The sequence below is a fragment of the Clostridium sp. genome (assembly GCF_047777555.1).
GTDB lineage: Bacteria > Bacillota > Clostridia > Clostridiales > Clostridiaceae > Clostridium_H.
In genome coordinates, this window is record NZ_JBKEEV010000001.1 from 1 (window position 1) to 57,671 (window position 57,671).

The window sequence follows — 57,671 nt, forward strand, 5'->3', positions numbered from 1 at the left end:
TTGCTATTCCAAGAATTAATATGGATAAAACTCCGTGGGAAAATCCCTAAATACTCTAAGTATAATTTTTATTAAAGTTTTTCCTATAAACACAAAATCATTCCAAGCAAACGCAAAGTGATATATCTATAACCTTTCCAAGCCCTGTATCCAAGTAAAATCCAATAACTGCTGAAAGTATCACCATAAATCCTATTACAGCGAACCTTCCACCTATCCACGCTTCGCCGAATACTCCTTTTATCATTTTTATAAATTTTGTGTACATATTTTTAAACCAAATTACTATGCTTTTTACTTTCATATCTCCCCAATCCTTTATTATATTTATACAATTCTATTATACACGACAACCCAATAAAAGTGGAGGCGCTACAAGCGCCTCCACTCTTCAACTGCGTTTTAAGCTTCTTTACAAAGTGAATCTTTCCTAAATACAAATCCAATGCGTGATGTTATATATAAGAAAATTGCATCGCAATTTTCTTATATTATTCTTTTATATATTTTTCATATCTAAGTCTCTTTCCTTCTTCCCATGGTTTGTATTTCTTAAAAAATTCTAATCTTTCATTTATTGGAGGATGATCATATTTCCACATCTTATATATAGGATCCGGATTTGGAATTGTAATTCCTTCATTAGAAAGTTTTTCAAAAGATGTTATGGCAGCAGCATTATCTCTTGTAAGTTCTATGGCAAAAGCATCTGCTTCACGTTTCTATGTAACAAGAATAAGCATTAGACGCTGGAATTATAAATATCATGCATAGACTTACTATAAATATAATTAGAGGAAAAGATGCTACATCACTAATATCAGTAAACTTAAACCTTCTTTAAATTTATTTATTATAAAAGGTGCTAAAGCATGAATTATATATAAAACTATAAAAGTAACTATTGTTTGTATTATAAAGAATTTTTGAATATGTGATAATACATAATGGCCTATTTCATGAGCAGTTACAAATTTTAATTCCCTTAAATTTAGCTTATTTAAAGCAGTGTCCCACAACACTATTCTTCTAGCCTTTCCTATTCCAGTCATATATGCATTTATCATAGATGTTTCTTTGCTTTTATCTACTTTTAAAATAGTACAGTTTCTATTTTTGCCTTTTGTGCAAGTTCAATTAAACTTTTTTCTGTGGTCTTATCTTCTATGGTCTTAAAATCGTTAAATAATGGATCTATTATAACTGGTTGTGCATAAAAAAGTGCAAGGCTTATAGGTATTGATATAATTCCAGTATATATCCACCATCTTTTACGGCTTCTTCTAATTATGGAGTAAAGCATTGAAATAGCAAAAAATATTCCTACAGATTCTATAGCTAAACTTAAAAAATAATTTTTTAACCACATATACAGAGGTTGATGTGACAATCCAAATTTATGACTTTGAATATAACTGCCATAAAAGGTTAATGGAAAGTTTAAAGCACTATCTAATATGCTATATATAAGTCCATAAATCCCTACAGCTAAAAAAGTTCTTTTTCCTATCCCTTTGATACATTTCTAAGCTTTGCAGAAGATCCTGTTGATAATATTATTATAGGTACACCTAGGCTGAATACAATCTTAAGTCCTTGTACTATTCTATCACTTTTATAAAATCTCTCTCCTTTTTCTTCTCTACTTTCTATACTTATATTTTTTTCTCTAAAAATATCCCCTTTTCCTAAAGCCAAATTATCATGATTTATAAATATTACACTTATAAAAACAAATATTATAATAACTAACTTAAGCACTTTAAATTTTTTCATACCTTATATTACAGCTCCTTATAATATCATTCTATAAAACCTTCTCTACTAATTATACTATTATAATTCTAAAAAATTCTAAAAATCCATTGACAAAAATCCAAAGCAATGTATATACTGTATATATACGATATGTACAGTATATACAAACATGCATATAAAATCTTTTTCTTTACAAACTTTATTTTTTCAGCTTCGTAGAATTTTATTATGTATTTGATTTTACATTGTATTCTATTAAATATTATATAAGGAGACATTCAAATGAAAATAATAGTATCTAACTCTTCTGGAGAACCCATTTATGAACAGATATCAAATCAAATAAAAGCCTTAATAATACAGGGTGAGCTGCAAGAGGGAGACGCCCTTCCTTCTATAAGAAGCCTTGCAAAGGAACTACAAATAAGTGTTATTACAACTAAACGAGCCTATGAAGAACTTGAAAGAGAAGGATTTATAGAAACTGTTGCAGGAAAAGGTTCCTTTGTAGCAGCTCAAAATAAGGAGCTGCTGCGTGAGAGGAAGCTAAAATTCATAGAAGAAAAACTTTCAGAAGTAGTTGAAGAAAGTAAAATGCTTAATTTAAGTTTTGAAGATATTTTAGAAATGTTAAAAATTCTTTTTGAAGAAAATTAGGGGGTTTTTATATGAATAATACTAATAATATTTTAGAAGTCAGTAATCTTAGAAAAGAATATAAAGATTTCACTCTCAATAATATAAGTTTTACTTTAGAAAAAGGCTATATTATGGGATTTATAGGACCTAATGGAGCTGGAAAAAGCACAACTATAAAATTAATTATGAATCTACTCCGCAGGGATAGTGGTTATATTAAAATTTTCGGTCTTGATAACTTAAAGCATGAGAAAGAAGTTAAAAATAGAATAGGCTTTGTTTATGATGAAAATTATTACTACGAAGATTTAACTATGGAAAGCATGAAAAAAATAATAGCTCCCTTCTATAGCAAATGGGATGATTCTTCCTTTGATAGATATATGAAAGATTTTAATCTAGACCCTAAGAAAAAGATAAAAACTTTGTCTAAAGGTATGAAAATGAAATTTTCCTTAGCCATTGCCCTATCTCATAATGCTGAACTCATAATAATGGATGAACCAACCTCTGGACTTGACCCTATTTTTAGAAGAGAAATATTAGATATTCTCTATTCTATTATTCAAGATGAAAACAAAAGTGTATTTTTTTCTACTCACATAACTACCGATTTAGAAAAAATAGCAGATTATATAACTTTCATAAACAATGGAAATATAGTGTTCTCAAAATCTAAAGATGATATATTAGAAAGCTATGGCATAGTTAAAGGCGACCTTGAACTTTTAAATAGCCATACTAAAAAAGAATTTTTAGGTATTAGTGAAAACCGATTTGGGTTTGAAGCCCTTACTGATAATGTGGAAAAGATAAAAAAAATCTTTAAGAATCAAGTTATAATAGAAAAACCAACTCTTGAAGATATAATGGTCTACACCGTAAGGAGGTAAGAATATGATTAATCTCATTAAAAAAGACCTTGCTATAGCTTTTAGTAAGAAAAATGCTGCTATATTTTTAGCTTATTGTCTATTTATAATTACAGTAATGGACACTTTTTCTTCTGATAATATATACATTCTCATAATCAACACTATAGCTTATTTCTTAGTCAGTGAAAGCTTCATATATGATGAAAGAACTAAAGGGGAATATATAATAAATTCTCTTCCTGTAAAAAGGGAAGAAATTGTCTTATCAAGATATTTAAGCTTAATATTTTATATTTCTGCCGCTACAGTATTTGCTGCTACCATAGGAGCACTAACCGCATTGATGAATATAGGGAACATTGGATTTATAAATATGAATGTAATTAAAAAGGTATTTGTTTCTAGTATTTTAATGATTTCCTTAGTTATACCTTTGTTCTACAAATTCGGTTATAGAACTATAAAAATAATTTATTTATTGATTTACATGTTATTCTTTTCATTTATAACTTCTTTTCCAAATATTATAACTTTAAATTTTGTAAAAGACCTTATGACCTTTATACAAACTAACAAATGTCTTATAAATATATTATCTATAATTATACTTATATTCCTAGTAATTATATCAATTACAATCTCCTTGCAAGTTTATAGAAAAAAAGATATTTAAGAGGTGAATATTAGTGTTAAATCTAGTTTTAAAGGATTTTAAGCTTGGCAAAAGGTATAATATATTCCTTTTAGTATATAGTCTCATGATATCCGCATTTGGTCTTAAGATGGATCACCTTCCTGGAATACTTTATGTATTGTCTATAGTAATGATATCTTATATATCTATCCTATACTCTAATGGTTATGATGAAAAATATAAAATTCATATAGCGTTAAACAGCATGCCAATCAATAAAAAAGATATAGTGCGTGCAAAGTATTTAGCCCTCATTCTACGCATTCTAATAGTATCAGGTGCTATAATTCTATTTACTTCTATTTTAAATAATCTTGGAGTAAAAGCAGCTGTTCGAACTGCAACCTTTTGGGATTTCATTTTATCCTTTAACTTGCTTGGTATATTTTACTCAGTATACTATCCTCTTTACTATAAATTTGAGTATAATAAATTTAGAATAATCAATATGGTATTATATATACTTCTATTAGTTATTCCAGGCTATATTACAAAATTTCTTAAATCTAATATGGGATTAAAATTCTCCAATTGGCTTATGGATTTTAGACATTTAAATCAGTTCCACCTTTTTACATCAACTTTAGTTTTAATAGTTTTGGTTATATCAATGATAATATCCTCAAAAATCTACTGCAATAAAGAATTTTAGCCCGCCTAATATTGACATAAAATATGCCTTGGTATATGATTAAAAGAGGACTTTTCATGCCTTTCATCAGAGAGCAAATGGTGAAAGGCATTTAAATATATATATAGGAGTGAAGAAAATGTCAGCAAAGGAAGTTAGAACGAGATTTGCACCTAGTCCAACTGGCTATATGCATGTGGGCAATCTTAGAACAGCCCTTTACACTTATTTAATAGCAAAACATGAAGGCGGAAAGTTTATATTAAGAATTGAAGATACAGACCAAGAAAGGTACGTTGAAGGAGCTGTTGATGTAATATTTAAGACTCTAAAAATGACTGGTCTAATTCATGATGAAGGTCCAGATATAGGTGGTCCTGTAGGCCCTTACGTTCAAAGCGAAAGACGTGGTATTTACCTTAAATATGCTAAACAATTAATTGAAAAAGGAGAAGCTTACTACTGTTTCTGCGATAAAGAAAGACTTGATTCTATAAAAGCAGCTTCTGACGATCCTAATCAAAAGGTATTAAATACGATGGTCACTGTAGAAATCTTTCAAAAGAAGAAGTAGAAGAAAAATTAGCTTCTGGAATTCCTTATGTTATAAGGCAAAAAAAATCCTACTGAAGGTGTTACAACTTTTGTAGATGAAATTTATGGAGAAATCTCTGTAGATAACTCTGAACTTGAAGATATGATTCTCATAAAATCTGACGGACTTCCAACATACAATTTTGCTAATGTTATTGATGACCACTTAATGGGAATTACTCATGTAGTCCGCGGAAATGAATACCTATCTTCTGCACCAAAATACAACAGATTATATAATGCTTTTGGATGGGACATTCCAACTTACATACACTGCCCTCCAATAATGAAAGATGCTCATAACAAGCTAAGTAAGAGAAATGGAGATGCTTCTTTTGAAGATTTACTTGCAAAAGGATATCTTAAAGATGCAGTATTAAACTTTATCGCTCTTCTTGGATGGAATCCAGGAACAGATCAAGAAATCTTTACTTTAGAAGAACTTGTAGAGCAGTTTGATTATAGAAATATTAATAAGTCACCTGCTATATTTGATACAGTTAAATTAAGATGGATGAATGGAGAATACATTAAAAAGCTTCCTCTTGAAGAGTTCCATAAACTTGCAATGCCATATTATAAAGAAGTTTTTAAAGAAGAAGACATGGCAAAACTAGATATGATGAAGATAAGCGAACTTCTTCAAACAAGAACTGAAGTTTTAACTGACATTCCAGAAAAGCTTCCATTCTTTAAGGAATTACCTGATTATGATATAGACTTATATACCCATAAAAAGATGAAAACTAATGCTGAAAATTCTCTTGTTACTCTAGAAAAAGTACTTCCAGTACTTGAAGGCTTAGAGGATTGGACTTTTGAATCCATTCATGATGCAATATTCAACTTAATTGCTGAAATGGAAGTTAAAAATGGAGTGGTTCTATGGCCTATAAGAACTGCCCTATCAGGTTTACCAGCATCTCCAGGTGGAGCTTTTGAACTTGCAGAAATCCTTGGAAAAGAGGAATCTCTAAGAAGAATTAAAATTGGAATAGAAAAACTAAAAAATAGGGCTTAAGCAAAGCCCTATTTTTTATACTGTAATCTTCATTAACACACCGAAATACTATCATTTTAAATTTTATTCTGTTATGCTCCATACACCATTTACTTTTTTACAATTTAAGCTTATATCTTGAGTTTCTTTTACCTTATTTCCATCCTTTTCAACTACTGTTTCTGCACTAAATGATATAAAACCAGTATCAGAGGATAAATTCACTTTTCCTACTGTAACTTTTCCAACTTCTCCTTTAAAATCATCTTTCCATTTGTTTATAATATCATTCATGAAACTCCTCTGCCTAGCATCTAGATTGCTTGGAGATACAATTTCAAATTTAACATTCAAATCTCCTTCTTTACTTTCATTTACAGTAAACTGTGCTACTACAGCTTTAGGTAATTTTTTCCCTGAAGAAGCTTTTACACTATCCTTTATTATAATATAGTAAGACTCTCCATATTCATAAGGCTGATTAGGAGTTAATTTTACTGAAGATTTGTCTTCTCCTAAAGAAACCTTTACAGATTGAGTTCTGCCCATACTATCAACCACAACAATATTGTCCTCTGTAATAGTACTTTCATCTAATTCCTTATTAAATTTTATATTCCATTCCTTATCTTTTGGAACTACTTCTTTACCTTCTAAAGACTTAGTTGTGTAATCTGAAGGGAGTATATCATTTATACCTATTCCATAGGAAATCACTCCACTTTTATAAGTTCCTATATAAACCTTTCCATCATTACCACTAACCATACTAGTTATAGTATCATTTGCTTCCATATCATAAAGTCCAATAAATTTATCTGAATTCTTTTCCTTTGCATAGAGCATATTATATCCTATCCATAATATTAACTTCCCATCTCCTGTCTCTTCTAATTTTCTTATTTCAGGATAGGTTTCCGTAAGATTTGAACCTTGACCACTGAATCTTAAGTCCTCTTGAGGTGTAAGATTTTCATCTAGTTTATAAACCTTATATCCATATGAACTATTTCCACAAACAAATTCAAGCTCATCATTTTCATTTAAGAATATATTAACAGGTTCATCTCCATTTGGAGATCTATAATTTATTGCTCTATACTGATTTCCATTTAATTTATTCAATTTTACTCCATTAAGAGCTTTAGTAATCAAATAAACATCATCATTTTTGTCCTTTATTAACTTATTATAAATTACATCATCATAAGAATGAAGCTTTGATAATTCTATTTCTTCTACCTTCTTATCCTTGTCCACTACATAAAGCTTTTCTTCGCCTACAGCGTATAAGTATCCATTATCATCAAAAGCTATAGAAGAAGTATAGTTCATAGAACCTTCTTCATTATTTAATTTCACATACTCCTCTATAGAATTATCTTTTAACTTATAGACTATGTCATCACATACAAAATATACTTCATCATTACAAATTACTGCACTAACATAGCTTTTAAATTTAGCTCCAGCATTATTTTCTATATTAAACTTATTATTCTTTAAAGTTACTTCTAAAAGCACATCATCACTGTTTTTATAATCTTCATCATAATTATAATTATCACTTATTATTCTAACATCTGAAATGTTATCTTTTAAAACCACTGCTGAATTTGATACATAACTACCTACAATAGTATCTTCCGCTTCTCCTTGGCTTATAAGAGTAAAGCCTCTAGTATTTCTTACAGCAATATTGTTTTCATCTTTTATACTGAATTCTTTACTTTCTTTTGATACTGTATATTTTTCTTGGATTTCATCATTAACTATTTCTTTAATTTTATCTTCATCTAAGACCCATATATTCCCTTTAGCATCTTTTTCTATATCCTTTAAATTAGTTCCATTAAATTTCTTTATAACCTTTCCAGATTCAGACACGTGTACAATCTTATCTTTGTGAATAACCCATAGACTACCATCGTTATCTATACTATAGTCAACAATATCATCTTCAAAAGTATAGGTTTTATCTGTATCATCTTTATATATTCTAGTAAGCATATACTTTTTAGTTTTGGAATCACTTTCTGTAACCTTAAAGCAAATTCCTTCATTTGAATCTGATTTTAAATTCGTAAAGGCATCATCATATTTAAAACTTTCGCTTGCTTTAAGAGTACGGACGCTTTTCTCAACAGCACCTTCAGTATTTTCCACTTTTAAAAGATTATATATTCCCTCAGAAGAGTTATACACTGAAAACCACTTGTTTTTACTGCTATCTATTATTACTTCTTGAAGTTTAATATTATTATCTGTATCATTAAATGAAATATATTCATTTACAGCATTGGATTCTCCTGTAAACTTTTCACTGTCTATTGTTAACAATTTATACGTAGAGTTTGTTCTACATGGAGTTAAATATATGTACTTTCCACTTATTCCAATACTTGTACTAGGAAAAATATCTACCTTGCCTAAGTTATACTTCTTAGCTTTTCCATCCTGTATAAAGTAAAGAGAATCCTCAGTAAGAACTAATATGTAGTCATCATATTGTTTTATTTTAAATATTTTACCTTCAATATTATATTTGTTAGCTATTTTAGTAGAGCTGCTATCATATTTTTTATAATCCTCTATAGCTTGTACTTCTTTACTTAAAAATCCCATTGGTAAAAGGGTAAGTATAAAAAAATATACCAATGCAAGACTAATAATCCTTTTATTCTTCACTTTATTTCCTCCAATCTTATAATATGTATTGTATTCATTATACTACAACTTATGTAAAACTTTAAGCTTAAAAACTAATATCAATAATTAAACCAACTTTATAAATTTAAAGTTGGTTTATCATACTAGCTAGGTATCCAGCTCCAAATCCGTTATCTATATTTACAACACTTGTACCACTCGCACAGCTGTTTAACATCGATAAAAGCGCTGATAATCCGCCAAAATTAGCTCCATATCCCACACTGGTTGGTACTGCAATAACAGGTTTATCAACTAAACCTCCTACAACGCTAGCAAGAGCACCTTCCATACCAGCTACAGCAATTACAACCTTTGCTCCTCTAATTATATCTAATTTACTGAATAGCCTGTGTATTCCAGCAACTCCCACATCGTTGATTCTCTCAACCCTATTTCCAAAAATTTCAGCTGTAATTGCTGCTTCTTCTGCTACAGGTAAATCCGAAGTACCTGCTGTAACTACAGCAATATAAGTATCTGTTTTAGAAACATCCTTTTTCTTTACAGTAATAGTTCTTGCAAGCTCATTGTACTCTGCTTCTTTACATATTTCCTTTACCGCTTCATACATTTCTTTTGTAGCTCTAGTTCCAAGTATATTATTATCTTTTGTATTCATAAATTCCACAATGCCTTTTACCTGCTCAACTGTCTTTCCTGCACAATATATAACCTCAGGATATCCTACTCTTATTTCCCTATGATTATCAATCTTAGCATAACCTAACTCCTTATAAGGTAAATCTTCAAGCTTACTTGCGGCATCATTTATTGAAATACTGCCGCTTTTCACTCCTTCTAAAAGTGCTCTTATATCCTTAGAATTCATTCTAATTCCCCTTTTCTTCTATATTAAGGTTAAGACTTCCTGTCCTATATCCTTGCATATCCAATGATACATATTTAAATCCGAATTCTTTTAGCTTTGAAGAAATTTCATCCATTAATTTTATATCAAATAGTCTAGGCATATCTTCTATTGGAACTTCAATTCTAGCTAAATCTCCGTGACATCTTACACGGACTGCTCTGAACCCTTTGTCCATTAGATACCTTTCTGACTTTTCTATTTTCTCCAAATCTTCTACCTTAAGCTCAGTTCCATAAGGAATTCTTGATAAAAGGCAAGCATATGGGGGTTTATTCCATGTTGGCAAATTAAGCTCTTTTGACAATTCTCTTATTTCATTTTTGCTTAATTTATTTTCAAGAAGAGGGCTTTTAATTTCAAGCTCCTTTAATGCTCTTAATCCTGGTCTATAGTCATTTATATCATCAGCATTTGTTCCATCCACCACATAATTGTATCCATTTTTATTTGCAAAATCCTTTACCATTGTAAACACAGCTGTTTTGCATAAATAGCATCTATCTTCTGGATTAAACTTAATTTCATCTATTATAACAGGAACTTCTAAAAACTCATGTCTTATTCCTATTTCCTTTACTAACTCTTTTGCTTCTTCTATCTCCCATTTAGGAATATAGGGAGATACCACTGTAAGCGCCGCAGCTTTATCTCCTAATGCTTCCTTTGCAGCTTTGAGTAAGAATGTGCTATCCACTCCTCCTGAAAAAGCTACTACTACACTTCCTAAATTCTTTAGATAATTAATAAGATTTGAATACTTTTGATTATTCATTTATAATCCCTCCCATGGTCTTTAACACTTCATCATATATGTTTTTAATAGGCTCACTATTATCTTCCGCAAGCTTTCTGCAATCCTCATATTCTGGCTTTGCCTTTATTAATTTGCCTTTGTAATAAGCTTTTTTAACAGATACTTTTCCATAAATGGTGTCCACAGTTTGAAATTCTCTTTTTAACTTGGTTCTACTGATTTTATATTCTCTAATTCCTAAAGTAGTCGTTTCTTTAAAAATTATCTCCTTTATATCTTCTTTATTCTCTTTTCTACAGAGCACACTTAGTATAACACCTAATCTTTCCTTTTTCATAAGAATCGGAATCCTATATACATCTAAAGCCCCTTTATTAAAAAGTCGTTCTATAATATATTCATATATTTCTGGATTCATATCATCAATGTTACATTCTAAAACATAGGCTTCATCTTTATCCTCCGTATTTATATGTAATTCCTTAGTTTTTTTTTACCTAAATATACTCTTAATACATTTGGAATTTCTGTATCCCTGCCACCTACTCCATATCCTATCTTTTCAATGGTAAAATCTTTCATATCTGAAAATTCATCCACAGAAGAAGCTAAAATTGCAGCTCCTGTTGGAGTTGTTGTTTCAAAAGGTACTATTCCTGTTTTTACTGGTATTCCTTTAAGTATTTCTACTGTAGCAGGTGCTGGAACTGGAATAAGTCCATGAGCACATTTCACAAATCCTCCACCAAGTTCTACTGAAGATGCCATAACTTTGTCCACCTTTAAGTAATCTAAACATATAGCAGCTCCTACTATATCTACTATGGAATCCACAGCTCCTACCTCATGAAAATGCACTTCATAAAGCGGTTTTCCATGAACTTTTGCTTCCGCTTCAGCTACTTTTCTAAACATATTTAAGCTCATTTTTTTTACATTATCATTAAGTTCACTTGAATTTATTATTTTCTCAATATGCTCTAGATTTCTATGAACATGGTGGTTATGGCTGTGAGAATGACTATGAACATCATGGTGATTATGTGAATGATTATGATCTTGTGAGTGTTCATGAGTATATCCATCTTCATGTATATGTTCATGATGAGTTTTAGTTTGTCCATGCTCTTCATCGCAGCATGCTTCATCATTATGTTTTAAAATTACATCTACCTTTGTACCTTCAATTCCTTTTCTACTTTCTTTTCCAACCTTTATTTCAAACTCACTGTCCATCCTTAGTTTAGATAGCTCTCTTATCAAAAAGTCCTTATCTACACCAAGGTCTATCATAGCTCCTAAATTCATGTCCCCACTTATTCCTGCAAAACAGTCATAATAAAGTACTTTCATATTTCCCTCTCCTATTCTTTGCTATAGTTACCATTTGATATTTTATACTCTGTAAAAAACTTTTTATATCTTAATTATATATTGTGCGTATCTTATTATTTAATGTCAACATATTATATATGTAGCATTTTTTATGCCAAGAAAAAACATATTATTTATATAGTTTAATAAAAACTAAAATAAAAGTCTACTAATTTTATCTCATTATGAGAAAACTTTTTCTCATAATGAGAAGTCCAAACAATATATTCTCAATTTGATACTATATAAATAATAAATGAGGCCAGACTACATTTTTATTAAACATTGTAGTCTGACCCCTTTATTTTTAACTTAAAATTTGTGTTCTGACCCCTTTAATTGTTTATTGGCAAACCTTTCCTGGATTTAGAATATTTTTAGGGTCAAATGCTTGTTTTATGCCTTTCATTATGTTTATATAGCTTTCTCCATATTGATGGAACATATATTCTTTTTTAGCATATCCTATTCCGTGTTCTCCTGATACAAGTCCTCTTAATTCTTCTGACTTCTTGTACATGCAATCAAATACTTCCTTTAATTTCTTTTCCCATTCTTCATCACTTAAATCATCTTTACAAATATAAACGTGTAAGTTTCCATCTCCAGCGTGTCCAAAGCTTGGAATTCTAATGTTGAACTGTTTTTCTAATTCCTTAGTATATTTAATAAAGTTTGCAACTTCATTTCTTGGAACAACAACGTCACACTCATCCATATCGCTTGTTGATGCTTTAATTGCTTCAAGGAAAGCTCCTCTAGCTGACCATACAGATTCTTTTCTTTCATCTGTATCAACTATGAATACATCAAGTGCTCCTTCAGCTAAGCAAAGGTCTGCAACTGTTTCATAATCAGCTTCTACTTGTGCTGTACTATTTCCATCAAAAGTTAATAGAAGATATGCATCAGATGAATTATCTGGGAATTTCTTTCCTAAGAACTCTTCAGCACTAAGTATAACTTCTCTTTGCATGAATTCTATAGCAGTTGGAACTGCTTTTGATTTTATTATCTTAGGAACTGTTTCAATAGCAGTGTCTATATCCTTAAATGGTATAAGCAAGCTTACAGATTTTTTAGGAAGTGGTAATAATCTCAATACAGCCTTTGTTATTATTCCTAAAGTTCCTTCTGAGCCTACAATCAAATCTTTTAAGCTATAACCTGAGCTATTTTTAACAACCTTTCCACCAAGTTCAAGTATATCCCCATTTGGAAGAACTACCTCAAGACCACGTACATAATCTCTTGTAACTCCGTATTTAACAGCTCTCATACCACCTGCATTTGTACTGATATTTCCACCAATTGTAGCACTCTTTTCACCTGGATCTGGTGGGTAGAAAAGATCAAATTCCTCTACATATTTACCAATCTCCATTAAAAGAACACCTGGCTCTAAGGTTAATGTTAAATTTTCTTCGTCCAATTCTAGAATATTGTTCATTTCTGTTGTTTCTAGCATTATTCCACCATGTAAAGGAACTGATGCTCCAACAAGACCTGTACCTGAACCTCTAACTACTACAGGAATTGTATTTTCATAAGCATATTTCATTATTTTTGAAATTTCTTCTGTTTTGTGCACCCTAACTAACACTTCAGGATAATTGCTTATTCCGCCTAATTCATCATGGCTATAATCCTCACTAATTTCATCTCCATATAAAACCTTATCCTCACCAACCACTGACTTTAAAAATTCTACATCTTTGTTATCTATCTTTTTATATTGACTCATAATTAAAACCCCCCGAACCTTTTTTAGTACCTAACACTTTGTTCCTAACGCTCCTAGTCTATAATTTTAACTTACTATATTTTAAACTTTACACTTTAAACTTACCTTCCTAAGCTTAGCACAGCGAATAAACCCTCTAAACTTCTGACCTCAATTATTTTGCTGCTGCTACTTCTGATAAAGCTTCACCGTTTTTGATTTTTTCAATAAGTTTTGGAACTATTTCATAAAGGTCACCAACTATTCCATAGTGAGCAACATTGAATATAGATGCATCTGGATCATTATTTATTGCTATGATAGTTTCTGAATTATTCATACCAGCTACAAATTGTACTGAACCCTGAATTCCAAGGGTGATTATAAGTTTTGGCTTTACCGTTCTTCCACTAAGACCTATTTGTCTTTTTGCATCTATCCAACCTGCTTCAACAAGTGGTCTTGTTCCAGCAACTTGTGCTCCTAATGCATCAGCTAATTCATAAACAAGCTGCATATCTTTCTCTGATTTTACTCCTCTACCTGCTGCTACAATTACTTCTGCATCTGATATACTTACTTCTTTTTCTTTTTTTGTTATCTTAAGAACCTTTATTCCTGACTTAAACTTATCTCTTGACATCTCGCATACTGTAACCTTACCAGTAGCTTTCTCACTTCTTTCTGGAGCTGAGAAAATTTTATATCTTACAGTAGCAAATTGAGGTCTATTGTTGCTTGTTATAATTTGTGCCATTATATTACCGCCAAAAGCTGGTCTTATTTGAACTAGGTCTGTGTTCTCCTTCATATCAAGGATTGTACAATCTGCTGTAAGTCCAGTCTTAAATCTTGCTGCAACTCTTGGTGCAAGAGATCTACCTACTGTTGTAGCTCCAACTAATATTGATGAAGGCTTAACTTTGTTTATAAAATCTTCAAAAGCTGCTGTATATGGTTCGATTCTAAAATCTTTAAGCTCTTCATAATCGTATACAAATACTTCATCAACACCGTAATGCAATAATTTTTCAGCCTTGTCTTTAATGTTATGTCCAATAAATAAAGCATAAACTGGATGATTTATCTTAGCTGCAAGCTCTCTTCCTTTTCCTATAAGCTCAAGAGTTACAGGGTGAATTTCCCCCTCTACATGGTCAACATATATTGCAATTCCATTCCATAAACTCTTATCTACCTTAGGACCTTCCTCTTCTTCCACGTACTCCATTACTCCTGCAGGTCCTTTTTTTACACAAAGTCTACACATCTTACATGCTGCTGTTATTTCTAATTTACCATTGCTTTCTGTTAATGCACCAAATGGACATACTTTCACTAATTCTTCTATAACTTCTTTGTTTAATTTATCTTCATGAACCAATAACTTTCCCATTTAAATCCCCCCAACTTTTTTAGTAACCAGCTTTTTTAGATTCTATTATGCAAATTTAAGTTCTTTCAGTTTAGCAAAAAGTCTCTCAGTAAGTTCTTCTCCGTTCCCTTCCCACATTTCCTTATCAGTATTTGATTCTGGTGGAAATATTCTTTCAACTTGAGTTGCTGAACCATTTAATCCATAATTATTTTCGTTCTTATCTTCTAAGTCAGCTAAGCTAAATACCTTTATTTCTTTGTCTTTAGTCTCTAATTTTTTCTTATAGGATGGAAGTCTTGGAGTATATATATCCTTTTCAACTGTTATAAGACAAGGATATTTAATTTCCTGAATTTCTACTGTTTCCGCCATATCCATTTCAACAGTTATTGAATCATCCTTAACTTCTATAATTTTTCTTACATTAGCTACATGTGGAATTCCTAAATATTCTGCTATCTCTGGTCCAACTTGTGCTGTGTCTCCATCTGTTGTTTGTTTTCCACAGATGATAAGGTCAGGATTTCCTGTCATTTTTACCCCTTGTGATAATGTATAAGCTGTAGCTAGTACATCTGCGCCACCAAATTTTCTATCTGAAAGTAATGTTCCCTCATCTGCCCCCATCATAAATGCCTCTTTTATAATATCCATTGCTTGAGGTGGTCCCATACTTATTACATTAACTTTTCCACCCTTTTCTTCTCTAATTCTAAATGCGCTTTCTAAAGCATAAAGATCATATGGATTCATCTTAGAATCTATACCATCTCTTTTTAAAACTCCTGTAACTGGATCAACTTCAACCTTTGTTGTTCCTGGAACTTGTTTGATACAAACCAATATTTCCATGTCTTAATCCCCCATTCTATTTTATAAGTAAAGTAATTATGGTAAGTCGTCTTACCAGTATATTTTTAATAAACAGAAAATTAATTCTGCTTATTATTTTCAAACTTTATAATATAAATAAGGATGAGCTAAAGTATGTCATATGTACTGGTATAACTGCTGTGCTGTGCTTTCATAGGAACAAGTTCTATAAAAACGAAGCATGCATAATTATTTTCCCCCCACTAAACTAAGTCTTCCGAATTGGTATGACCATCTTTCCTTTGATTTTATAGTATCATAATTATCAGATTATTTCTACAATAGTTATTTTATTAACAAATCCATTCAAAGTTTTTTTTGAAATCGTTGTCATAATTCTACACCTTACGTCATGTTTTCTCAAAAAATTTTTTTTCATTTTTTTGCTTTTTCAATCACATTTTTGAAAATATAGTTATTTTTTTAACAATACTATAAAATCAAGTTAGAAAAACTATATTAGTTAGTATGTTCAACTAATAAAAATATTAAAAATTTAGTAACATCAGTTCCTACTTCTAAATTAAAAAAAAGAGCTTTTGCTTAAGCAAAAACTCTAAATTAACATTGTGACTTACTAAATTATAACTTGTCCTTTCTCTAACTCATCCTATTTCCATCTAAGCTGTTTAATTAAGTTTTCATTTATTAGCTCCATATGTTTTCTCATAGCTTCTGTAGCTTCTTCTGGATCTCCATTTTTTAGAGCCTGTAATATACTCTCATGTTGTTCATCTATAACATCTTTATGCTGATTATTTATAATATTTTTTCTTGCATCCTTTATAAAAGAATCCATAAGACTAGCAACAGCATTTAATATGCTTACTATTAAAAAATTTCTAGAAGCCTGAGCTATTTTATAATGAAATTTTACATCAATTTTTACCCTTTCATCCTCATCATCACAAGCTCTCATGGCTTGTAATAACTCTTCCATCTCTTTCAATTCCTCTTCAGTTACTTGCTTTGCTGCAAGTGCTGCAGTTTCTACTTCTATTATTTTCCTAAGATCAAATATCTCATGTACTTTGCATTCATTTAACATAAACATTATAGAAAGAGGCTCGAATAAAGTATCATGAAAAGTATTTGTTATGAAATTTCCTTCTCCTTGCTTACACTCTACTAAACCAATCATTTCTAAAGCCCTTAAAGCTTCTCTTATAGATGCTCTGCTAACACCTAACTGCTCTACTAATTCTCTTTCCGATGGAAGCTTATCTCCTCTTTTAAGAGTTCCATCCTTTATCATTGTCTTTATTTGAATCATAACCTGTTCATATACCTTTGTATTTTTTATAGGAGTAAACATATTCTTTTTCTCATCTCCATTTTTTGTGTATTAAAAATTATGCAAACATTAATTATGCAAACATTGCTATTATATAATTATTTATACTAATTAGTCAACATATATTTCATTAATTCAGCTAATCTTATATTATAATACAAAAATTAGCTAATGTACCTAACCTAAAATAAAATATTAAAATACCATTTTAATATTCTTTCTCCTAAAAACATTGCGATCATTGCTGCGCTTACTATAAATGGCCCAAAAGGTATATAGTCTTTACGACTTTTCTTTTTTAACAGTATAAGTATTCCACCTAAAGTTCCTCCTATTATTAAGGATAAAAATAAGGTTAAAATAGTAAGTTTAATGCCTAGATACAATCCGCAAAGAGTGCATATTTCAGCGTCACCCCATCCCATGCCTCCTGATAAAAGAATTATTATAGATATAAAAACTCCTCCAACCAGTGCTCCTAGTAAATAAGTCTTTACAGGGAGTTTTAAATAAATATTTATTGCTAAAAATATAAACCCAAATACTCCTCCCCATATTATAGTGTTATCATATACATCTGTAGTATCATAATCTATAATTCCTATAACAATTAAAAAACAAAATAATACAGCAAATTTTATAAATTTTATACTTAAACCATACTTTATATATACCCCAACAAATATAATTCCAGTAAACAGCTCTATTAAAGGATATCTTATAGAAATCTTATTATTACAGTATCTGCATCTTCCTTTTAATAATACATAACTTATAATTGGGATTAAGTCATAGGGCTTTATTCTGATTTTACAGTTTGTACAATGTGAAGGCGGATAAGAGATAGATTTTCCATGCGGTATTCGATATATACAAACATTTAAAAAACTACCTAGGATAAGCCCGGAAATAAAAATAACTATTCTGTCCATTTTTCACCTCGAAAATTTTATTTAAAAGGAGCTTAAGTTAGCAAGCTCCTTAGTAATTTAATCCAATTTTGGAAGTGGAACAACTTTTATAAATTGTTTAACACTATCATCATCCTTTATCATGTTGTCTACTACATTTTTAGCATAACTCAAAGCCTCTGCATCGGTGGTATTTTGAACCCCATTATAGATTATATATGTGTCCCCATTATAAGTATATAAGATAGAGCTTGCAGCATCATGATTTATACTGCTATTAATTGTTGTTCCAAAATAATCATCTAAATATTCATAGTATCTTTTTTTACCATTTTTATCTCTGCTATAAGCAGTAGGCACTCCATCTGTCATAAGAATTATATACTTTTCTTTTACTGAAGTACGCTTATCCAGCATAGCTTTTGCTGTTCTGATGCCATCTCCAATATTGGTAGCCCCTCCTATTTCAAGACTATCAACCTTATTCTTTAAGGTTAATTTTCATTTATTTTAGTAATTATTCTTCCATTCTGTGGAAGCCTTTTTTCTGCTATATCAAAGCTTGCCATAATTTTTATACGAGAAGTCAATGATGCTGATGTTTCCTTTGGCGCCCTTAAAACCTCCTGAAGCATCCCATCTATTCTATATCTTATCTTTACATAATTTTCAAAAGGCTCTATATGTATATCACTGGCTTTAGCCTTAACCGCATTTTTTTATCACAGAGTCTATAAGCTTTACAACTGGCGCATTTTTTACATCATCCATCTCTTCTACTTCCACTTTCACTTCTTATTTTACGCTGGATTTTGTCAATTCCTCTGCTGCTTTTTCAACATATTCACTGGAATAATATTTATCTATAGCTTTTTCAATATTTGTTTTAGAAGCTATATAAGGTATAACTCTCTTTCCTGTAGCTATGTAAACATCATCTATAGCAAACACATTTAAAGGATCTGACATAGCAACTTTAATTTTATTTCCTTCAAATCCAATAGCTATTAAGTTATATTTTAAAGCCAAAGATTCAGGTATAGCTCTCACAACACTTTTATCCAGCTGTATCATATCTAAATGCACTCTCTGTATTCCCAGCTGAAATTCTAGCACCTCTAATATGTCCTCTTTGCTTACTAGCTTGTCTTTAATTAATAGTTCACCAAGCTTAATTCAGTGATTCTTTGTCTTTCCAACTCTGCTTTAAGCTGTTCTTTAGTTATTTTCCTCCTTCAACTAATAAATCTCCTAATCTTTTTTTATTAACTATGTTCATATTGATTACTCCTAGTTTCATTGACATCAAGTTAAAAATATTTTTATCTATGAAATTATACACTAATTATACAATAATTTCCTTAAAATTTCCAATTAATATAAAAATTTTTTATATATATTTGATTTAATTTTATATTTTTAGCAATTTAATTTGTTTTTTAATTAAATTTTACCATTATAGTTTTATAGTTCATGAATATAAAAAAAGCAGCACTCTTTATGAGTAACCGCTTATACTTATACTTATTTATATTTATCTATTCTTCAATTTTAATTTCCTTTTTCAAAAACTTTTTCCAATCTACATATATCCTAAAAAGACTCACTACATCCTGCTCATTATATAATAATATTCTTTGCCTCTTTTCTTCAGGCATTCTATTCATATAATCAAAATCCTTCATAACCTTGCAGAATGTTTTTGATAAATTAGAACCGCTTATAAGTTCACTTTCTCTATGTATATCAAATACCTTTTCTAAATTTTAAGTCCTATATTGGATCCCATCAATTTTTCGTACTCTCTTTGGAGATCTACCTTTATAAAGTAATCATCTAGATTAAAATCTATATTGTTTTTCTTGTATAGGTATTCAATAACTGTAAAATCATTATTACCAGAAAAGGTAACTATATATCTTTTATTATATTTATCATGCATATCTTTAAAATAGTCTACAGAAAGATTTAATATTTTCAAAGCATCATTTTTATTTTCAATCATGTACTGAGTAACCTTAAGTTCATTACTCTTTTCGTCATAATAACAGCATCCAAAAACTCCTATACATATTGGCTTTTATATAGATAATGTTCTAAATCAAAAAATATGGCATCCTTATATATATCTGCCTTTCCATCAACATCTAAGTTATTTTCCTGTGAATATTCTTCTACCTTTATAGTATTTTCCCTTTTAATCAATTTACCACTTCTTTCTAGTCAAACAAATCTTATTATATTTTATATTATTTACTCAGCTTTGTCTTTTTATTATCTCACAATTTTCATGGTTTGTGAACTCCTCATAACTTACTTTATTTTAGTAACAGCTGCAGCAAATAAACTGCGTAATAATTTGCATATTACTTTATAAGAAAAAAGTTCCACTTTATTTTCTTAGATATTGACTTTTTTTATCATTGGTGCTATATTTTAATTGAGAATGATTTTCAGAATTACATAAGGGGAGACAAAATGAGCATAGTTGATTTAAGACCAGGACAAGATGGTTTTATTAAAAATATAATCGGAGATGAAAAGCTTTCAAAACGTCTGTTAGCCTTAGGATGTATTGAGGGAACTAAAGTAACTTTAAAAAATAAGGCACCTTTGGGGGATCCTATTATCATAAATGTTAGAGGCTTTGACCTAGCAATAAGAAAAAAGGATGCTGCTAACATTAAGATAAAGGAGGTCTAAAATGAGGACAATAGCATTAGTGGGAAACCCAAACGTAGGTAAAACCCACTTTGTTTAATGCTTTAACAGGATCCAATCAGTATGTTGGAAACTGGGCTGGAGTTACTGTAGAGAAGAAAGAAGGTTTTTTAAATAAATCTGTAAAAAATAGTTGATCTTCCAGGAATTTATGCTATGGATACCTATTCTAATGAAGAAAAGGTAGCAAAGAACTTTTTATTAAGTGATGAAGCAGATTTAATAGTAAACATAGTAGATGCTTCTAATTTAGATAGAAATCTATATCTTACTACTCAGTTAAAACAGTTTAATAAACCAATTATAATGATTCTTAATATGATTGACATAGCTGAAGCTAAAGGTATAAATATAGATTTTTAATAAACTTTCAAAGGAGCTTGGAGTTAAACTTATTCCTGTTTCAGCTTCAAAGGGTAAAGGCCTAGATAAAGTTAAAGATTTGCTTTTAAACATAGATGTTTCAGAGTTATCTATTGATAATGATTTTAAATATCAAAATTTTAAAAATGAAAAAGAAGTTTATTCATATATTGAAAAATTATTAAGTAAATGTATAACTCATTCTTCAAGGAATGAGATAAGTACTAAAGATAAGATAGATAATATACTTTTAAATAAATTCGCTGCTTATCCAATATTTTTAGGAATTATGTATTTAATATTTAAATTTACCTTCAGTTGGGTAGGACAGCCTTTAGCTGATCTTTTAGATCTAGGATTAAATGATTATCTAATGCCAAAACTAGATGCTTTGCTCACAAATAGCAGTCCTTGGTTTAGATCTCTTATTGTTGATGGAATAGTTGGAGGGGTTGGCTCTATTATAGTTTTTCTTCCTATAATTTTAGCACTATTCCTTGGAATATCCTTTCTTGAAGACAGTGGATATATGGCACGAGCTGCCTTTTTAATGGATAAACTTATGAGAAAAATGGGCCTTTCAGGTAAAGCCTTCATACCAATGGTAGTTGGATTTGGTTGTTCTGTACCTGCTATAATGTCAGCTAGAACTCTTGAAAGTGAAAAAGATAGAAAACTTGCTGCACTGCTTGTACCGCTTATGTCATGCAATGCAAGGCTTCCAGTTTACGCTTTATTTGCATCTATCTTTTTCCCTGGAAAAAGAAACACCAGTAGTATTTTCTCTTTATGCTCTAGGTGTAGCTATTGCATTTTTAATAGGTCTTTTATTTAAAAACACAATATTTAAAAAAGATGAGGAGCCTTTTATAATTGAGCTTCCTGAATATAAACTTCCTGAGTGGAAAAGTCTTGCTATACACACCTGGGATAAAGGTAAAGGCTTTTTAAAGAAAGCAGGAACTATTATTTTATCAATTTCAGTTGTAGTTTGGTTCTTATCTAACTTTAACTTTACTGGAATGGTAGATATTAACGAAAGCTTATTTGCATCAATTGGTAAAGGAATAGCTCCAATATTCAAGCCACTTGGCTTTGGTTCTTGGGAAACTTCAATGTCACTTCTAACTGGATTTATGGCTAAAGAAGTTGTTGTAAGTACTATGGGAGTTATTTTCGGAAATGATCTTCAAACTATACTGCTTCAACACTTTAATGTTGTATCAGCTTACGCTTTCTTAGTCTTTGTACTTTTATATACTCCTTGTATAACAACTGTAGCTACAATGAAAAAGGAATACGGAAATAAGATGATGTTCTTCTCTATAGTATATCAATTTATATTGGCTTGGATAGCTGCATTTATAGTTTATAATTTAGGTTTGTTGATTATAGGATAATCCATAGTTTTAAAAATTATGGTTTTGGTATATTAAGGAGCATTCCTGTAATGAAATAATTTAAGAGTGGATAAAAAAAGCACCTCCTGATAGAATACGGGGCAGGTTTTGCAATTTATATTCTCGTTAAAAATGTAAAAAAGAAAGCTATCATGGTGAAGGATGTAACTGCGGCAGCTGTTCTTCTCACTGTCCAGTGTATAAAGAATAATGAAATAGATGAACAAACTTTAATCTACCTTCTTTGATATTGCAAAAGAGCGCATGTAGCAAGAGCACAGGATTTTAGAGGTGTTGAGTAATTAAAAACCAGCACCATTTTATTTCAGCAAAAAAAGGTTTGATTGACAACTTTACAAACTTGGTTCAATAAGTATATGTGCGAGCATGCTAAAACCTGTCAAATTGTCTCATTAATGATTTTGCTTACTAAATTTACTAAGATTTAAAAGGATAAAATAGCTATTGTAAATCCTATGCATGTGATAATTTCTTATCTGCTTGAAGATTACTCTCCAACAAAAAATGTCCGAAGGATCAAAGGTTATAGCACAACTTGCTAAGATGGTAACTTATGCAGACCTAATATGCCTGCCAGGAATATGTGGCCAGTATTTGATGAACCTTAGAGATATGCTAATAAAATATGGTAACAACTGTAAAAGCTCTAGAATATCAAGCTGGCTTGATAGTGTTTCCCTGGAGTTTGAATGCTGTATTTTGATCTTGGGAAGGGAAAACAACGTTACTTTTGCAAACATTGTAATCTACACCATCTTTTATTCTTACAAACTAATGTTGTTAGATAAATATTGCTTTATTTCTAATAATACTAGAATTTCAAATTGCTCTTAGTGCTAAAGACGTGCTCAATATGCTTGTAGATATTGCTAAAATATCATATATGTCTAACTGAAGGCATTCAACTGGCTAAATACGAGCTTAAATTCTTTTAGACAGATACTTTTATTTGCATGTATAAACCTAGAGGATTTAATGGTTAATCTTCCTAAGCTATCCTAAATGTTTTGACCGAATTTAAATCCGTTAAATGTTGCTAATGGGGCTATGGTCTTGTATACTTTGATTTTTACTGGACAAATTGTGATATTGGTTGATGCACATCCACGCCAAATAGAAGACTTGCTGGTTTAACTCTTAACAAATATACTTTAAACACAAAGGACAAACAACTAAATACGCTAAAGCGGCTAGAGATTCAGTAAAAACTGTAGAGCATTGATATGTATAGTCCTTATATATGCTATGGTTGCTAAAAATTCAGAAAAGGCACTGCATCAATACTATACAACACGCACCAATAATTCTCTAAAGCTGAATTATTATAGATGCAAGCTCCATATAGTTCAGCTTCTTTAGTCGAGCTGTTAATAGGGACCAGAATAAGGATTACTGAATAAAGATCCAGAAAAACTATGAAGTACTTAAAAAATACTGGAAACTTCTTCTTAAGGACACTTCATCAATTAACTATACAACTTACAAATATCATAGATCTTTTAAAAAAACAATGAGAGAGATTGATATCATAAATTATTTAATTGATCTAGATCCTGAGCTTAAAGCAACGTATGAGTTATACCATGATATCAAACATTGTATGAAGCATAAAAACTTTGAACTGTTAAAGCAAACTTTATCTAATGTAAATAACCTTATTTCTGATTATATGAAAACATCTGTTAATAGCTTAAAGAAATATATAGAATACATAAAAAATTCCTTTAAATACGACTATACAAATGGTATTTTGGAAGGAATCAATAACAAAATAAAGGTTATATATTAAAGAATAGCCTTAAAGATTATAGAGGGAGTGATTACATGTTAGAAATAATAATAACAGCAGCCATTGCAGGTTTTGCAATTTATATTCTCGTTAAAAATGTAAAAAAGAAAGCCTCTGGTGAAGGATGTAACTGCGGCAGCTGTTCTTCTCACTGTCCAGTGTATAAAGATAAAGAAGGTAGATAACAAAATATCTACCTTCTTTTATTTAGTTCTATAAAATGTTCAATTATATTTTCCATAGATAACAATCCTACAACTTTTTTATCTTCTAAAATTGGTATTGCTTCAATATTATTTTCTATAATCTTTTGAGCTGCATCTACTATATCCTCATCAATGTCAGCAGTTACAACACTCTTTGTCATTATATTAGAAATAGGATAAGTATCATAGTGACCTTCTTCAATCAAAAATCTATATATATCTGCCTTAACCACAATTCCTTGTAACTTTCTATATTTATCTACAACTGGTGCACCGTTTATTTTCTTTTCATTCATTAAATCCAAAGCTTTTTTTACTGTATCCTCAGGATTTAGCATTACAACTTCGTAATGCATTATATCTCTTATTTTCATATGAAGCACCCCCTTACAATAATTATATCATCTTATATTTATCTATAAAATATTTACATGAATAATATTTTAAAACTTTTCTATAAGGAGAGTAAACTTCTAAAATGAACTACTACATCTTCTCCACTACCTCAATTCCAATGAGTTTAAGTCCATTTTTAATTACTTGACAGGTTGCTTCTACCATTTTTAGTCTTGCATTCTTAACAGCTTTATCTTCTGTAGCCATAATGTTATGAGCGTTATAAAATTTATTAAACGCTTTAGCAACGTCAATTATATATCTTGTAAGCATTGAAGGTTCTAACTTAGCTATAGCACCTAATACTGCTTCTTGTAATCGCGAAAGTTCTTTTACAAGCTCGAACTCTTCTGTGGAGTTTAAAGCTGCATAATTAATATCTCCCTCAATCTCTCCTGCACGTCTCAATATGCTCTTTCCTCTTGCATAAGTATATTGAACATATGGACCAGTTTCTCCTTCAAAGTTAAGCATTTCATCCCAACTAAATACTATATCCTTTTCTCTTCTATTTTTTAGATAAGTGAATATAACAGCACCTATTCCAACTTTTTTAGCAACCTCTTCCTTATTTTCAAGGTCTGGATTCTTTTCATTTATAATTTCTAGAGTTTTAGATACAGCTTCGTTTAGCAAGTCCTCAAGGAAAATGACTTCTCCCTTTCTTGTTGATAACTTTCTATCTGCAAACTTCACAAGACCAAAACCTACGTGCTCACAATCTTTAGCCCATTCATATCCCATTTTTTCTAGAGTTTTGAATACTTGTTTAAAGTGTAATGCTTGAGGTGAACCAACTACATATATATTTTTGTAGAAGTCATAGGTTTTTTTTCTGTATATTGCAGCAGCTAAATCACGAGTGGCATATATTGTAGCTCCATCCGCCTTTAAAATAATACATGGAGGCATATTTTCTTCTTCAAGCATTACAACCTTAGCTCCGTTGCTCTCCACAAGAAGATTTTTTTCTTCTAATTCCTTTACTACAGCATCCATTTTATCATTGTAGAAGCTCTCTCCTGCATAGGAATCAAATTTAACTCCAAGAGTTTCATATACCTTTTCAAATTCTTTTAAACTTTGTGTCTTAAACTTTTCCCAAAGAGCTACTTCTTCCTGACACCCATCTTCTAACTTTTTAAAGTACATTCTTCCTTCATCTTCAAGAGATGGATCCTTCTCCGCTTCTTCATGAAACTTAACATAAATTCTTAAAAGCTCTTTTATAGGTTCTTTTTCTAAGGCTTCTTCGTCTACCCATCTTTTATAAGCTGATATTAACTTTCCAAATTGAGTTCCCCAATCTCCAAGATGATTTATTCCAATAGAATGATATCCTTCAAAGTTTAGCATTCTATACAAAGCATTTCCTATAGCTGTACTAAATAAATGTCCTACATGAAATGGCTTAGCTATATTAGGTGAAGAATAATCTATTGTTACATTTTTTCCTTTTCCATAATCTGAAGAACCATACTTATCTTTTTCTTCTAATATTCTGTTCAGAATAGCTTCTGCAAAAACCCCCTTATCCATAAAGAAGTTTAGATATGGTCCTAAGGCTTCAACCTTTTCAAAACCTTCCTTGTTTATCTTTTCGCTTAATTCTGCGGCTATCATATTCGGAGCCTTTCTGAAAGTCTTTGCTAACTGAAAACACGGAAAAGCATAATCACCCATTTCAGGCTTTGGAGGTACTTCAATAAGTCCCTCTATAGTATCTAATTCTAAATCAACATTTTCTTTTATTCTCTCTGCAACTATTCTCTTGTAATTCAATGTTTCTTCCTCCCACTTATTTATGTATAATTTTTTTTATTTTTTAAATTTACTTCTTTTTAGTCGACGAAGCACAGCAAAGTCTTTTTATATTGATTCTAAAGGCTTTCTATAAATATCCCTCTTAAATACTTTAAGCCTTTTCTGCTCTTCTAAACTTCTCTACTGCGCTTTAGCGCCCCCACTTCTAAACTCGCACCGTAGGTGCCTCTACTTATCCACTGCCTTTCAGCTTCTTTGCCAAGTAAAACTTTCCTAAATACCAATCCTATAGCTGATGTTATGTTGTGCAAAAAAGCCCGCCTCTATTATAAAAACAGAGACGGACATATCCGCGGTACCACTCTAGTTGACTGTTAAGTCCACTTGAAACTTTAACGCAGTTAACGGCTTACCTCATTATATTACAATGAATATAACTTAGCAGCTTCTCCAAGGCTCTTTTCTCCAATTAAAGTTCTACGGGGCTTCCACCACTTCCCGCTCGCTAAAAGCTTTTAAAAGGATACTCTTCTTTTCACCGAAATTGCTTTATAAAATTGTTTTTCAAATTATATTAAATCTACAATCTTTTAAATTAACCATTCATATTTACACCATATTATATTATCATATTTTTTTATTTGTCAAGTATCTCTTTCATTTATCAGAGATTTCGCATCTAATTTCCAGTAAAGCTTTTTTCTTTATAGGAAATTAGATTTTTTCTATTTTATTGAAATTTTGGAAGGGAAAAAGGCCGTAGGCCATGTATATAGATACACCTTCCCCCTCCCCATCATAATGAAAAGCTGTATTTCCAATTTTATTATCGACTATGCAGTGTTAAAAATTGGATTAATCCAATTCATAATTATCAACATTTCTCAAATTTTCATAGGTTATTATATGAAAATTGGTGAAATACATTATTTTCAATGTCCCACCTTTTATGAATTATCTTCCATATAGTCTCAGTACAAATATTTTTGTTGGTGGTTACAATCCAGACTTCTTTTAACTCTTTCTTATCGCCTTCATGAATCTCCTCTAAAAATCTTATAAATCTTACCTTAATATCCATACCAGTCATTTCAAATCCATCATCATCCCAAGCACTAACAATAATTTTCTTTGTGCTTCCCTCATTTACTATCCATTGTTTGTTAGCCTCACGGCTTTGAAACAATCCTAATGCGTCTTTAACAATATGAAGCCTTTCATCTTTTACTCTAACAACTGCATCCATTCCAATTGCAAGGACTTCTTTAATCCATGATGCTTTGCAATACAAAGCATCTGTAACTATAACATCTGCAAAGTGATGAAATTTTTCATAAAGCTTTCTAATGAGTCTTTTACCTCCGGTAATTTCACCCTCATCTTTATCAGAACAATCTTTTTTAGGTTCTAACATTTCATAACCCAATACAGTATGGGGATCAGAACCCACAGTTGCACAAACAACTGCTCTGTGGAAGTAATGAGTTATTCCTTGTTTATCAACACGGGTAAGGCATTTTTCACAGCTCTTTTTAGTACTTTCAAATATCTCAACTCCATCAATAGCGGCAACCTTTATTCCATCTACTGTACCGTTTCTAAATACCTTATTTTTAAATATAGTTTTTATTATATGATCATGCATATCATTCAAACTGTTTATATCAAAAACTACTTAAGGAACGCCTAACGGCGTCAATATGGGGCAATCTTGTTTTCTTTGGAAATAAATTTTTAAATCTTCCTTTTTCCAACCAATGTTCGAGTCTATTAAAACTTTTAAGTCTACAGATAAATGTGAACAGAACTATAAATGAAATAGTTGAAGTTTCAATTTGAGGATTTATTCTTCCATCTTTTAACCCCTTGATTTTTTCTCCAAGATGGTATACCTTAGAGAAGTAGGTGAGCATTTGTTTTAAATAACGCTTGTTCATCTCAAAACATCCTTTCTATTGGGTTTGTAGCAAAATTCATTATAGAAAGGATGTTTTCATTTTTAAACCCTAAATTTTTTCCAGTAAAAATCGGAATTTACATATTTCAATTATTATTCATCTAAACCATTACATATCAAGGGGCTACGCCCTATTTATTTTTTAATCTGCGAAACTTCTGTTCATTTATAATTGATCTTTTATTTATCTTACATAAAAATTAGGGACGGTTCTCAAATTTTCATAGGTTATTATATGAAAATTTGAGAACCGTCCCCGATGCCAACACTAAAATCATCGAATACTTTTTTCCTTAGAGATACAGCTCTAACTCTTATATTATCTTCTTCTATATCTAATATTACATAGTGATAAATAGGTTTTGGTGTTACTATGACATCCTTTTTATCCTTATAACTATTTCTAAGCTTTTCTCCTGCTCCTCCAGTAATAATTTGCATGATCTTTTTATCATTAAAACCTATAAGACGCCTTGAATAATTATGTTCATGTCCACAAAATACTAAACTAACATTACTTTCCTCAAGAGCCTTGAGAAAAGTATTTCTATCCTCTATATAAGCATCCATACAAGTTGTTAAATGAGCTCCTGTTGGATAAATTGGTAAATGAACAAATACTATTTTAAAAGGTATTAGGTCTTTTGTAACCTTTCTGAACCATTCTAATTGCCTTCCTGTTATTCTAAAAAGTTCACCATAATGAAAGGAGTTTAAAAAAATGCATCTTACATTGTCAAAATCTTTATAATAAACAGTTTTATGATAACCTTTCAAATAATTATCAACATCTATACTAGAGTAACACTCTTCAAATGCTTCTTCTCCTTGGAAATCCTTAGGTTTATTATTCACTTCATGGTTCCCTAGTACTGGTAAAAGCCTATTTATTGGGTAGTATTGTTCTATTAACTTATGAAACTCTTTAATTTGATATTTAAAAATCCTTACATCACTGCTTCCTGCTACGCTGTCTCCAAGATGTATTATATATTCAGGCTGTGTTTTCAATTCTTTTATTTGTTTAAATATTTTATTTAATATTTTTTTATTTATTCCATCATCTTTTCCCTTAGAATCTCCAAGAATAATAATTCTTTTACTTTTCAAATTCTTTTCACCCATTTTTATTATTTATATTGTAATTTATGAATTATTCATCTTTGCTGTTACAAAAACAATGCTCTTTAGATTAGAAAATTTGAGAACCGTCCCCTATTGATTTTTATCATCCTTACCTAACTTAGGTATTGGAGTTCTAAATAGAATATGAGAAAGAGCTTTCCAATCAAAAGGAATCAATGGCCAAGTATATCTTTTGCTATTTTTAAAGGATTTAGTATTAAAAGCTATTATAAATACTACTAATATTCCAACTGCAAAACCAATATTCTTAAATAAACCTGTCAAAATTAGAATAAACAATCTAAATATTCTAATTGCCATGGCAAATTCTACACTTGCAGTTGCAAAGGTACCTATTCCAGCTAGAGCCATATATACTACGGCTTCTGGTACGAATAAACCTATCTTTACAGCGAATTCACTCAATATTAAACCTCCTATAATACCTAATGAGGTTGATAAAGCACTTGGAGTGTGTATAGATGAGACTCTAAGTAAATCTAATCCAAATTCTAAAAGTATAAATTGGATAAATAAAGGGATATTTCCCATTTCTTTCGGTCCTAAAAACTGAAGTGATTGAGGTAAAGCTTCTTTATTGTATACTAATAAAAGCCATAATGGTAACAAAAGAAATGCTGAGAACATTCCTAAAAATCTAATCCATCGTATATAAGTTCCTGTTATAGGAGTCTGGTAATAATCTTCAGCGTGTTGGGTAAAGTGAAATAAGGTAGCAGGAAGAATCATCACACTAGGGGACGTATCTACAATTATTGCTATATGTCCTTCCATAAGATGAGCTGCCACTACATCCGGTCTTTCTGTAAACCTTGCAAGTGGAAGAGGATTATACCACTTTTTCTTTATTAAAAGTTCTTCAAGGGTCTTTTCTGCCATAACTAAGGCTCCAACATCAATTTCTTTTATTCTATCCTTTATTTCTTGTACAAGTTTTTCATCTGCCAAATCTTCTATATATCCTATTACCACATCCGTTTTAGATCTCTTTCCTACGGTATTTAATTCAAATACAAGCTTGGTATCTCTAATTCTTCTTCTAATTAAAGCTGTATTGAAAATAATTGTTTCCACTAGTCCATCTCTAGATCCCCTTGTTACCTTTTCTAAATCTGGTTCTTCTGGTCCTCTCACTGGATATTCCCTAGCATCAAGTATAATTCCTTCTTCTTCACCATCTATTATAAGTCCTATAGCTCCAGCTAAAACCATTTGCTCCATCTTTTCATTTCCTTAAAAGTATCCACCTCTATATAAGCTATTTTCTCCTTCAAGAGCTTAGATATAGTATTCATTGATATTTCAAAAGGAGTTATAGCCTGCAACCTTTCAATTATCCATAGCATTATATCATCTTTTGCAAAGCCATCTAGCATAACAAAAAAAAGCCTCTCTGTCCCCTATTTTTATTTCTCTTCCTATCATATCGAAACTTTTATCTATTGGGAGACGGCTTTTAAGAAGCTTTTTATTTTCATCAAGTTTATTTGAAATGTACGTCATTTTTTCACCCCTTATCTTATGTTTTTCTCAAAGTAGAGCTTATATCTACAGGATGAGCCTCAGTTAGACATTAGGTTACTAAGTAAGAGTTTAGAGTAGAGGCAAAGTTTAGCCATAATAGCTAAACTAACCTCCTGATTTGTAATCTTTAATCCAAAAACTGTTATAAAAGCTTTTAAGGTGCTACTTCATCTGATTTTATTAAATATCTGTGGAAGAAATACTCCACTACAGCCACCAATACTGCAAGAATAATTAATGTACTAAATCTTGTATCTGAAGTTTGCACTTAATACATCAAGTACATATGCAACTACTGCTGCCATAACTCCATCTCCAATAGATGCAGTTATGTTTCCGTAACTAGGCAGTATGTAAAGATCTCCAAACAAATAATTTAATATAGTTCCTATAACTGCAAAAGTAAGAATCCATCCAATTGTGTTTCCATCCATGGCCCCTAAAGTTATCCATCCTGCTATGATAGTCAATAGTAATTTAACTAAAATTGCTGTAGTTGTTTTACTCATATAAAATACCTCCATTTATTTTAAGTTAACATACTTTTATTTTGTCATAAACCTTATAATGTTATTCAATATGTAATAATAATATACATTATTTTTCCATAGTAAGCTTTTAATTCCTAGCCCTTTATGAGTATTGCTAGAAAAAAATCAAATAATAAGTAATATATATAAAATTTAATTAAACTATATTGTAATTCATGGAATAACGTAAAACTATTTCCACTATTAATTCCAAAGATACTTAGTTATAATATACAAATGTAAAAAGTAAAAAAACTGCCTAATGTATAAAATACAGCGGAGGATTAACCTATGGGGTGAATCCAAATTTTTGGTAGGGATTCTCTCTTCCCGAACCCGTCAACTAACTTCGCAGGCATTAAGAGAGGTGTAATGAGTGAGAAAATCTATAATTTTAAGCTCTATCATATGTATCTTAGGACTGTCTTCTTACCCCCTTTTCACTAATAAAATAAAAAAAGATAACACCCATATGCTTTCTCCAGGAAATATAGTGGAAATAAATCCCATTAGTAAAGTGGATCCTACTTCAATTAGTAATTCACTAAATGATAATTCAGATGAATTAAAAAATAATACCATAACAAATAACTCTACCTCCAGTTCTATTGATAATAAAAATGAAAAAAATATTGATATACCAAACTCAAAAGAAGTGAAGATAGTAAAAAAAGGCTTCATCAAAGGATGTATCTCTTAATAAAAGCAACTCATCAAATAGAAATGCCCGAATTTCAAGAGGAGGTTCTATACCTAAGATCACAGATAAATCTAAAACTTCTAAATCCACCTCCTCAAATAAAAATACATATTCTTCAAAAATTGAAATATTAGACTGGAAAATTGCAAAAAATGTTTTTTCAATAAATACTATTGCAGAAGTAACTGATGTTTATACAAAAAAGACATTTAAAGTAAAAAGAACTATGGGGACAAATCATGCGGATAGTGAAGCCTTAACAAAAGAAGATACGGAAATAATAAAGAGTATTTGGGGTGGCTTTTCTTGGGAAAGACGTCCTGTTATTTTAAATATTAAAGGAAGAAGAATTGCAGCTTCTATGAGTGCTATGCCTCATGCTGGCATTGATTCTGCACCTGCATATAAAATTATAAATAATCGTTCTGACGGTTATGGAAGAGGTCAGAACTTAGATGTGATAAAGGGAAATGGAATGGATGGTCACTTTGATATTCATTTTCTAAACAGCACAAGACACAAAGACGGAAAAAGGATCCTCAACACCAAGCAGCAGTTTTAAAAGCAGCAAAATAATTCATATTGAAAAAGGCATAAACCTCAAACGAAGTTTATGCCTTTTATGGTACAATATATTAACTTATTAATTTACAGCAGCTACTTCATCCTTTGATGGTTGAATTGGCTGACGAAAATTTAATATTGCCTTTGTTGGACATTTCTTTTCACATAGACCACAGTTTACACATTTGCTGTAGTCTATTACAGAAAGATTGTCTACCATTGTGATAGCTTCTTTTGGACATGCTTTTACGCATAAAGTACATGCAATACATCCAACTGAACAAGAATTCTTAACATCTAATCCCTTATCCTTTGAGTTACATGTTACGAATACTTTTTGTTTTTGAGGAACTAATTCTATAATGCCCTTTGGACACGCTGTTACACAAGCTCCACAAGCAACACAGTTATCTTTGTTAACTTTAGCAACTCCATCAACTATATCAATAGCATCGAATTGACAAGCCTTAACACAGCTTCCATATCCTAAACATCCATATGAACAAGATTTTGCTCCTGATCCTGGAACGTTCATTGCTTGTTGACAATCTTCTAATCCATAATATTTATAGCTATCCTTAGCTTTTTCACAAGTACCTTGACATTTAACATAAGCCATTTTTGGCTCAGAAGCTTCTACTTTAATTCCCATTACTTCACCGATTTTAGCTGCTACTGGTGCTCCACCTATTGGACAGCAGTTTGGTGCAGCATTTTCCACTTGCTACAGCCTCAGCATAAGCATCACATCCAGCAAATCCACAACCACCACAGTTTGCACCTGGAAGACATTCTCTAATTAAAGGAACTCTCTCATCAACTGGTACTGCGAATTTTTTAGATGCAAATCCTAAAAGCGCTCCGAATAAAAGTCCAAGACCACCTATGCTAAGTACAGGATATAAAATCTCAGTCATTTAAATTCCCTCCTTATACTAAGCCTGAGAAGCCAAGGAATGCTATAGACATTAATCCCGCAGTGATTAATGAAGCTGGCAAACCTTTGATTGCCTCTGGCATTTTATCGTTTGCTTCCATTCTTTCCCTAAGTCCTGCAAGTATAATAATTGAAAGCATCCATCCAAGACCTGAAGCAACACCAGATATTAAAGCTTGGAATAAGTTATAATTTTCATTCATATTAATAATAACTACACCAAGTATAGCACAGTTAGTTGTAATAAGCGGTAAGTATATTCCTAATGCTTTATAAAGATCTGGCATTGTCTTCTTAAGAAACATTTCAATAAATTGAACTAGGGCTGCAATAACTAGTATGAAAGCTATTGTATACATATACTCAAGATTAAGTGGTTTTAATATAAAATTATATACTACATATGATATAAGTGACGCTACACCCATAACGAAAGTAACAGCTGCACCCATTCCTTTAGCAGTTTCTATTTTCTTAGAAACTCCAAGAAAGGCACAAATGCCGAGGAACTTAGACAATACCATGTTGTTTACCAACAAGGAACCAATTATTAATGTAAATATTCCCACTATTCATTCACCCTTCTTTCTATTCTATTTTGCCTTTTTCTTACTAATTTTTCTTTGATTTAATAAAGCCATCATTATTCCAAGAGTAATAAAAGCTCCTGGTGCAAGAACAAATACTAGAGCTGGATCAACAGCTTCTGGCATGATCTGAATACCAAACGCTTTACCAGTTCCTAGCAATTCTCTTACCATACCAATAATAGTTAAAGAAAGAGTAAATCCTATTCCTATTCCAAGACCATCAAAAATAGCAGGTATCGGTTTATTTTTTGAAGCATATGCCTCTGCACGTCCTAAGATAACACAGTTAACAACTATAAGTGGTATAAATATACCTAATGACTTATTTAATGTTGGTACATAAGCTTGTAACAAGAATTGAAGTAAGGTAACGAAACCTGCGATAACAACTATAAAACCTGGAATACGAATTTTATCTGGAATAACATTTCTTAGTATAGATATAACGAAGTTAGCTCCCATTAAAACTACTGTTGATGCAAGCCCCATTCCTATACCGTTTATAGCACTTGAGGTTACAGCTAGTGTAGGGCACATTGCAAGAACCTGTACAAATATTGTATTTTCTGTAAATATACCGTTTTTTAATCTTTCAATTAAAACCCCCATTAATTTTGACCTCCTTTCAATTCTTTATTGTAGAAGTCTATTGCGTCATTAACTCCCTTTGTAACAGCATTAGATGTAATAGTCGCTCCTGTTATTGCTTTTATTTGATTATCTCCTGATGGCTCTGTTTTTACTACTTCTAAAGGTTGTTCTATTGGTTTTCCTTTATATTGTCCAGAGAATTCTTCGTTTTGTGCATTAGCTCCAAGACCTGGAGTTTCGCTGTGAGAAAGAATTTTTATTCCTTCTATCTTACCTTCATTGGAAATACCAACCATCATATCAATAAGGCCACCATATCCTTTAGGTGAAACCTTTATAGCATATCCTGCAATGTCGCTTCCTTTTGTACCTTCATTAACTTCTGTAATTATGCTTCCATCTGGTAATGTTACTTCTTTTAAATTAAATGCCTCTGCAGAAGGCAAAACTTCCTTCATAGCCGCATCATTTTCCATTTTCTGTTGTTTAGCAATAGGCTCTAATGTAACTTTATGAGCAAATCCTAAAATAAGTCCTGCTATGGCAGTAATCATTAAAAGCCTTAATCCTAAAATCAATATTTCTTTGTTTCCAGTTTGGTTTTCCATCTATTTCGCCTCCCCAGTTCCAAATACTCTTGGCTTAAACTTTCTGTCTATTAGAGGAACTAATAAGTTCATAATAAGAATTGAGTAAGAAACTCCTTCTGGATATCCACCAAATTGACGAATAACTGATGTTAAAATACCACATCCTAAAGCAAATACTATTTGTCCTCTTGTTGTCATCGGAGAAGTTGTATAATCTGTTGCCATGAAGATTGCACCAAGCATTAATCCTCCAGCCATGATTTCATATAATCCACCAAGCGGACTTCTTCCCATTATCATTCCAAGTACAAATACTGTTCCAATATAAACTACTGGTATATGCCAAGTTATAACTCTTCTATATAAAAGATAAGCAAATCCTATTAGTAATGCTAGAGCTGAAGTTTCTCCTATACATCCTCCAATTTGACCAATGAAAGCTTGACCAATACTTGGAAGTGTTGCTCCTGTTGCTTCTGCTCCTTTTAATATAGCAAGAGGTGTTGCTCCTGTAACTCCATCTACTGGATTTGTCCATGTTGTCATAGCAACTGGATAAGATGCAAGTAAGAAAGCTCTTCCTGCAAGTGCAGGGTTAACTATATTTTGTCCAATTCCTCCAAATAGTGCTTTAACAACTATCATTGTAAATACTGATCCTACAACAATCATCCATAATGGTAATGTTGGTGGAACGTTAAATGCAAGTAGCATACCTGTTACAACTGCACTTAAATCCTTTGTTGTATTTGGTGATTTAGTAACTTTACACCATACAAATTCTGAAGCTACACAAGCTATAACTGCTGTAAGAACTACTAAAAATGCACTAAGCTTAAAGTAATAAATTCCGGCTATTGTAGCTGGTAATAATGCAATAATAACATCTCTCATAATCGACTGAACTGAGTTGTTGTCACGAATATGAGGAGATGAAGATACTGTATACATTGTTTCAGCCATATTATTCACTCCTATTCACTTTATTTATTTTTTTCTTTTATTTGCAAGTACTGTTCTCTTTGAAGTACGGATTGATTGGATCAAATGACGTTTTGCTGGACATACAAATGTACATGATCCACATTCAATACAGTCTAATCCATGTTCTTCTTCAAAAGCATCGTACTCTTTTCTTCTTCCAAGTGAATCAAGTGTTGATGGTATTAAGAACATTGGGCATGCCTGAACACATTTTCCACATCTGATACAGCTTGATTCTTCTGGTAAAACTGCTTGCTTTTCTGTTAAACAAAGTATTCCTGATGATCCTTTTGTAGTTGGTATATCTAAAGTAGATACAGCCATACCCATCATTGGTCCACCTGAAATTATCTTAACTGGATCTTCTTTGAATCCACCACAAGCTTCTACTAGTTCTCTATAAGACATACCTAACCTTATTCTTAGGTTCTTAGGCTCTTTAACAGCTTCCCCTGTTACAGTAACAACTCTTGATATAGTAGGTCTTCCATTAACAACAGCATTATATACTTCTCTTACTGTGTTAACGTTTTGAACTATGCATCCTGCATCTGCTGGAAGTTTTCCTGAAGGAACTTCTCTCTTAGTTATAGCATAGATTAATTGTTTCTCTGCACCTTGAGGATACTTAGTTTTTAACGCTTTAACCTCTATATTTGGAATATCTTTTGTAGCTTCTCTCATAGCTTCGATAGCATTTTTCTTGTTATCCTCTATTCCAATATAACCTTTTGCTTGTGGGAACATGTGAAGTATTATTTTTAGTCCTTCAACTATCATGTTTGTCTCTTCAAGCATTAATCTGTGGTCACAAGTTAAATAAGGCTCACACTCTGCTCCATTTAATATTATTGTATCAATTTTCTTGTCTGGTGGTGGAGAAAGCTTTACATTTGTTGGGAAAGTAGCTCCTCCCATACCAACTACTCCAGCTTCCTTAATAAGCTCTACTATTTCTTCTTTTGTCATTTCTTTGTAGTTTTTTGGCTTTGGCATGTCTATTTCTTCATAAAGGCCATCATTTTCTACTATTACAGCAAGTGATTTTGTTCCTCCTGCTGTAAGTACAGGTTTAACATCTTTAACTGTACCTGACACGCTGCTATGAATATTTGCAGATATAAAACCACTAGCTTGACCTATTTTTTGTCCTACTAGTACTCTGTCGCCCTTTTTTACCAAACATTCTGCTGGTGCTCCTATATGTTGAGACATAGGAAACACTAAAAGTTCTTTTGGCTCTAAGTCTTCTATGGGCTTATTTTCAGTAAGATACTTACCATGAGGTGGGTGCACACCCCTTCTGAAAGTTAAAAGTTCCATATTAATCCTCCCTTTGCCTAAAAGTACATGCTAAATTTTCAGCAATGTATAAATTTGTATATGAATTTATTTATTTTTTAAAATTTAAATTTATAAAATTTAAATTTTTATAATACACCAACATTTATTTTAATAATTTTAATAAAAATTAAAATTTCTAGCTATTTATCAGATATACCTGTTATTAATTTATCAATCTACACCATAATTATAGTACATTACATCATATGTTGTACTGATACGCTTTATTTCAATTTTAAACTCACATAATTCTACAATTATCGCTTATTGAAATGGATTTAAAATAAACAGAAATAGCGCAATTATCTGATAAATCTATGAAGTCAATGTATACAATTACATAAAAATTATGTCGCAACCTATAACGACACATATATAATACCATAATATATATACTTGTGCTACATCAATTAATAATTTAATTAATAATTTTGACATTTTTTTTGAAACTTTTTTATTTATAATAAAATATAAATAAACTAATTAATGATTAATATAAGTTTATATATACCATATAAAAAAGTTTTACTGAATGCTTTTTTATATATTTTACATAATATAATACCATATTAATCTCATTATTTTAAAATTGCCACAAAATTAAAATAAATCAAACTTATTTATTCCATATACATTATAATCTTAATTTAATACTCTTATAATTATACAAGCTTATTAATGAAAATCAAGGGACAGTTCTCAAATTTTCATACGCAAAATTTGAGAACTGTCCCTAATATCCCTTCTATTAAACTCCATAAAGTCAATAATAACTTACATAATAATTTGCATAAAAACAAATGTCTTTTATATAAATTTGAACTTTGAACCTTATTCATCATTAAATTTCATGGATGTATCAATTCCAAGCATTATCTATAAATACTTTCAAATTTTGTATTAAACCTTTCATTTTACGAGTATAGACTCAAAATATCTTTAAACTTAAAAAAATGCTATTTGTAGCCTATATTTATTTATGCTACTATTAAGGCAAAATAGAAGGATTAATAAAAATGAAAATGTTAATTTAAGTATAATTTTAAAAGGAGAATTTTTATGAATAAGTTATGCAAGGAAATAGGATTATCAACTGCAGGATGCCTATTATATTCAGCTTATGTTTCCATATTTTTAGTGCCTAATAAAATAGGTGCAGGTGGTATAACAGGAATTTCCCTTGGATTAAATGAACTATTAAATCTACCTATAGGTTTTACAACGCTTCTCCTCAATGTCCCCCTCTTTATATTCGGTTATAATTTATTAGGTAAGAACTTTGCCTTTAAAAGCGGGATCATAGTTATAAGTTCTTCTTTTCTAATAGACTTTGCAAATTCACACCTTGGTTTTGATCCCATTGGTGATACTTTAACTGCCACCATCTTTGCTGGCGTTATCTCTGGCATTGCAATGGCACTACTATTTATGGCTGGCGCTTCAACTGGTGGCCTTGATATATCTGGTAAAATTATTAAAAATAAATTTCCTAACTTTCAACTTCCTAAAATTTTATTAATGCAAGATATTATAGTATATGTATTTATTGCTTTAACACTTGGAACTCGTTCTGTAATGTATGCTATAATAATGAGTTTCATTAGATCAAAGACTATGGATGCAGTTCAAGAAGGAATAGCTTCTTCAAGACAGTGTATTATAATCTGTGAAAATCCTAATGCGATTATAGATGCTATTACCAAAGAACTTGGACGAGGTGTAACACTTTTAAATGCACAAGGCTGTTATTCTCATACTGACAAAAAGTTTATATATGTAGTTATTCAGAAAATACAGTTAAACACTTTAAAACACATAGTAAATACCATAGATCCAAACGCTTTTGTAACTGTATCTTCTGTAAATGATATTCAAGGAAACTTTAAACAAAAATCCTTATCAATAAATTAGGGACGGTTCTCAAATTTTATAAATTTCTTTCATATCTACGAGTCCGTGGTTATGTAATCTACTATAGTAAGAATTTGCAATTCTTATTTGACAAACTCTGATAGAGCCTCAAAAGTTTTCATTATCCAAATAAGTAAGGTTATGAAAACTCAGCTGTATTAGAGTTGATTTTTTACCTATCAAAAATAAACGATTTAATTACAGCAAAACACTCTCTTACATAGTAATTAGGAATTAATATTGGATGAAGTTCTGATGGCACTGAATAGATATTCTTGAATCCTGCTCGTTTAGCTAAAAATCTAGCCCTAAACATATGAAAATTTGTTGTAACAATAGCTATTTTTATTTCTTTTCTATTATCTATTTTATCTAAAACTTCCTTTGAATACCTGAAATTCTGTGAAGTATTCGTAGATTTTTCTTCTTTTATAATTTGATTTTTACTTATTCCACAGCTCAGTAAAAATCTTCCCATAGCTTCAGCCTCTGTTATGTCTTCTCCCATTCCTTGCCCACCTGATACAATTATTTTGGTTTTGGGATACTTCTCTAGATACTCCATACTTTTATCCATTCTCTGACTTAAAGTAAGAGACATTTTCTCTCCATGTAGTCCAGCCCCTAATATAAGAAGGTAGTCACACTCTTCCATTTGTTCATTAATGCTAAAATAAATGATAAGTGACTCTATGATAATAAACAAAATAAACCCTATTATAAAACAAATTAACATAAGCATTCTAAATTTTTTATTTATGTATAATTTGTTGCTTTTTTCAAATTCTTTAACCACACCAATTCCTATGAAAACAGCACCTAACATAATCCAAAATTGAGAAAAACTTATTTTCCAAGCAAAACAACTTAAAAGTATATAATACAGTATGCTTAACATACCTAATATAAAAAATTTATTTTTAATTGTTATAATATCGATCACAAGAATCATCCTTTTTTAAATTTTAGTGATTAATTTATATTTTTTTGTCAATAATCTTAATAAAAAATAATGAAGGAAGTGTTTAAATTGCCAAGAACACCTAGAATTAAAAGCCATACTGCTATTTATCACATTATGGCTAGAAGTATAAGCGAAGTTAGATTATTTAGAAGTAATGATGACAAAAATAAATTTTTATCATATCTAAAAAAATATAAAGATATGTTTTCTTTTTATGTTTATAGTTTTTGTCTTATGGATAATCATGTTCATTTACTAATTGACTCAAATGGAGCAGATGTAAGTAAATTTATGCATAATATTAATCAATGCTATGCCCAATATTATAATAGAAAATACAACAGGACAGGACACGTTTTTGGAGATCGGTTTAAAAGCAAAATTGCGGATACTGATTTATCTGTGATGCTTATATCCGCTTATATTCATAACAATCCTAAAGATATTAAAGGATTTAAACAACATGTAGAGAACTACAAATATTCTAGTTTAGGAATCTATCTTGGAAAATGGCAGGATGCTTTCAACATTATAGATAAAAATTTTATCTTACAATACTTTAATCCAGATCCTGTATTAGCAATAGTTCGTTATTTTGAATTTGTTAAGTCGAGAACTGAAACTAGTATAGATGATACTACTATTGATGATCTTGAATTGGTAAACACTTATACTACTTATAAGTCTTATTCAAAACCTCTTATTAGGGACATCAACCCTGAGCAGATTATAGAATTTGTATCTAGTTCTTATAACTTTAATAAGTTTGACATAAATATAAAATACAATCATTCAGCATCAGAATTTAGATCTATTTGTATTTTTTTAATGAGAAATTTATGTAATTTATATTATTCTCAAATATGTGATATAATAGGCAACATCACATTGTCCTCTGTATCTTACCTGTGTAATAAGGGATATAATATTGTACATAATACTTTAAAGTACCATAATATAATTAATAAATTTTTAGAAAAATACCAAGTTTGTTTTTAAACTATTATAAATTAACAAAAATGAATTTAATATGTTTTTTAAAAAATAAATATTTAAATCCAAATTTTCTAAAATTTTATTAGACAAGCTATAAAAAATCCACTATATTATTTTATCTATTTTTATTATATTTTTGATTTATTTTTTCCCACTTGAAATACTTTCTTTAGAATATTACTAAATAATCCTATCCAATTTTTAAGCACCTTTATAAAATTTTGTGAACCGTCCCACTATATTTCAACTTGATTAGTATAAAAGCCTTAAATCTGGAACCTTTATTGAATCATTTGGTTTACCTTTTTCTATCTTATTTATTACTAACTTTATATCATTATAATTTTTCTTTATAACATTTTTAGTATATTCATCTGTATTAGATGTAATCCCATCAGCAGCTTTTTTTAAATTATAATAAGCTCTGTGTAAGTCATTTGTATAAATAGCATAATAGCATCCAGCATTATTCAAGGTTAGAATATCATTTTCATTAAGCTTAAAGGCAGTTCTTACTTCCTTTATTCCCTCATCGTGTTTTCCATTAGTTAAATATACAACCCCTAAAGTTCTATGATATTTTATAATGTTATCCTTAAGCTTTATACATTCCTTTAAAGTCTTTATAGCATCTTCGTCTCTTCCTTCATTAAAATATAATAACGCAATATTGTATTTTATCTCTGGTTCCATAGGATTTATATAATTTGCCATCTTATAATAAATAATCTAAAGCTTTATCTAAATTTTTCTCTATGTCCCAATAAAACTTACCTACACTTTCTAAAATATTATAATTATATAATTCTTTTTCCATGGCAGTTATAAAATATGGTTTTCCTGAAGATGCCTTATTCATATTCTTGAGGATTTGCGGCATTAAAAATGCATAATTATCTGGATAGTCTTTATTTTGTTCAATGGATTTTTTGCAATATTCCATAGCTTTTTCTAAATCATGTCTTCTTAAATAGAACCATGCTGCGGTATGAAGTACTCCATAGTCATCTTTATTATTTTGTATAACTTCATTAATTAGCTTGTCTACTTCTTTACTTTTATTCATGTTTTGAAGAATTGATGCTTCAATTAGCTTAATTTCGATATTTCCTGCATCTTTTCCTTTTAATTGCTCTATAATTTGAACTCCTTCTTTAGATTTATCTTCCTTTAGTGAATAAATCTTAGCAAGCCACATTTTATATGCGAGCTCATTTGAATTGTTTTTTTCAAGCTCCTTTATGTAACTAATTATTTTATCAGAATTATACAATGACTCCTGGGCTAAAACATCGTATATTTTATATTCATCCTTATCAATATCCCAAGCTTCTTTAAGCTTTGCAAAAGCTCCTTTAATATCCCCCAATATCATAAGCATTCTAGAATATTCTGCTAAATCATAAGCTGACTTCTTGTCTACATCATAAAGTTGTACTATTTGCTTAGCTTTGTCCAATTCTTTATTAACCATATATATAGCCATCATGCTTTTTATCAGACTTTTATTTTTAGAGTTAGCCTTTAAAGCATTTTCTCCATCTTGTAAAGCTTGAGAACTGTCCCCATTAATAAATTCATAAAAAACTATTTTATTTACTATTTCATCATCTTGGATACCTATATCTTTTGCTAGTTGAATGTATTTTTTACTATTTTTAACATCTCCTTTTAAAAAATATACTCTTGCCATATCTATATTTTTTAATGCTAATAATCTATTATCTTTAATTTTGTTAATGTCTATGTTATTATATTCTTCAAAAGCTTTTTCGTATTCTCCTAGATATATATACTCCTCAGCTTTACGATCTGCAGAAGCACTCTCTTTTTCCAACTTATTGTTTTTAGATACTATGAAAAATATAATTATTGTGATTGTGAAAACCATTACTAACGTAGTTCCAATAAACATAATACTTTTTTTATTAAAAATCCCTTTATTAAGTTTCATACAATTCTCTCCTTGTGGTATTTAGTCAATATTTTATCAAATATCTTATAAAAAATCTATAAAACTCCATTAATAATTAATTTCTTCAAATCTAGTTAACTTATATTAAGGGTTTGTATATTTCTTAACTTTTCCTTTACAAATTACGTATTGATTTAAAAAATAGACATTATTTTTAAAACAATATAAAATATCGCTTAGTTAGGAGGTTTTATTTATGAAAAAAAAATATAAAAAATCATCCCAAGAACAATACAGAAAAATACCTCTCATTCTTTATATTATAGCTTTGGGTATGTTAGGGACGGTTCTCAAATTAACCCTATTTTCTTCTGCCGATAATTCAAATAAAAACACAGTCACAAAAATAGTCTCTAAGGATACTAGAAATAATAACTCTTCAGATAATATTCAATCCAAAGTTAGCAATACTGAAGATAAAATTTCAAATTCTAAAGAACCGTCCCAGATTGATCACCAGATTGATCAACTTGGCCAACCCCATAAGGATGATTCAGTTGAGGTTATTTTAACTGCTGTTGGAGATTGCACACTTGGTCGTGATGACAAATTTTCTTTTGAAGGTTCTCTTCCTTATGTTTTGAAGAAAAATAATTATGATTATTCTTATATATTTAAAAATGTATCTCATATTTTTAAGGATGATGATATAACCATAGCTAATTTAGAAGGTACTTTTACTAACTCGAATTCTAAAGCTGAAAAACAGTTTACATTTAAAGCTCCTCCTGAATATGCAAAGATTTTAACTGCTGGAAGTATAGAAGGGGTTAATCTCTCTAATAATCACATTAGAGACTATCTTGATGAGGGGTTTAAAGATACAATAGCTGCATTGGAATCAGAAGGTATTAATTACTTTGGGGAAGGTAATGTTTGGATTAAAGAAATTAAAGGAATTAAATTTGGATTTTTAGGTTATAAGGGCTTCTATGATAGCAAGGAATTACTTGAAAAAGTTAAAAATGATATAAAAACATTGAAAGCTCAAAATTGTGTAGTAGTAATTAATTTCCATTGGGGAGAGGAAAGCCATTATGAACACAATTCTGTTCAAAGACGTATTGCTCACCACGCCATCGATAATGGAGCTGATTTAATAATTGGTCATCATCCTCATGTTATTCAAGGAATAGAACAGTATAAAAATAAATTAATATTCTATAGCTTAGGCAATTTTGCTTTCGGAGGAAATAAAAATCCAAAGGATAAAAACACTATAATACCTCAAATAAAGTTTAAATTTAGAAATAACTTACTAGAATCTTATGATCTAAAAGTGATTCCAGCTAAAATTTCATCTGTCGATTATATAAATGACTATTGTCCTACCCCTGCAAAAGGTGATAGTAAAACTTCTATTCTAAAAAATTTAAATAAACTTTCTCCTAATTTAGGTTTTGAGGTTAGTGAAAACTTTCATAGTCTTAACTTAAAATAAAGAACCAAATTTAGTTTTCTTATTCATCTGCTTTTTAATTTATTCAAAAAACTTAATGTCATATATTTTTAAAAAAAGCCAAATTTCTCCTGTGTTTTCTTGAGAACCTATGGCTTTTTTGTTTTTTAACATTAAAATACCATGAAAAATATGATTTTAAAAAGAAATTCAATTTTCAGTAAAATATTTCCATTTTCTTTTATGCGTGATAAAATTTTATTAATGGTCATTAGTATAATTTTTATATACTGGTACATAATTGTTTAATAGGATGGAGGTGCTGCCAAATTAATATTGCAACATTTTTAGGGATTGTTTTTTCAAAAGCTGTTATGAATCTTTCTCAAATATTATATAAAGGTGGAACAAATTTTCCTGGAAAAGTAGCTTTAAAATTTGATAAAGATATCTTGGGAAAGATATCTAAGAATTTTAAGGTTATTTTAGTTACTGGAACAAACGGAAAAACTACTACTACAAATATGATTTACTCTATTATAAAAAATAGTGGTCAAGACGCTATAACTAACGAAACCGGCGCAAATATGTACACAGGCATAATATCATGTTTTTTAAAAAATTATAGATTTACCAATAAAAATAAGCATAGATACGCAGTTATAGAGGTTGATGAAGCTAATGTTAAATATGTTACAGATTATATTCAACCAGAAATAATAATAATTACTAATCTTTTTAGAGATCAATTAGATAGGTATGGTGAAGTTTATAATACTTTAGACAAAATTTTAAATGGAATTAGAAAATGTCCCGATTCTATCTTAGTACTAAATGGAGATGAATCCTTACTTGGTGCTTTAAATTTACCTAATAAAATTTTATATTACGGCTTTAATACACCTGTCAATGAATATAATAAACTTTCTATAAATGCAGATGCTAAGTTTTGCAAAATATGCAAACATCCTTATGAATACAATTTTATAACTTATAATCATCTTGGTGACTTTTATTGTCCTAATTGTGGATATAAAAGACCTAAGTTGACTTACAGCGTTGACAAAATCATAGATTTATCTCCAGATAAATCTATAGTTGAAATTAATAATAAACAATACTATATAAATCAATGTGGCACTTATAACATTTACAATGCCTTATGTGCTTTTTCATCATCAAAGCTTCTCGGAATAGATGATTCCATTATTTATGAAAGTTTAAAAACACTAAACAGCAGCTTTGGACGTCAAGAAGTTATAAAAATACACAATAAAAATGTAAAAATAATACTTGTAAAAAATCCTGCTGGATTTGATGAAGCTTTGAATTCAATAAATTTAGACAAAGGAAATAAAGGCCTTGCCCTTCTTTTAAATGATAACTTTGCAGACGGAAGAGATGTATCCTGGATCTGGGATGTAGGTTTTGAAAACTTAGACAGTGATACAGTTAGTAACGTTATGGTATCCGGAATACGATTATACGATATGGGCATTCGACTAAAAGTAGCCGGTTTTAGTGAGGATTTATTTCGTATATGTGATGATTATGATACTCTGTTAGACAATATAAAAAAATGTAAAGAACCAATTATATATCTTTTAGCTACATATACAGCTATGACTAGTTTTAGAAAATTTTTAAACAGTAAAGGATATATAAAAAAGCTTTGGTGAACTTTATTATAATTTGAGCTTGATTGACGCGGAGGTGATCTTATGGAGCTTAACATATGCCATATGTACCCTGATTTGCTTAACGTATATGGTGATATAGGAAATATATTGATCTTAAAATATAGAGCTGAAAATCGAGGCATTAAAACCAATGTATTTAATATTTCTATAAATGATAGGTTTGATCCTAAAAAATATGATATAGTATTTTTTGGTGGTGGCCAGGATTATGAGCAATCTATAGTATCTTCAGATTTAAAGAAAACCAAGGGTAAAGATATAATTGACTACATAGAAAATAACAAGGTGTTTTTATCTATATGTGGTGGATATCAATTACTTGGTAAATACTACGTAACCCCTTATGGTGAAAAAATCGAGGGTCTTAATGCTCTGGATATATATACAACTCCTGGAGAAAAAAGATTTATTGGAAATACAGTAATTTATAACAAAGATTTTAATGAAACTTACGTTGGATTTGAAAATCATTCTGGAAAAACATATATAGGCTCTCTAAAGCCTCTTGGTAAAGTTTTAGCTGGATACGGCAACAATGGTGAAGATGGTTATGAAGGTTGTATATACAAGAATACATTTTGTACCTACTTTCATGGATCATTGCTTTCAAAAAATCCTGAACTTGCTGATAGGTTGCTTTCCCTAGCTTTAGAACATAAATATGGTAAATTTGTGCTTCCTCCCCTAGACGATACCTATGAATTAAAAGCAAAAGAATTTATAATAAAGCGTGAGATAGCTCAATAAACTCATCAGTTAAAGTTAAGCAAACTGGGGACGGTTCTCAAATTTTTAGTATAAAAATTTGAGAACCGTCCCCAATCTTTCTTTATACCTCAAACTTTATTTCATTATTTTCTGATTTTATCTTTATAGTTGATCCACTATAAACCTCACCTTTAATTATCATTTTAGCTATATTTGTTTCTAAAATTTTCGAAATATATCTCTTTAGTGGACGTGCTCCATATATTGGATCATATCCTTCCTTAGCTATGATTTTCTTTGCTTCCTTAGAAATTTCAAGAGAAATGTTCTTTTCTTTTAACCTATCTTTTATATCTTCCATAAATATATCTATTATCTTCTCTATTTCTTCTTCCATAAGAGGTTTAAACATTATAATATCATCTAATCTATTTAAAAATTCTGGTTTAAATCTCCTTTTCATTGCACTCATTACTTTTTCTCTTATCTCTTCATCAATACCTTGAGAGTTTTTATTTTCTAATAAATACTCACTTCCTATATTAGAGGTCATAATAATTATGCAATTTTTAAAATCTATTGTTTTTCCTTTATTGTCTGTTAGTCTGCCATCATCAAGTATTTGAAGAAAAATATTAAATACATCATCATGGGCTTTTTCAATTTCATCAAATAAAACTACACTATATGGATTTCTTCGCACAGCCTCAGTTAACTGTCCGCCTTCCTCATATCCAACATATCCTGGAGGCGCTCCTATAAGCCTAGAAACAGCATGTTTTTCCATATACTCCGACATATCTATTCTTATTATGTTTTCTTCGCTGTCAAATAAAGTTCTTGCTAATGTCTTTGCAAGTTCAGTTTTTCCAACTCCTGTTGGTCCTAAAAATATAAAGGAACCTATTGGTCTATTTATATCTTTTAATCCTGCTCTCGCCCTTAATACTGCATTAGCAGTAGAAGTAACAGCTTCTTCCTGTCCTATTACCCTTTTATGAAGCTCATCTTCTAATCTTAAAAGCTTTTCTCTTTCTCCCTCTAAAAGTCTTGACACTGGTATTCTAGTCCACTTAGATATTATTTCACATATTTCATTTTCAGTAATCTCTTCTTTTAAAAGTGCGTTTTCTCCACTTTCTTTTAAAATTTCTTCCTTTTCCTTAATATTTCTTTCTAAATCAGGAATCACACCATACTTTAATTCTGCAACTTTATTTAAGTCATATTCTCTTTCAGCCTTTTCAAGCTCTCCCCTTGCCTCATCTAATTTGCTTTTTAAATCTCTTATAGAAGAAATATTTTCTTTCTCCTTTTCATATTTAGCAGTCATCTCTTTATCTTTTTCTTTCAAATCACTGAGCTCTTTTTCAAGAAATTTAAGTCTTTCTTGAGATGCCTTATCTTTTTCTTTAGACAAAGCTTCCTTCTCTATTTCTAACTGAAAAACTCTTCGTCTTACCTCATCCAATTCTGTTGGAAGACTATCAATTTCTGTTCTTACCATAGCTCCAGCTTCATCTATTAAGTCTATAGCTTTATCTGGCAAAAATCTGTCTGTAATATACCTATGAGACAACTTAGCTGCAGCAACTATAGCAGAATCATGTATTCTAATTCCGTGATGTATTTCGAATCTTTCCTTTAACCCCCTAAGAATTGAAATACTATCTTCAACCGTAGGCTCTTCCACGGTAACCGGTTGAAATCTTCTTTCTAAAGCTTTATCCTTCTCTATATATTTTCTATATTCATCAAAAGTTGTAGCTCCTATGCAGTGAAGTTCTCCTCTAGCAAGCATTGGTTTTATTAGGTTTCCAGCATCCATAGCTCCTTCTGTCTTTCCAGCACCTACAATTGTATGAATTTCATCTATGAACAGTATTATTTTTCCTTCACTACTTTCTACTTCCTTTAAAACTGCCTTTAATCTTTCCTCAAATTCTCCTCTATATTTAGCACCAGCAATCAAGGATCCCATATCTAAAGAAAATATTATTTTATCTTTAAGTCCTTCTGGAACATCGCCTCTAACTATTCTTTCAGCTAGTCCTTCAACTATAGCAGTCTTACCTACTCCAGGTTCTCCAATCAAAACTGGATTATTTTTAGTTCTTCTAGATAAAATTCTAATTACCCTTCTAATCTCTTCGTCTCTCCCAATAACAGGATCTAACTTATGTTTTTTAGCCTCTTCAACCAAGTTTCTTCCATACTTTTTTAGAGCATCATAGGTTCCCTCAGGGTCTTGAGTCTCAACCCTCTGATTTCCTCTTACCTGTGATAATACAGCTAAAAATTTATCCTTATCTATATTAAAATCTGACAATAGTCTACCTACTGTTCCTTTATGATCAATATCCATAATGGCAAGGACAATATGTTCAACACTTACATATGAATCTTTAAATTTACTAGCATAATCTTCAGCCTTTAAAAATACTTCTTCAACTCTTCTAACTAAATATATTGCTGATGTACTTGCACCTTCTCCCAAAACCTTAGGCATTCTATCTAATTCTTTATGTGTAGCTTGTTTTAAAAGTTCAACATCTACTCCAATTCTGCTAAATATATTAGGTACTATTCCATCTTCTTGAGAAATTAGAGCCATAAACAAATGTATTATATCTATTTGCTGATGATCATATTTTATGGCTATCTTTTGAGATTCACTCAGAGCCTGCTGCACTTTGGTGGTCATCTTTTCATAATCCATAGCTCTCATCCTTTCTGTATATTTTTTATATTTTACATTTAACTAAATAGTATTATTTGTATTTTTATCAATAGATATTATCTACATACATATTATAACTCTATTATACAAGGGACGGTTCTCAAATTTTTATGCTAAAAATTTGAGAACCGTCCCCGTATTTTAAAAAAAATCTAATCAAGCTTTGGCTCAATTAGATTTTTATAGCTTTTCTTGAAGATTAATGGCTAAAGCAAAATATTTTAACGCGTCTTTAGGATAATTCATATCAAAATACATTTTTCCCATCTCCATATACCTATCATAAATTTCTTTATTATTTCCAAACTTAGTAAGAGCATCTAAGGATAAATTCATATACATTTCAGCCGATATATAATTACTATTATTCTGAAGAATTTTAGATTTTAAATAATAAGATTTCTCAATAAATTTTATATTATTTAAATTAATAGAATAATCTATAACCTTTTCTATTAAACTTTCTGCTTCACTTAAAGCTCCGTTATTAATAAGCTCTTCTATACATAGAAGCATAAATCTTACCTGTTTTTCTTTATCATTCGTTGGATACATATTCAATGATTTATTTATATATTCAATAGCCTTATCTTTTTCATTCATTTCAAACATAATGGAAGCATAATCTAACATATCCTCGCACTTATAGTCGTTTCTAGAATCGTATATTTTATATGACTTAAGCTCATACTCTTTAAACTCTTCATTACCCATTCTTAAAGATAAAATAGCCATCATATGATATATCTTAGCCTTTTTCAAATCATCTTCCATGTAAGAAAACATTTTTTTTAACTTTACCGCCACATTATATGCTTCACTATATTCCTTAAGAATTATTTTACATCTTACTTCACCGTATATGCTTTCAACATACATACTATAATCCTTGCTTTTTTCTGCATCCAATGTTTTTCTTACATTTTCAAAATAATTAGATGCTTGAACAATCTCTCCATTGTTAAAGAAAAACTTTGCTATATCTATGTAATAAATCATCCTATTGTTACTATCAGAATTATTGCATAAATCATAGTATGTTCCTAATAATTCTTGTGTCTTACTCAATTCATTATTATCTAACAGATATTCAAATATTAAATGCATAATATAAAATGCTAAATCATAATATCCATGTTTTTGAGCTAAACCTAAATTGTATTTTAGCTTTTCTTCATAATCATCACAATTAGGGTTCACCACTAATTCTTTTAAGTTTTCATTAATCTGATCTTCAATCCCAAGCTTTAAATAATTAGGATTTAATTCTAGCTTAGAAGCTATATAATCTAAAATCCATTCCTCTGGAACTACCTTATCATTTTCAATACAGCTTAATTTTGATACAGAAATCTTATCACCGCAAATATCCTTTAGTGTAAGCCCTTTATAAATTCTGGCCCTCTTTATTTTTTCTCCAACTGAAAGAACTTCCATATAATCACCCATCCAATTATCGCACTATTTCAGTACACCTAATTTTTTAAACGCCTCAACACCTGCATTTAGATATTTAGCTGCCTTTTCATCCATACCATTATCCACATAAAATTTACCAATTAAAATCGACACCTCTGCATATTCATCCTTTAACTGAGCAATCTCCGTATATTCTAATGCCATCAGTAAGGTGTTCTCTGCTTCATAAATATTTCCCTCTAGCATATTTATTCTATATTGCAGCAAATAGTATTTATAGATAGTTAAATCGTTTCCATTATCTTTTTCATCTAATATTTCCTCCAATGCTTCCTTAGCTTTTTCAACATCTTTTAGTTTAATATAGTTTTTACAAATGTTTACAAGGATGTCTATATACTCCTCATCTTTAAAATCTTTTCTTAGATTTTTAGCTTTATATAAGTGAACAAAAGATTCTTCAATATTATCAAACTCTGAAAAAAGCTTTCCTAAACTATTTTCAATATGAGCTATGTATTTACAATCGTCAATCTCCTTAAATAACTTCAAAACTTTATTCGAGTATTTTATTGCATTATTTATATCACCTTTTTTACTAAACTCTTTTGAAAGAAGCATAAGGGATTTTGCATACTCTTTTTTATCATTCACTTTTTTGAACTTACTGTTGGATAAATATGAATAATTGATTGCTTTATCCAAATCTTCTAATTTGTAATATGTAAATGCTATATAGTAGTAAATTTGTCCTATTAAGAAGTCATTTTCCAAATTACTATCGTTATAAACTTTCTCTGATTGATGAAAATAGCTGCAAGCTGAATGATACGCCTGCATTTCTAAAGTTATCATTCCAAGTTTAATAAAAGTATTGATTATATCCTCAAAATAGTTATCTTTGATAAATATTACATTTGCAGATAAAAAATATTGTTGAGCTAGCCCTAATTCCTTTTTTAAAGTATATATCTTCCCTCTTAAATACAAATTTCTAGCCTTCCTATATTCCAGTTCATACTTTTCAGCATAAAATAATGCATTCTCTATATACTCATCAGCTTGATCTAACTCATCATTCAATATATGAGATTCAGCCATGTTTTCAAAATATATACAAATCTTTTCCGCTTGAGTTTCCTCGGACTCCATTAAATATTCAATAGAGATATTAAGACAATTTGCTAAATACTCCAATAAATCCATGCTAGGATTAGATTTACTGGATTCTACTAGGCTTATTTGTCCTGGGGTAATTCTATCCCCTGCTAAATCCTTTAGGGTCATTCCAAGTTCTTTTCTTCTTCTTTTTATTTTTTCTCCCAAAGACAATATTTCCATAAATACCTCTTCCTTTACCAACTTATAGTTATCAAATTTAATCTTATAGTTATTAAGTTTAATATTATTTAATAATTCGTTAAATATTATATCACACTTGTTCTATTCCTGCAAAAAAAAATGTAATAATATTAGGTAATATAAAAAAAGAGTTCAATTTTTTTAAAAACTTGAACTCTTTTTAACTATAATATAATTAAAGTTTAACTTATCCAGTTCATCATCATATCCACTATATTTTCAGCCTTATGCATGGCAGCTCTTCTACCTCTCATAATCTTTTTTCTTGTTTTTCTGTCCATTTCTGGAGACATCATCATTCCAACTGTTGCTCCAATTATAGTTCCCGTAGTTAATCCTTTTATAAAACCATTCATATTTACACACCCCTTTTATATTTTGTTAAAATCTGTAAGCAAAATAGTAATGATCATAGTCTATCACTTATAGGTTGTGCAAATAATAAAATATTAAACTAGAGAACATAAGGAATTTTCGAAATAATTTTCTCATATCAATATTTTAATTTAAACATTCTCCAATAAATATAAAATAAATTTTTCCTTTTCTTCCTCCTTTAGATTTCTTATCAAATTTTTTGACTTATTTGAATCTTTTATATATAACTCCTTTATATGTTTAAATATATCTTCTGAATTTTCCTTGAAACTATTATCAATTTCATTAACAACAATTATATTATTCCCACTATTAGGGGCTATTTTTAAAATTTCATCTTTTATATATTTGCTAGATACCTTTAAAGTATTTTTTCTTAGCCACTTTTCTATAACTCTGTCAGATTGAATTTCTGCCTTTTCCTTGCACTTTTCATCTACAAGTTCATTAAATAAATCTCCAGTATGGCTATCTACCTTAACAAAAATGACCTCAATTCCTAGGTTCATTAACTCATTCATTTTGTTATAATACTGTACTGAGGATTCCTCTTTCCTTTCCCAAAAACCAGTAGCATGATGGCTGATTCCTTCATAATCATGAAATATAACAACCTTCTTTTCTCCTATATTTAAAGCATATTCCACACCTTTAATTGCTGCCTCTAACTCTCCAGCTATTTGTCTTATATTCTTCTTAGAAGTATCCTTTGATGAACCGCTTTCAATATATTCAACTACATCCTTTCTAACCGCAACTAATCCGTAAGAATATTTTTCTGTGCTCATATTATAGCTTCCGTCAACATATATATGCAGACAATCTTTAGGATAAGTATCTTCGGACTTTTTTAAAAGTTTGCTTCCTTCTCTTAAATATTGCTCTGCACTGTTAATATCTTCAAAACTCTTGTACTTAGCACCTTTAACACCTTTCACATACTTTAAGCATTCTGACCAAGTATCCACTATCTTATTTTCTATTTTTTCATTCTTTTCAAAATCAAAGCCTTCTTTTATAGCATAAACTTTCTTTGGCAAAACTTTCTCCTCCCATATATAGTATATAGTTGCTGACTTTATAACTTTTAACTAAATTGCTTACCTACTATTCTTTATTTTTAGTATTTTTTCTTTTTATTCTCTTAATTCTGGCTAGTACACTTCCTAAAAGATTAAGAGTATTTTTTTTACCTATAATATCAAACAAAAAGTCTTTTATTTCTTTAGCCTTTAGTATAATATCTTCTTTTCCTTCCCAGTACTGCATTATGATATGATGTGGGACATCTTTTATAATTTTATCCAAAATCAAAAACCCTATGCCAAAATCATCAAGCTTTCCAAGCACAGGAATGGAATCAAATATGATATCTGTAGGAAGCGCTAGATATGCAATAGCTGCACATATTAAGGTTTTAGTCCTTAGTTTAATCCTTTTATCCTTCATAAGCCTATATAAAAGTGCTATAATATCTGGCACAAGCATTATATATTCATATATATTATTGCTCTGTTTTATAAAACTTTTTGAGAACTGTCCCTGGCTTTCTTTATGATCTATGTTAATTTTTGAGAACTGTCCCTGAACTTCATGAACTTTTGAGAATTGTCCCCGGATTTTTTCCTGCATTTGAGACCTAATTTTAGAATAAGCATCTTGGGTTTTAGTTTGTCCTTCTTTATGTTCCTTTTCACACTCTGATTGCAAAGTTTGCTTTAACTGCGATAGAGATAAAGCTTGTCTACTTTGCTCATATATAAGATCCTCAACTTCTACTTCTAGGTTTCCTCTTACAGAGCTTATATGCTTTCTAATTTAAAATTTACAAAAGGCATTTGAGTGCATAGAGATGTAAAATCAATGAGTATGGTCTTTTTTTCAAATGTTATGCCCATATTATTCAAGCTTTTTAAAATATTGCCTAGGGCAAAATTTACAACTCCCATCCATATAGGAAATATTCCTAATTTTATCCTAAATATTTTTAACTTAAGCACATTATCTTTAACATTTCCAATTCCTAAAAATGCTTTAAAATTCAACTTAATTCCTTTAAAGCAGTAGCCTTGAACCTCAATAAGCTCTCCTATATGAATTTTTTCAACCTTCAGCTCTGGTACTTTTAAATTTTCTTCTATAATGCTTAAAAGATCTTTTTCAGTTAATATAACTTTAATATTTTTGATATGCATAGCCATAGTCCCCTAACTTCTAGTTTTAGGGCTTCCCACCTCCCATATTGGATATTTTTACATCTACACTAAAGTATACACAAAATATCATCTTTATACAATCACATGTATTAGAATTAAACCTACTATAAGCCCAGTAAAACTCCAGTGTTTAACTTACTTTCATCCCATAAATTGCATTAGCAAATTTTATGATTTTTGTTGGACAGACCTCTGCAATTTTACTATAATAGTGACTAGTGAGAACATAATTGAGAAATGATTTCAATCTAAAGTTTACCATATATTCTAGAGAGGTGAGATTGAATGAATAAAATGAAAAACAAATACATGTTCATTCCTATGATTACAACGTTACTTTCTATTCTTTTTATTATCATAAATGCCGTCGCCTATAAACCTCAAGGTTCTAAATCTTATACCGAGTTTTTGGAGGATGTAAAACATAAAAAAGTATCTATAGTATATTACACAACTTCGCCTCAAATAAAGATCAAACTTGCTGATGGCAAGATCTATGAAACTGATAATCCAAGAAGTTTAGATTTTAAGGAAACTATGCTAAAAAATGGTGTTAAAGTTTCAGAACAATCTTATGTTTCCCCTTTTGAAGTTATACCTTATGCTATTTTAGGAGTTTCTGTAGTTGCCATGATATTTATGGCTATAAGATCTTCTAAAGTAACTTCTAGAGGAATGCGCTCAGTAGATACATTGGATGCTGCTGCAATAGAGAATACAGGCTTTACTTTTGAAAACGTTGCTGGAAATGAAGAAGCAAAAGAAAGTGTAAAGGATATAATAGATTTTCTCAAAAATCCTGAAAAATACAATGCCTATGGTGCTAGAATGCCAAAGGGAATAATTCTCTATGGGGAACCTGGAACAGGTAAAACCCTACTTGCTAAGGCTGTAGCTGGAGAAGCCGGTGTTCCATTCTATGCTATGTCTGGTTCAGACTTCGTTCAGATATATGTTGGTGTAGGTGCCAGCAGAATAAGACAACTATTTAAAAAAGCAAAGTCTCACGGAAAAGCTGTTGTTTTCATAGATGAAATTGACGCTATAGGTAAAAAAAGAGACGGTTCTAGCAATGGAGGCTCTGATGAAAGAGACCAAACTTTAAACGCCTTGCTTACAGAAATGTCTGGGTTCAATGAAAAAGAAGGCATAATTGTAATGGCAGCAACAAATAGGCTAGATATGTTAGATCCTGCCTTATTAAGACCTGGTAGATTTGATAGACATATTGAAGTTTCTCTTCCTGATATAGCTGCAAGAGAAAAAATATTAAATTTACATTTAAAAAATAAGCCTGTGGATGATATTGATATTAGGGAATGGGCCCAAAAAACTTCCATGTTCTCAGGTGCAAAACTTGAACACCTAGCCAATGAAGCTGCTATTTTAGCGTGTAAAGATAACAGCAAATATATTAAAGATATTCATTTAGACAAAGCATTTTCTATAGTTCTAGCAGGCTATGAAAAGCAGAACAGAGGCCATATAAAAGAATTAGATAAAAAGATCACAGCTTATCATGAAGCAGGACATGCCCTTATATCAGCGAAGGTTCTTCCAGAAGAAAAGCTATCAAAAGTTACAATAATACCAACTACAAATGGTGCTGGTGGATACACTTTAAGTATTCCTGAAGATAAAATGTATCAAAATAAAAATTATCTTTTAAACAGAATAAAAGTACTTTTAGGTGGCAGAGCCGCTG

Annotated in this window: 56 protein-coding genes, 5 pseudogenes, 1 riboswitch and 1 other annotated feature (1 of these 63 running past the window's edge); of the genes and pseudogenes, 18 read left to right on the plus strand and 43 right to left on the minus strand. The window is 30.3% G+C overall.

Going from position 1 to position 57,671, the window contains the following annotated elements; translation table 11 throughout:
• Positions 1 to 97: 97 nt before the first annotated feature.
• The 4 genes from ACFWTK_RS00005 to ACFWTK_RS00020 form a co-directional block, all read right to left on the minus strand.
• Positions 98 to 304: a hypothetical protein gene (locus tag ACFWTK_RS00005; RefSeq protein ID WP_415874156.1), complete on the minus strand. Its 207-nt coding sequence runs from the start codon at positions 302 to 304 to the stop codon at positions 98 to 100.
• Positions 305 to 806: 502 nt separating this feature from the next.
• Positions 807 to 1,100 (minus strand): M48 family metalloprotease, encoded by a 294-nt coding sequence (locus ACFWTK_RS00010; protein WP_415874659.1) that lies wholly within the window; start codon positions 1,098 to 1,100, stop codon positions 807 to 809.
• The gene (locus ACFWTK_RS00015) at positions 1,094 to 1,519 is read right to left on the minus strand and encodes a hypothetical protein (protein ID WP_415874660.1); all 426 of its coding nucleotides are present in this window, start codon (positions 1,517 to 1,519) and stop codon (positions 1,094 to 1,096) included. The genes ACFWTK_RS00010 and ACFWTK_RS00015 overlap by 7 nt, the downstream gene beginning before the upstream one ends.
• Complete coding sequence (locus ACFWTK_RS00020) at positions 1,507 to 1,776, minus strand: hypothetical protein (RefSeq protein ID WP_415874157.1); 270 nt, start codon at positions 1,774 to 1,776, stop codon at positions 1,507 to 1,509. The genes ACFWTK_RS00015 and ACFWTK_RS00020 overlap by 13 nt, the downstream gene beginning before the upstream one ends.
• Before the next feature lie 264 nt (positions 1,777 to 2,040).
• Between ACFWTK_RS00020 and ACFWTK_RS00025 the strand changes: the two genes are divergently transcribed.
• The 5 genes and pseudogenes from ACFWTK_RS00025 to gltX all read left to right on the plus strand — a co-directional run bounded on the left by ACFWTK_RS00025 (position 2,041) and on the right by gltX (position 6,212).
• Positions 2,041 to 2,415, plus strand: coding sequence for a GntR family transcriptional regulator (locus ACFWTK_RS00025; protein WP_061857235.1), 375 nt, complete (start codon positions 2,041 to 2,043; stop codon positions 2,413 to 2,415).
• Positions 2,416 to 2,426: 11 nt separating this feature from the next.
• Positions 2,427 to 3,290 (plus strand): ABC transporter ATP-binding protein, encoded by an 864-nt coding sequence (locus ACFWTK_RS00030; RefSeq protein WP_415874158.1) that lies wholly within the window; start codon positions 2,427 to 2,429, stop codon positions 3,288 to 3,290.
• A 4-nt stretch (positions 3,291 to 3,294) separates the two neighbouring features.
• A complete protein-coding gene (locus ACFWTK_RS00035; protein ID WP_415874159.1) occupies positions 3,295 to 3,945 on the plus strand; it encodes an ABC-2 transporter permease in 651 nt (216 codons plus the stop codon).
• Between the two features lie 13 nt (positions 3,946 to 3,958).
• A complete protein-coding gene (locus ACFWTK_RS00040) occupies positions 3,959 to 4,618 on the plus strand; it encodes an ABC-2 transporter permease (protein WP_415874160.1) in 660 nt (219 codons plus the stop codon).
• 118 nt (positions 4,619 to 4,736) lie between these two features.
• Positions 4,737 to 6,212: pseudogene (gene gltX, locus ACFWTK_RS00045) on the plus strand (glutamate--tRNA ligase).
• A 63-nt stretch (positions 6,213 to 6,275) separates the two neighbouring features.
• On the opposite strand, the gene ACFWTK_RS00050 reads toward gltX, so the two are convergent.
• The 13 genes and pseudogenes from ACFWTK_RS00050 to ACFWTK_RS00110 form a co-directional block, all read right to left on the minus strand.
• Complete coding sequence (locus ACFWTK_RS00050; RefSeq protein WP_415874161.1) at positions 6,276 to 8,879, minus strand: Ig-like domain-containing protein; 2,604 nt, start codon at positions 8,877 to 8,879, stop codon at positions 6,276 to 6,278.
• 106 nt (positions 8,880 to 8,985) lie between these two features.
• Complete coding sequence (gene larB, locus ACFWTK_RS00055) at positions 8,986 to 9,732, minus strand: nickel pincer cofactor biosynthesis protein LarB (RefSeq protein ID WP_061857241.1); 747 nt, start codon at positions 9,730 to 9,732, stop codon at positions 8,986 to 8,988.
• A 1-nt stretch (position 9,733) separates the two neighbouring features.
• On the minus strand, positions 9,734 to 10,546 hold the full coding sequence (larE, locus tag ACFWTK_RS00060) for an ATP-dependent sacrificial sulfur transferase LarE (RefSeq protein WP_106024779.1): 813 nt from the start codon (positions 10,544 to 10,546) through the stop codon (positions 9,734 to 9,736).
• Positions 10,539 to 11,881, minus strand: a pseudogene (gene larC, locus ACFWTK_RS00065) (nickel pincer cofactor biosynthesis protein LarC). The gene larE and the pseudogene larC overlap by 8 nt, the downstream one beginning before the upstream one ends.
• 364 nt (positions 11,882 to 12,245) lie before the next feature.
• Complete coding sequence (locus tag ACFWTK_RS00070; protein WP_415874162.1) at positions 12,246 to 13,646, minus strand: FAD-binding oxidoreductase; 1,401 nt, start codon at positions 13,644 to 13,646, stop codon at positions 12,246 to 12,248.
• Between the two features lie 154 nt (positions 13,647 to 13,800).
• Positions 13,801 to 15,021 carry an electron transfer flavoprotein subunit alpha/FixB family protein gene (locus tag ACFWTK_RS00075; RefSeq protein ID WP_415874163.1) on the minus strand — a complete coding sequence of 407 codons (1,221 nt, stop codon included), beginning with the start codon at positions 15,019 to 15,021 and terminating at the stop codon, positions 13,801 to 13,803.
• Between the two features lie 45 nt (positions 15,022 to 15,066).
• On the minus strand, positions 15,067 to 15,855 hold the full coding sequence (locus ACFWTK_RS00080) for an electron transfer flavoprotein subunit beta/FixA family protein (RefSeq protein WP_415874164.1): 789 nt from the start codon (positions 15,853 to 15,855) through the stop codon (positions 15,067 to 15,069).
• Positions 15,856 to 16,486: 631 nt separating this feature from the next.
• The gene (locus ACFWTK_RS00085; protein WP_415874165.1) at positions 16,487 to 17,191 is read right to left on the minus strand and encodes a FadR/GntR family transcriptional regulator; all 705 of its coding nucleotides are present in this window, start codon (positions 17,189 to 17,191) and stop codon (positions 16,487 to 16,489) included.
• Between the two features lie 161 nt (positions 17,192 to 17,352).
• The gene (locus tag ACFWTK_RS00090; RefSeq protein ID WP_061857248.1) at positions 17,353 to 18,102 is read right to left on the minus strand and encodes a prepilin peptidase; all 750 of its coding nucleotides are present in this window, start codon (positions 18,100 to 18,102) and stop codon (positions 17,353 to 17,355) included.
• A gap of 57 nt (positions 18,103 to 18,159) precedes the next feature.
• Positions 18,160 to 18,498, minus strand: a complete 339-nt coding sequence (locus ACFWTK_RS00095; RefSeq protein WP_415874166.1) for a hypothetical protein — start codon at positions 18,496 to 18,498, stop codon at positions 18,160 to 18,162.
• 77 nt (positions 18,499 to 18,575) lie between these two features.
• Complete coding sequence (locus tag ACFWTK_RS00100) at positions 18,576 to 18,770, minus strand: ATPase, T2SS/T4P/T4SS family (RefSeq protein ID WP_415874661.1); 195 nt, start codon at positions 18,768 to 18,770, stop codon at positions 18,576 to 18,578.
• A gap of 106 nt (positions 18,771 to 18,876) precedes the next feature.
• The gene (locus ACFWTK_RS00105) at positions 18,877 to 19,197 is read right to left on the minus strand and encodes a hypothetical protein (protein WP_415874167.1); all 321 of its coding nucleotides are present in this window, start codon (positions 19,195 to 19,197) and stop codon (positions 18,877 to 18,879) included.
• A 422-nt stretch (positions 19,198 to 19,619) separates the two neighbouring features.
• Positions 19,620 to 20,286: pseudogene (locus ACFWTK_RS00110) on the minus strand (ribonuclease H-like domain-containing protein).
• A gap of 273 nt (positions 20,287 to 20,559) precedes the next feature.
• Between ACFWTK_RS00110 and ACFWTK_RS00115 the strand changes: the two are divergent.
• From ACFWTK_RS00115 to ACFWTK_RS00135, 5 genes and pseudogenes are all read left to right on the plus strand, one after another.
• Entirely contained in the window at positions 20,560 to 20,784 is a 225-nt protein-coding gene (locus tag ACFWTK_RS00115) for a FeoA family protein (protein WP_061857253.1), read from the plus strand.
• A gap of 1 nt (position 20,785) precedes the next feature.
• A pseudogene (gene feoB, locus ACFWTK_RS00120) lies at positions 20,786 to 22,565 on the plus strand (ferrous iron transport protein B).
• Between the two features lie 525 nt (positions 22,566 to 23,090).
• The gene (locus ACFWTK_RS00125; protein ID WP_415874168.1) at positions 23,091 to 23,420 is read left to right on the plus strand and encodes a hypothetical protein; all 330 of its coding nucleotides are present in this window, start codon (positions 23,091 to 23,093) and stop codon (positions 23,418 to 23,420) included.
• 631 nt (positions 23,421 to 24,051) lie between these two features.
• A complete protein-coding gene (locus tag ACFWTK_RS00130) occupies positions 24,052 to 24,375 on the plus strand; it encodes a transposase (RefSeq protein ID WP_415874663.1) in 324 nt (107 codons plus the stop codon).
• Between the two features lie 35 nt (positions 24,376 to 24,410).
• Positions 24,411 to 24,560: a FeoB-associated Cys-rich membrane protein gene (locus tag ACFWTK_RS00135; protein ID WP_106024784.1), complete on the plus strand. Its 150-nt coding sequence runs from the start codon at positions 24,411 to 24,413 to the stop codon at positions 24,558 to 24,560.
• Between the two features lie 8 nt (positions 24,561 to 24,568).
• Here the strand turns inward: ACFWTK_RS00135 and ACFWTK_RS00140 are convergent, their stop codons facing one another.
• From ACFWTK_RS00140 to ACFWTK_RS00185, 10 genes are all read right to left on the minus strand, one after another.
• Entirely contained in the window at positions 24,569 to 24,955 is a 387-nt protein-coding gene (locus tag ACFWTK_RS00140; protein WP_061857255.1) for a CBS domain-containing protein, read from the minus strand.
• A 112-nt stretch (positions 24,956 to 25,067) separates the two neighbouring features.
• Complete coding sequence (gene argS / locus ACFWTK_RS00145; RefSeq protein ID WP_061857256.1) at positions 25,068 to 26,759, minus strand: arginine--tRNA ligase; 1,692 nt, start codon at positions 26,757 to 26,759, stop codon at positions 25,068 to 25,070.
• 152 nt (positions 26,760 to 26,911) lie between these two features.
• Positions 26,912 to 27,052 carry a hypothetical protein gene (locus ACFWTK_RS00150; protein ID WP_165815348.1) on the minus strand — a complete coding sequence of 47 codons (141 nt, stop codon included), beginning with the start codon at positions 27,050 to 27,052 and terminating at the stop codon, positions 26,912 to 26,914.
• Positions 27,053 to 27,074: 22 nt separating this feature from the next.
• Positions 27,075 to 27,289 (minus strand) — a binding site (T-box leader).
• Between the two features lie 344 nt (positions 27,290 to 27,633).
• On the minus strand, positions 27,634 to 28,386 hold the full coding sequence (locus ACFWTK_RS00155) for a transposase (protein WP_415874169.1): 753 nt from the start codon (positions 28,384 to 28,386) through the stop codon (positions 27,634 to 27,636).
• 19 nt (positions 28,387 to 28,405) lie between these two features.
• Complete coding sequence (locus ACFWTK_RS00160; protein ID WP_415874170.1) at positions 28,406 to 28,678, minus strand: hypothetical protein; 273 nt, start codon at positions 28,676 to 28,678, stop codon at positions 28,406 to 28,408.
• Positions 28,679 to 28,929: 251 nt separating this feature from the next.
• Entirely contained in the window at positions 28,930 to 29,808 is an 879-nt protein-coding gene (locus ACFWTK_RS00165; protein ID WP_165815339.1) for a metallophosphoesterase family protein, read from the minus strand.
• A gap of 105 nt (positions 29,809 to 29,913) precedes the next feature.
• On the minus strand, positions 29,914 to 31,065 hold the full coding sequence (locus tag ACFWTK_RS00170; protein WP_415874171.1) for a spore germination protein: 1,152 nt from the start codon (positions 31,063 to 31,065) through the stop codon (positions 29,914 to 29,916).
• Positions 31,047 to 31,220 (minus strand): hypothetical protein, encoded by a 174-nt coding sequence (locus tag ACFWTK_RS00175; RefSeq protein WP_415874172.1) that lies wholly within the window; start codon positions 31,218 to 31,220, stop codon positions 31,047 to 31,049. Before ACFWTK_RS00175 ends, ACFWTK_RS00170 begins: the two co-directional genes overlap by 19 nt.
• The gene (locus ACFWTK_RS00180; RefSeq protein ID WP_415874173.1) at positions 31,195 to 31,347 is read right to left on the minus strand and encodes a hypothetical protein; all 153 of its coding nucleotides are present in this window, start codon (positions 31,345 to 31,347) and stop codon (positions 31,195 to 31,197) included. Before ACFWTK_RS00180 ends, ACFWTK_RS00175 begins: the two co-directional genes overlap by 26 nt.
• A 263-nt stretch (positions 31,348 to 31,610) precedes the next feature.
• Entirely contained in the window at positions 31,611 to 31,877 is a 267-nt protein-coding gene (locus ACFWTK_RS00185; RefSeq protein WP_415874174.1) for a DUF2512 family protein, read from the minus strand.
• Between the two features lie 267 nt (positions 31,878 to 32,144).
• Positions 32,145 to 32,270: riboswitch (cyclic di-AMP (ydaO/yuaA leader) on the plus strand.
• Positions 32,271 to 32,274: 4 nt separating this feature from the next.
• Between ACFWTK_RS00185 and ACFWTK_RS00190 the strand changes: the two genes are divergently transcribed.
• Both ACFWTK_RS00190 and ACFWTK_RS00195 read left to right on the plus strand, forming a co-directional pair.
• A complete protein-coding gene (locus ACFWTK_RS00190; protein WP_415874175.1) occupies positions 32,275 to 32,598 on the plus strand; it encodes a hypothetical protein in 324 nt (107 codons plus the stop codon).
• A 226-nt stretch (positions 32,599 to 32,824) separates the two neighbouring features.
• Positions 32,825 to 33,160 carry a hypothetical protein gene (locus tag ACFWTK_RS00195; protein ID WP_415874176.1) on the plus strand — a complete coding sequence of 112 codons (336 nt, stop codon included), beginning with the start codon at positions 32,825 to 32,827 and terminating at the stop codon, positions 33,158 to 33,160.
• Positions 33,161 to 33,241: 81 nt separating this feature from the next.
• Here the strand turns inward: ACFWTK_RS00195 and rnfB are convergent.
• From rnfB to rsxC, 6 genes and pseudogenes are all read right to left on the minus strand, one after another.
• Positions 33,242 to 34,079: pseudogene (gene rnfB, locus ACFWTK_RS00200) on the minus strand (RnfABCDGE type electron transport complex subunit B).
• Between the two features lie 13 nt (positions 34,080 to 34,092).
• Entirely contained in the window at positions 34,093 to 34,668 is a 576-nt protein-coding gene (locus ACFWTK_RS00205; protein ID WP_061857262.1) for an electron transport complex protein RnfA, read from the minus strand.
• Positions 34,669 to 34,692: 24 nt separating this feature from the next.
• The gene (locus ACFWTK_RS00210; RefSeq protein WP_415874177.1) at positions 34,693 to 35,298 is read right to left on the minus strand and encodes an RnfABCDGE type electron transport complex subunit E; all 606 of its coding nucleotides are present in this window, start codon (positions 35,296 to 35,298) and stop codon (positions 34,693 to 34,695) included.
• Complete coding sequence (locus ACFWTK_RS00215; protein ID WP_061857264.1) at positions 35,298 to 35,888, minus strand: RnfABCDGE type electron transport complex subunit G; 591 nt, start codon at positions 35,886 to 35,888, stop codon at positions 35,298 to 35,300. Before ACFWTK_RS00215 ends, ACFWTK_RS00210 begins: the two co-directional genes overlap by 1 nt.
• Positions 35,889 to 36,833 (minus strand): RnfABCDGE type electron transport complex subunit D, encoded by a 945-nt coding sequence (locus ACFWTK_RS00220; RefSeq protein ID WP_061857265.1) that lies wholly within the window; start codon positions 36,831 to 36,833, stop codon positions 35,889 to 35,891.
• Between the two features lie 24 nt (positions 36,834 to 36,857).
• Positions 36,858 to 38,177 (minus strand): electron transport complex subunit RsxC, encoded by a 1,320-nt coding sequence (rsxC, locus tag ACFWTK_RS00225; RefSeq protein WP_273092938.1) that lies wholly within the window; start codon positions 38,175 to 38,177, stop codon positions 36,858 to 36,860.
• Positions 38,178 to 39,257: 1,080 nt separating this feature from the next.
• Between rsxC and ACFWTK_RS00230 the strand changes: the two genes are divergently transcribed.
• Entirely contained in the window at positions 39,258 to 40,109 is an 852-nt protein-coding gene (locus ACFWTK_RS00230) for a YitT family protein (RefSeq protein WP_415874178.1), read from the plus strand.
• A gap of 172 nt (positions 40,110 to 40,281) precedes the next feature.
• Here ACFWTK_RS00230 and ACFWTK_RS00235 read toward each other — a convergent pair whose 3' ends face one another.
• Positions 40,282 to 41,061, minus strand: a complete 780-nt coding sequence (locus ACFWTK_RS00235) for a YdcF family protein (protein ID WP_106023865.1) — start codon at positions 41,059 to 41,061, stop codon at positions 40,282 to 40,284.
• Between the two features lie 78 nt (positions 41,062 to 41,139).
• Between ACFWTK_RS00235 and ACFWTK_RS00240 the strand changes: the two genes are divergently transcribed.
• Positions 41,140 to 42,072 carry a transposase gene (locus tag ACFWTK_RS00240; protein ID WP_165815338.1) on the plus strand — a complete coding sequence of 311 codons (933 nt, stop codon included), beginning with the start codon at positions 41,140 to 41,142 and terminating at the stop codon, positions 42,070 to 42,072.
• A 249-nt stretch (positions 42,073 to 42,321) separates the two neighbouring features.
• On the opposite strand, the gene ACFWTK_RS00245 is transcribed toward ACFWTK_RS00240, so the two are convergent.
• Positions 42,322 to 42,783: a hypothetical protein gene (locus ACFWTK_RS00245; protein WP_415874179.1), complete on the minus strand. Its 462-nt coding sequence runs from the start codon at positions 42,781 to 42,783 to the stop codon at positions 42,322 to 42,324.
• A 1-nt stretch (position 42,784) separates the two neighbouring features.
• The gene (locus ACFWTK_RS00250) at positions 42,785 to 44,023 is read right to left on the minus strand and encodes a tetratricopeptide repeat protein (protein ID WP_415874180.1); all 1,239 of its coding nucleotides are present in this window, start codon (positions 44,021 to 44,023) and stop codon (positions 42,785 to 42,787) included.
• A 217-nt stretch (positions 44,024 to 44,240) separates the two neighbouring features.
• Here ACFWTK_RS00250 and ACFWTK_RS00255 point away from each other — a divergent pair, with 217 nt between their 5' ends.
• The 3 genes from ACFWTK_RS00255 to ACFWTK_RS00265 all read left to right on the plus strand — a co-directional run bounded on the left by ACFWTK_RS00255 (position 44,241) and on the right by ACFWTK_RS00265 (position 47,890).
• Positions 44,241 to 45,485 (plus strand): CapA family protein, encoded by a 1,245-nt coding sequence (locus tag ACFWTK_RS00255; RefSeq protein WP_061857272.1) that lies wholly within the window; start codon positions 44,241 to 44,243, stop codon positions 45,483 to 45,485.
• 332 nt (positions 45,486 to 45,817) lie between these two features.
• Positions 45,818 to 47,122, plus strand: a complete 1,305-nt coding sequence (locus tag ACFWTK_RS00260) for a Mur ligase family protein (RefSeq protein ID WP_106023869.1) — start codon at positions 45,818 to 45,820, stop codon at positions 47,120 to 47,122.
• 42 nt (positions 47,123 to 47,164) lie between these two features.
• Entirely contained in the window at positions 47,165 to 47,890 is a 726-nt protein-coding gene (locus ACFWTK_RS00265) for a type 1 glutamine amidotransferase (protein ID WP_106023870.1), read from the plus strand.
• An 82-nt stretch (positions 47,891 to 47,972) separates the two neighbouring features.
• Here the strand turns inward: ACFWTK_RS00265 and clpB are convergent, their stop codons facing one another.
• The 7 genes from clpB to ACFWTK_RS00300 all read right to left on the minus strand — a co-directional run bounded on the left by clpB (position 47,973) and on the right by ACFWTK_RS00300 (position 55,945).
• Complete coding sequence (clpB, locus tag ACFWTK_RS00270; protein WP_061857275.1) at positions 47,973 to 50,570, minus strand: ATP-dependent chaperone ClpB; 2,598 nt, start codon at positions 50,568 to 50,570, stop codon at positions 47,973 to 47,975.
• Positions 50,571 to 50,771: 201 nt separating this feature from the next.
• Positions 50,772 to 52,028, minus strand: a complete 1,257-nt coding sequence (locus ACFWTK_RS00275; protein ID WP_061857276.1) for a helix-turn-helix domain-containing protein — start codon at positions 52,026 to 52,028, stop codon at positions 50,772 to 50,774.
• Between the two features lie 24 nt (positions 52,029 to 52,052).
• Positions 52,053 to 53,351, minus strand: a complete 1,299-nt coding sequence (locus ACFWTK_RS00280; protein ID WP_061857277.1) for a helix-turn-helix domain-containing protein — start codon at positions 53,349 to 53,351, stop codon at positions 52,053 to 52,055.
• A gap of 203 nt (positions 53,352 to 53,554) precedes the next feature.
• A complete protein-coding gene (locus ACFWTK_RS00285) occupies positions 53,555 to 53,728 on the minus strand; it encodes a YtxH domain-containing protein (RefSeq protein ID WP_116485969.1) in 174 nt (57 codons plus the stop codon).
• A 150-nt stretch (positions 53,729 to 53,878) separates the two neighbouring features.
• A complete protein-coding gene (locus ACFWTK_RS00290; protein WP_061857278.1) occupies positions 53,879 to 54,790 on the minus strand; it encodes a ribonuclease H1 domain-containing protein in 912 nt (303 codons plus the stop codon).
• 67 nt (positions 54,791 to 54,857) lie between these two features.
• On the minus strand, positions 54,858 to 55,460 hold the full coding sequence (locus ACFWTK_RS00295) for a YkvA family protein (RefSeq protein WP_415874181.1): 603 nt from the start codon (positions 55,458 to 55,460) through the stop codon (positions 54,858 to 54,860).
• Between the two features lie 92 nt (positions 55,461 to 55,552).
• On the minus strand, positions 55,553 to 55,945 hold the full coding sequence (locus ACFWTK_RS00300; protein ID WP_415874182.1) for a hypothetical protein: 393 nt from the start codon (positions 55,943 to 55,945) through the stop codon (positions 55,553 to 55,555).
• Between the two features lie 306 nt (positions 55,946 to 56,251).
• Between ACFWTK_RS00300 and ACFWTK_RS00305 the strand changes: the two genes are divergently transcribed.
• Positions 56,252 to 57,671, plus strand: partial view of an ATP-dependent metallopeptidase FtsH/Yme1/Tma family protein gene (locus ACFWTK_RS00305; RefSeq protein ID WP_415874183.1) — the 5' portion only. It continues 320 nt past the right edge of the window; the window shows 1,420 of its 1,740 coding nt (coding positions 1-1,420); its start codon is at positions 56,252 to 56,254; its stop codon lies off the right edge, out of view.

Bases quoted from the DNA above. Each gene is read 5' to 3' on its own strand.
- ACFWTK_RS00005 (WP_415874156.1), bottom strand. From the start codon at position 304: ATGAAAGTAAAAAGCATAGTAATTTGGTTTAAAAATATGTACACAAAA.
- ACFWTK_RS00020 (WP_415874157.1), bottom strand. From the start codon at position 1,776: ATGAAAAAATTTAAAGTGCTTAAGTTAGTTATTATAATATTTGTTTTT.
- ACFWTK_RS00025 (WP_061857235.1), top strand. From the start codon at position 2,041: ATGAAAATAATAGTATCTAACTCTTCTGGAGAACCCATTTATGAACAG.
- ACFWTK_RS00030 (WP_415874158.1), top strand. From the start codon at position 2,427: ATGAATAATACTAATAATATTTTAGAAGTCAGTAATCTTAGAAAAGAA.
- ACFWTK_RS00035 (WP_415874159.1), top strand. From the start codon at position 3,295: ATGATTAATCTCATTAAAAAAGACCTTGCTATAGCTTTTAGTAAGAAA.
- larB (WP_061857241.1), bottom strand. From the start codon at position 9,732: ATGAATTCTAAGGATATAAGAGCACTTTTAGAAGGAGTGAAAAGCGGC.
- larE (WP_106024779.1), bottom strand. From the start codon at position 10,546: ATGAATAATCAAAAGTATTCAAATCTTATTAATTATCTAAAGAATTTA.
- ACFWTK_RS00070 (WP_415874162.1), bottom strand. From the start codon at position 13,646: ATGAGTCAATATAAAAAGATAGATAACAAAGATGTAGAATTTTTAAAG.
- ACFWTK_RS00075 (WP_415874163.1), bottom strand. From the start codon at position 15,021: ATGGGAAAGTTATTGGTTCATGAAGATAAATTAAACAAAGAAGTTATA.
- ACFWTK_RS00080 (WP_415874164.1), bottom strand. From the start codon at position 15,855: ATGGAAATATTGGTTTGTATCAAACAAGTTCCAGGAACAACAAAGGTT.
- ACFWTK_RS00085 (WP_415874165.1), bottom strand. From the start codon at position 17,191: ATGTTTACTCCTATAAAAAATACAAAGGTATATGAACAGGTTATGATT.
- ACFWTK_RS00090 (WP_061857248.1), bottom strand. From the start codon at position 18,102: ATGGACAGAATAGTTATTTTTATTTCCGGGCTTATCCTAGGTAGTTTT.
- ACFWTK_RS00095 (WP_415874166.1), bottom strand. From the start codon at position 18,498: ATGCTGGATAAGCGTACTTCAGTAAAAGAAAAGTATATAATTCTTATG.
- ACFWTK_RS00115 (WP_061857253.1), top strand. From the start codon at position 20,560: ATGAGCATAGTTGATTTAAGACCAGGACAAGATGGTTTTATTAAAAAT.
- ACFWTK_RS00125 (WP_415874168.1), top strand. From the start codon at position 23,091: ATGTCCGAAGGATCAAAGGTTATAGCACAACTTGCTAAGATGGTAACT.
- ACFWTK_RS00135 (WP_106024784.1), top strand. From the start codon at position 24,411: ATGTTAGAAATAATAATAACAGCAGCCATTGCAGGTTTTGCAATTTAT.
- ACFWTK_RS00140 (WP_061857255.1), bottom strand. From the start codon at position 24,955: ATGAAAATAAGAGATATAATGCATTACGAAGTTGTAATGCTAAATCCT.
- ACFWTK_RS00155 (WP_415874169.1), bottom strand. From the start codon at position 28,386: ATGCATGATCATATAATAAAAACTATATTTAAAAATAAGGTATTTAGA.
- ACFWTK_RS00160 (WP_415874170.1), bottom strand. From the start codon at position 28,678: ATGAACAAGCGTTATTTAAAACAAATGCTCACCTACTTCTCTAAGGTA.
- ACFWTK_RS00170 (WP_415874171.1), bottom strand. From the start codon at position 31,065: ATGGAGCAAATGGTTTTAGCTGGAGCTATAGGACTTATAATAGATGGT.
- ACFWTK_RS00175 (WP_415874172.1), bottom strand. From the start codon at position 31,220: ATGCTAGATGGCTTTGCAAAAGATGATATAATGCTATGGATAATTGAA.
- ACFWTK_RS00180 (WP_415874173.1), bottom strand. From the start codon at position 31,347: ATGACGTACATTTCAAATAAACTTGATGAAAATAAAAAGCTTCTTAAA.
- ACFWTK_RS00185 (WP_415874174.1), bottom strand. From the start codon at position 31,877: ATGAGTAAAACAACTACAGCAATTTTAGTTAAATTACTATTGACTATC.
- ACFWTK_RS00195 (WP_415874176.1), top strand. From the start codon at position 32,825: ATGGGGACAAATCATGCGGATAGTGAAGCCTTAACAAAAGAAGATACG.
- ACFWTK_RS00210 (WP_415874177.1), bottom strand. From the start codon at position 35,298: ATGGGGGTTTTAATTGAAAGATTAAAAAACGGTATATTTACAGAAAAT.
- ACFWTK_RS00215 (WP_061857264.1), bottom strand. From the start codon at position 35,888: ATGGAAAACCAAACTGGAAACAAAGAAATATTGATTTTAGGATTAAGG.
- ACFWTK_RS00220 (WP_061857265.1), bottom strand. From the start codon at position 36,833: ATGGCTGAAACAATGTATACAGTATCTTCATCTCCTCATATTCGTGAC.
- rsxC (WP_273092938.1), bottom strand. From the start codon at position 38,177: ATGGAACTTTTAACTTTCAGAAGGGGTGTGCACCCACCTCATGGTAAG.
- ACFWTK_RS00230 (WP_415874178.1), top strand. From the start codon at position 39,258: ATGAATAAGTTATGCAAGGAAATAGGATTATCAACTGCAGGATGCCTA.
- ACFWTK_RS00235 (WP_106023865.1), bottom strand. From the start codon at position 41,061: ATGATTCTTGTGATCGATATTATAACAATTAAAAATAAATTTTTTATA.
- ACFWTK_RS00245 (WP_415874179.1), bottom strand. From the start codon at position 42,783: ATGGCAAATTATATAAATCCTATGGAACCAGAGATAAAATACAATATT.
- ACFWTK_RS00250 (WP_415874180.1), bottom strand. From the start codon at position 44,023: ATGAAACTTAATAAAGGGATTTTTAATAAAAAAAGTATTATGTTTATT.
- ACFWTK_RS00255 (WP_061857272.1), top strand. From the start codon at position 44,241: ATGAAAAAAAAATATAAAAAATCATCCCAAGAACAATACAGAAAAATA.
- ACFWTK_RS00260 (WP_106023869.1), top strand. From the start codon at position 45,818: ATGAATCTTTCTCAAATATTATATAAAGGTGGAACAAATTTTCCTGGA.
- ACFWTK_RS00265 (WP_106023870.1), top strand. From the start codon at position 47,165: ATGGAGCTTAACATATGCCATATGTACCCTGATTTGCTTAACGTATAT.
- clpB (WP_061857275.1), bottom strand. From the start codon at position 50,570: ATGGATTATGAAAAGATGACCACCAAAGTGCAGCAGGCTCTGAGTGAA.
- ACFWTK_RS00275 (WP_061857276.1), bottom strand. From the start codon at position 52,028: ATGGAAGTTCTTTCAGTTGGAGAAAAAATAAAGAGGGCCAGAATTTAT.
- ACFWTK_RS00280 (WP_061857277.1), bottom strand. From the start codon at position 53,351: ATGGAAATATTGTCTTTGGGAGAAAAAATAAAAAGAAGAAGAAAAGAA.
- ACFWTK_RS00285 (WP_116485969.1), bottom strand. From the start codon at position 53,728: ATGAATGGTTTTATAAAAGGATTAACTACGGGAACTATAATTGGAGCA.
- ACFWTK_RS00300 (WP_415874182.1), bottom strand. From the start codon at position 55,945: ATGCATATCAAAAATATTAAAGTTATATTAACTGAAAAAGATCTTTTA.